The sequence below is a fragment of the Pseudomonas sp. FH1 genome, assembly GCF_000510895.2.
Lineage (GTDB): Bacteria > Pseudomonadota > Gammaproteobacteria > Pseudomonadales > Pseudomonadaceae > Aquipseudomonas > Aquipseudomonas azotoformans_A.
Genome location: NZ_AOHM01000003.1, coordinates 1 through 57,671, shown reverse-complemented (window position 1 = coordinate 57,671; position 57,671 = coordinate 1). Strand labels below are relative to the sequence as shown.

The 57,671-nt window shown below is 61.0% G+C and carries 42 protein-coding genes and 1 pseudogene (1 of these 43 running past the window's edge); 16 read left to right on the top strand and 27 right to left on the bottom strand.

The genetic code is table 11. The features are described from left to right. The 5 genes in view from H096_RS01430 to H096_RS01410 are tightly spaced (at most 17 nt apart) and all read right to left on the bottom strand, a layout consistent with a single transcriptional unit that may run on beyond the window. Positions 1 to 1,270 carry the 5' portion of a HAMP domain-containing sensor histidine kinase gene (locus H096_RS01430; protein WP_033896400.1) on the bottom strand. Its footprint begins 500 nt before the window's first position, so 1,270 of the gene's 1,770 nt are visible here — the first part of the coding sequence; its start codon is at positions 1,268 to 1,270; its stop codon lies beyond the left edge, outside the window. After that, a complete protein-coding gene (locus H096_RS01425) occupies positions 1,270 to 2,394 on the bottom strand; it encodes a GNAT family N-acetyltransferase (RefSeq protein WP_033896399.1) in 1,125 nt (374 codons plus the stop codon). The genes H096_RS01430 and H096_RS01425 overlap by 1 nt, the downstream gene beginning before the upstream one ends. Before the next feature lie 17 nt (positions 2,395 to 2,411). Continuing rightward, on the bottom strand, positions 2,412 to 3,278 hold the full coding sequence (locus H096_RS01420; protein ID WP_033896398.1) for an alpha/beta fold hydrolase: 867 nt from the start codon (positions 3,276 to 3,278) through the stop codon (positions 2,412 to 2,414). After that, complete coding sequence (locus H096_RS01415) at positions 3,275 to 4,669, bottom strand: aminotransferase class III-fold pyridoxal phosphate-dependent enzyme (RefSeq protein WP_016977483.1); 1,395 nt, start codon at positions 4,667 to 4,669, stop codon at positions 3,275 to 3,277. Before H096_RS01415 ends, H096_RS01420 begins: the two co-directional genes overlap by 4 nt. Then, a complete protein-coding gene (locus H096_RS01410) occupies positions 4,662 to 5,363 on the bottom strand; it encodes an MtnX-like HAD-IB family phosphatase (protein ID WP_033896397.1) in 702 nt (233 codons plus the stop codon). The genes H096_RS01415 and H096_RS01410 overlap by 8 nt, the downstream gene beginning before the upstream one ends. A gap of 228 nt (positions 5,364 to 5,591) precedes the next feature. On the opposite strand from H096_RS01410, the gene H096_RS01405 reads away from it, so the two are divergent. Together H096_RS01405 and H096_RS01400 are read left to right on the top strand one after the other, a co-directional pair. Then, positions 5,592 to 6,362: a MipA/OmpV family protein gene (locus H096_RS01405; protein WP_033896396.1), complete on the top strand. Its 771-nt coding sequence runs from the start codon at positions 5,592 to 5,594 to the stop codon at positions 6,360 to 6,362. Positions 6,363 to 6,417: 55 nt separating this feature from the next. After that, positions 6,418 to 7,284, top strand: coding sequence for a fatty acid desaturase (locus tag H096_RS01400; protein ID WP_033896395.1), 867 nt, complete (start codon positions 6,418 to 6,420; stop codon positions 7,282 to 7,284). A 91-nt stretch (positions 7,285 to 7,375) separates the two neighbouring features. Here H096_RS01400 and H096_RS01395 read toward each other — a convergent pair whose 3' ends face one another. The 5 genes from H096_RS01395 to H096_RS01375 form a co-directional block, all read right to left on the bottom strand. Next, positions 7,376 to 7,780: an EamA family transporter gene (locus H096_RS01395; protein ID WP_033896394.1), complete on the bottom strand. Its 405-nt coding sequence runs from the start codon at positions 7,778 to 7,780 to the stop codon at positions 7,376 to 7,378. After that, positions 7,777 to 8,157 (bottom strand): transporter, encoded by a 381-nt coding sequence (locus H096_RS01390; RefSeq protein ID WP_010212789.1) that lies wholly within the window; start codon positions 8,155 to 8,157, stop codon positions 7,777 to 7,779. Before H096_RS01390 ends, H096_RS01395 begins: the two co-directional genes overlap by 4 nt. Then, positions 8,154 to 9,074, bottom strand: a complete 921-nt coding sequence (locus tag H096_RS01385; protein ID WP_033896393.1) for an arginase — start codon at positions 9,072 to 9,074, stop codon at positions 8,154 to 8,156. The genes H096_RS01390 and H096_RS01385 overlap by 4 nt, the downstream gene beginning before the upstream one ends. Positions 9,075 to 9,155: 81 nt before the next feature. Continuing rightward, the gene (locus H096_RS01380; protein ID WP_033896392.1) at positions 9,156 to 9,809 is read right to left on the bottom strand and encodes a DsbA family oxidoreductase; all 654 of its coding nucleotides are present in this window, start codon (positions 9,807 to 9,809) and stop codon (positions 9,156 to 9,158) included. 55 nt (positions 9,810 to 9,864) lie between these two features. After that, positions 9,865 to 10,884, bottom strand: coding sequence for an alpha/beta hydrolase (locus H096_RS01375; RefSeq protein WP_033896391.1), 1,020 nt, complete (start codon positions 10,882 to 10,884; stop codon positions 9,865 to 9,867). A gap of 194 nt (positions 10,885 to 11,078) precedes the next feature. Here H096_RS01375 and metR point away from each other — a divergent pair, with 194 nt between their 5' ends. Further along, on the top strand, positions 11,079 to 11,996 hold the full coding sequence (gene metR / locus H096_RS01370) for a transcriptional regulator MetR (RefSeq protein WP_033896390.1): 918 nt from the start codon (positions 11,079 to 11,081) through the stop codon (positions 11,994 to 11,996). On the opposite strand, the gene H096_RS01365 is transcribed toward metR, so the two are convergent. Both H096_RS01365 and H096_RS01360 read right to left on the bottom strand, forming a co-directional pair. After that, on the bottom strand, positions 11,993 to 12,496 hold the full coding sequence (locus tag H096_RS01365; protein ID WP_033896389.1) for a GNAT family N-acetyltransferase: 504 nt from the start codon (positions 12,494 to 12,496) through the stop codon (positions 11,993 to 11,995). The two genes, metR and H096_RS01365, sit on opposite strands and share 4 nt — an antisense overlap. Further along, positions 12,493 to 12,900, bottom strand: coding sequence for an NUDIX domain-containing protein (locus H096_RS01360; protein WP_033896388.1), 408 nt, complete (start codon positions 12,898 to 12,900; stop codon positions 12,493 to 12,495). The genes H096_RS01365 and H096_RS01360 overlap by 4 nt, the downstream gene beginning before the upstream one ends. Positions 12,901 to 13,111: 211 nt before the next feature. On the opposite strand from H096_RS01360, the gene H096_RS01355 reads away from it, so the two are divergent. Beyond that, a complete protein-coding gene (locus H096_RS01355) occupies positions 13,112 to 17,287 on the top strand; it encodes a hypothetical protein (RefSeq protein WP_033896387.1) in 4,176 nt (1,391 codons plus the stop codon). Here the strand turns inward: H096_RS01355 and H096_RS01350 are convergent. The 6 genes from H096_RS01350 to H096_RS01325 form a co-directional block, all read right to left on the bottom strand. Next, complete coding sequence (locus tag H096_RS01350; protein ID WP_237142551.1) at positions 17,244 to 18,665, bottom strand: HD domain-containing phosphohydrolase; 1,422 nt, start codon at positions 18,663 to 18,665, stop codon at positions 17,244 to 17,246. The genes H096_RS01355 and H096_RS01350 overlap by 44 nt on opposite strands. A 185-nt stretch (positions 18,666 to 18,850) precedes the next feature. Further along, on the bottom strand, positions 18,851 to 19,156 hold the full coding sequence (locus H096_RS01345) for a HigA family addiction module antitoxin (RefSeq protein ID WP_033896386.1): 306 nt from the start codon (positions 19,154 to 19,156) through the stop codon (positions 18,851 to 18,853). Between the two features lie 8 nt (positions 19,157 to 19,164). Beyond that, complete coding sequence (locus tag H096_RS01340; protein WP_033896385.1) at positions 19,165 to 19,443, bottom strand: type II toxin-antitoxin system RelE/ParE family toxin; 279 nt, start codon at positions 19,441 to 19,443, stop codon at positions 19,165 to 19,167. Between the two features lie 165 nt (positions 19,444 to 19,608). Continuing rightward, complete coding sequence (locus H096_RS01335) at positions 19,609 to 19,881, bottom strand: type B 50S ribosomal protein L31 (RefSeq protein WP_033896384.1); 273 nt, start codon at positions 19,879 to 19,881, stop codon at positions 19,609 to 19,611. 100 nt (positions 19,882 to 19,981) lie between these two features. Further along, entirely contained in the window at positions 19,982 to 21,307 is a 1,326-nt protein-coding gene (locus H096_RS01330; RefSeq protein ID WP_033896383.1) for an APC family permease, read from the bottom strand. Between the two features lie 134 nt (positions 21,308 to 21,441). After that, positions 21,442 to 22,263, bottom strand: a complete 822-nt coding sequence (locus H096_RS01325) for a carbon-nitrogen hydrolase family protein (protein ID WP_033896382.1) — start codon at positions 22,261 to 22,263, stop codon at positions 21,442 to 21,444. A 93-nt stretch (positions 22,264 to 22,356) separates the two neighbouring features. Here H096_RS01325 and H096_RS01320 point away from each other — a divergent pair, with 93 nt between their 5' ends. The 5 genes from H096_RS01320 to H096_RS01300 all read left to right on the top strand — a co-directional run bounded on the left by H096_RS01320 (position 22,357) and on the right by H096_RS01300 (position 26,683). After that, the gene (locus H096_RS01320) at positions 22,357 to 23,118 is read left to right on the top strand and encodes a LuxR C-terminal-related transcriptional regulator (RefSeq protein WP_033896381.1); all 762 of its coding nucleotides are present in this window, start codon (positions 22,357 to 22,359) and stop codon (positions 23,116 to 23,118) included. Between the two features lie 28 nt (positions 23,119 to 23,146). Next, positions 23,147 to 24,766: an FMN-binding glutamate synthase family protein gene (locus H096_RS01315; protein WP_033896380.1), complete on the top strand. Its 1,620-nt coding sequence runs from the start codon at positions 23,147 to 23,149 to the stop codon at positions 24,764 to 24,766. A gap of 11 nt (positions 24,767 to 24,777) precedes the next feature. Continuing rightward, on the top strand, positions 24,778 to 25,062 hold the full coding sequence (locus H096_RS01310; RefSeq protein ID WP_033896379.1) for a putative quinol monooxygenase: 285 nt from the start codon (positions 24,778 to 24,780) through the stop codon (positions 25,060 to 25,062). 61 nt (positions 25,063 to 25,123) lie between these two features. After that, a complete protein-coding gene (locus tag H096_RS01305; protein ID WP_033896378.1) occupies positions 25,124 to 25,420 on the top strand; it encodes a cupin domain-containing protein in 297 nt (98 codons plus the stop codon). A gap of 132 nt (positions 25,421 to 25,552) precedes the next feature. Continuing rightward, a complete protein-coding gene (locus tag H096_RS01300) occupies positions 25,553 to 26,683 on the top strand; it encodes an OpgC domain-containing protein (protein WP_033896377.1) in 1,131 nt (376 codons plus the stop codon). A 39-nt stretch (positions 26,684 to 26,722) separates the two neighbouring features. Here H096_RS01300 and H096_RS01295 read toward each other — a convergent pair whose 3' ends face one another. Next, on the bottom strand, positions 26,723 to 28,141 hold the full coding sequence (locus tag H096_RS01295) for an amino acid permease (protein WP_033896376.1): 1,419 nt from the start codon (positions 28,139 to 28,141) through the stop codon (positions 26,723 to 26,725). Between the two features lie 435 nt (positions 28,142 to 28,576). On the opposite strand from H096_RS01295, the gene H096_RS01290 reads away from it, so the two are divergent. Both H096_RS01290 and H096_RS01285 read left to right on the top strand, forming a co-directional pair. Further along, positions 28,577 to 33,439 carry a hypothetical protein gene (locus H096_RS01290; RefSeq protein WP_033896375.1) on the top strand — a complete coding sequence of 1,621 codons (4,863 nt, stop codon included), beginning with the start codon at positions 28,577 to 28,579 and terminating at the stop codon, positions 33,437 to 33,439. A gap of 71 nt (positions 33,440 to 33,510) precedes the next feature. Further along, positions 33,511 to 36,642 (top strand): transglycosylase domain-containing protein, encoded by a 3,132-nt coding sequence (locus H096_RS01285; protein ID WP_033896374.1) that lies wholly within the window; start codon positions 33,511 to 33,513, stop codon positions 36,640 to 36,642. Here the strand turns inward: H096_RS01285 and H096_RS01280 are convergent. Further along, positions 36,592 to 41,058, bottom strand: coding sequence for a hypothetical protein (locus H096_RS01280; protein WP_033896373.1), 4,467 nt, complete (start codon positions 41,056 to 41,058; stop codon positions 36,592 to 36,594). The genes H096_RS01285 and H096_RS01280 overlap by 51 nt on opposite strands. Positions 41,059 to 41,250: 192 nt before the next feature. Here H096_RS01280 and H096_RS01275 point away from each other — a divergent pair, with 192 nt between their 5' ends. Both H096_RS01275 and H096_RS01270 read left to right on the top strand, forming a co-directional pair. Next, entirely contained in the window at positions 41,251 to 42,198 is a 948-nt protein-coding gene (locus H096_RS01275; RefSeq protein ID WP_082461362.1) for a tyrosinase family protein, read from the top strand. A 63-nt stretch (positions 42,199 to 42,261) separates the two neighbouring features. Next, entirely contained in the window at positions 42,262 to 47,091 is a 4,830-nt protein-coding gene (locus H096_RS01270; RefSeq protein WP_033896372.1) for an NEL-type E3 ubiquitin ligase domain-containing protein, read from the top strand. A gap of 16 nt (positions 47,092 to 47,107) precedes the next feature. Here the strand turns inward: H096_RS01270 and H096_RS01265 are convergent, their stop codons facing one another. The 5 genes and pseudogenes from H096_RS01265 to H096_RS01245 form a co-directional block, all read right to left on the bottom strand. Continuing rightward, on the bottom strand, positions 47,108 to 47,590 hold the full coding sequence (locus tag H096_RS01265; RefSeq protein ID WP_033896371.1) for a CS1 type fimbrial major subunit: 483 nt from the start codon (positions 47,588 to 47,590) through the stop codon (positions 47,108 to 47,110). Positions 47,591 to 47,594: 4 nt separating this feature from the next. Beyond that, on the bottom strand, positions 47,595 to 48,335 hold the full coding sequence (locus H096_RS01260; protein ID WP_033896370.1) for a pilus assembly protein: 741 nt from the start codon (positions 48,333 to 48,335) through the stop codon (positions 47,595 to 47,597). 25 nt (positions 48,336 to 48,360) lie between these two features. Next, on the bottom strand, positions 48,361 to 49,596 hold the full coding sequence (locus tag H096_RS01255; protein ID WP_241495473.1) for a hypothetical protein: 1,236 nt from the start codon (positions 49,594 to 49,596) through the stop codon (positions 48,361 to 48,363). Positions 49,597 to 49,601: 5 nt separating this feature from the next. Continuing rightward, positions 49,602 to 52,125, bottom strand: a pseudogene (locus tag H096_RS01250) (CS1-pili formation C-terminal domain-containing protein). A 129-nt stretch (positions 52,126 to 52,254) separates the two neighbouring features. Then, complete coding sequence (locus H096_RS01245; RefSeq protein ID WP_033896369.1) at positions 52,255 to 52,743, bottom strand: CS1 type fimbrial major subunit; 489 nt, start codon at positions 52,741 to 52,743, stop codon at positions 52,255 to 52,257. 475 nt (positions 52,744 to 53,218) lie between these two features. Here H096_RS01245 and H096_RS01240 point away from each other — a divergent pair, with 475 nt between their 5' ends. Further along, the gene (locus H096_RS01240) at positions 53,219 to 53,740 is read left to right on the top strand and encodes a PadR family transcriptional regulator (protein ID WP_033896368.1); all 522 of its coding nucleotides are present in this window, start codon (positions 53,219 to 53,221) and stop codon (positions 53,738 to 53,740) included. Next, positions 53,737 to 54,504 carry a siderophore-interacting protein gene (locus H096_RS01235; RefSeq protein WP_033896367.1) on the top strand — a complete coding sequence of 256 codons (768 nt, stop codon included), beginning with the start codon at positions 53,737 to 53,739 and terminating at the stop codon, positions 54,502 to 54,504. Before H096_RS01240 ends, H096_RS01235 begins: the two co-directional genes overlap by 4 nt. Here the strand turns inward: H096_RS01235 and H096_RS01230 are convergent, their stop codons facing one another. Both H096_RS01230 and H096_RS01225 read right to left on the bottom strand, forming a co-directional pair. Further along, positions 54,505 to 55,128 carry a Pr6Pr family membrane protein gene (locus tag H096_RS01230; protein ID WP_033896366.1) on the bottom strand — a complete coding sequence of 208 codons (624 nt, stop codon included), beginning with the start codon at positions 55,126 to 55,128 and terminating at the stop codon, positions 54,505 to 54,507. A gap of 4 nt (positions 55,129 to 55,132) precedes the next feature. Continuing rightward, positions 55,133 to 55,366: a VF530 family protein gene (locus tag H096_RS01225; protein ID WP_016977534.1), complete on the bottom strand. Its 234-nt coding sequence runs from the start codon at positions 55,364 to 55,366 to the stop codon at positions 55,133 to 55,135. A gap of 142 nt (positions 55,367 to 55,508) precedes the next feature. Between H096_RS01225 and H096_RS01220 the strand changes: the two genes are divergently transcribed. After that, a complete protein-coding gene (locus H096_RS01220) occupies positions 55,509 to 57,527 on the top strand; it encodes a TonB-dependent receptor (protein ID WP_033896365.1) in 2,019 nt (672 codons plus the stop codon). Positions 57,528 to 57,671: the final 144 nt, after the last annotated feature.

Here is a 57,671-nt window from a genome sequence, read left to right as displayed (position 1 = left end):
GGAATTCGGTGATCAGGTCGTTGATACGGCTGACCTCGCTGACCACATATTCCAGATGACGCTTGTCGGTTTCCGCCAGGTCGGCGCGGCGGTGCAGCAGCTGCGTCGCCGTCTTGATGATGCCCAGCGGGTTGCGGATCTCATGGGCCAGGCCCATGGCGACTTCACCCAGGGCATGCAGGCGATCACGTCGACGCAGCTGGGCTTCAAGGTGATGCAACTCGCCAAGCCGCTCGGTCATATGGTTGAAGGTGCTGCTCAACTGCGCCAGTTCGTCGCCGCCGCTGACTACCACGCGGTGCGCGTAGTCGCCGGAAATCACCGCGCTCACGCCTTGGGACAGGTCCCGCAGCGGCTTGGTCAGGCGCCGCGATACCAACACCCCCGCCGCCAGCGACAGCGCCGAACTGAGCAGGAAAATCAGCACGAACAGATTGCTCTGGTTTACCAGCCCCACCAGGCTGGTGTGGCGCAGCAAGCCACTGAAGATCACACCTTGCAGCTCACCGGCATCGTTGAAGATCGGCCAATACAAGCCGCTGTAGTTGTTGGTGAACTGTTCGCTCGGCTGCTTGGTGCTGCGCATGGCGATTTCGACGTTCTTGGGGATGCGCGACGGGTGGTCTTCAAAGCGTTGGGTCGAGAATATCTCTGAGAAGCCATTGGGATTGGCCAGGTACAGGCGCAGGTCGAGGGAATGCACATCGGCCACGCTGGTGAGGAAACTGCTGTCCAGATAAGTGGCGACCAACAGCAGGTAATCGACACCGTCTTGGGTGGTTTCAAAAGTCGACACCACAACCCCCGTGCTCACCCCGGCCACCTGCACGGTCTGCAACACCGCGTTGCTGGTCAGGCTGATCTGCTTGACGATGTCGTCAGAGGCGGTGCTGAACACCAGCTTGTGGTCGCTCATACGGATCAGCGCCACCACGTCGATGTCGGTGGCGTCGGCAATGTCGGCGGTCAGGCGGTCGTGCTTGGCAGCTTGCCGGCTCGACGGCGGGCTGGTGTAGCGCAGGAACAGCTTGGCCATGCGCGCGTTGTCGTGAAGGATGTCGCCGATCTCATCCTTGACGATCTTGGTCGACTCCTGCAGCCAGATGCGCACGTTGCTGTCGAAGATCTGCGACAGCGTGGTGGCCGCCAGTTCGGCGGCGATCATGGTGGGGATCACACTGACCAACCAGAACGCCAGCACCAGCTTGCGCTGGACGCTCCAGCGCGAAATGGCAAAGGGGCGGGCTTTCTGGCGGGTCTTGGTGATCATCAGGTTTCGCTTATCGCAGCAGCCATGGCAGGGTCGGAACGATCCGGTCGAATAAACAGTTTTACAAGCTTGAGCAGGCCGTTGACCAGCCGGTTGCGGTGGCGGAAAAACACGCTGTTGCCCTGGAACTCGCAGCCCAGGCGCAGCTTACTGGCATACCCGGCCTGGCCGCACTCATACACGGCAATATTGTGTTGAATACAGTAGTCGACATTGGTCAGCCAGCTACGGAAGTACAGGTTGTAGTCACGGGTGAATTCCACGTCATGCCCGAAAAACTTGTCCACCAGCCGGTGCTCGTCCACCAGGATCAGGTTGAACGCCACCAGTTGCTCGTCCACCCAGTAAAGAACACAGACCGCCCGCTCATCAAGGCGTTCGAGCACACCGGTGAAGTAACCGGCGGGCAGCCGCTCGAACTGCAACTCGGCACGCGTGAGCGTGGCCTCGTACAGGCGCATGACCTCGGGCAGCACGTCGTCGATATTGCGCCGCCACTCCACTCGCGGCCCCGGCGCGCGCAGTTTGCGGCGCAGGTCCTTGCGTGTGGATTTGCCCAGGGACCCCAGGTAGGCATCCACCGAGCCGTAGGGCAGCGGCAACACGCCCGTGGGCAAGCTCGGCATGCTCTGGAAGCCCGCCGCGCGGCAACTTTCGACCCAGTGCGGGTCTTTGCTCGGTGCGTCCTTGACCGCTACCAGGCCGATACCGAAGTCATCGGCATCCTGGCGCGCGGCTTCCAAAAGGTGCTTGAGCAGCAGCGGACGTCGTGTATCCGCCACACTGCTGGCAAAACCAACGTCGCAGCGCTCCGCCACCGGGGAGCCGAGGGCATACAGGCCCAGTTGCAAAAGCCCCGGCCACAGTCGCTCCACACGCTCGGTCAAGCGTTTGCCGGCGCCCGACACCGTGGTGTCGAGGCGATAATGGGTGATGAACGCGGCCGCCACAGCCACCAGCGTTCCATCTTCGTAAACCGCCAGGTAACGCCACTGAAAATCATCGATAGCGGCGTTTTCCACGGCGACGTAATAGTCCCAGTCCTCCAGGGCACCCGGGAAACAGTCGTTCCAGGCACTGCGCTGGAGGGCCCGGATGGTCGGGAAGGCTTGGGCGGTAATCACAAGGGTTTCCTTAAGGCTCAAGCCCGCTGTCGATAATCTTGTGGGGCCGGAATGGACTCGGCATGCTGCCCGACAAACTCCGCGCTCAACTCGATCACCCGGCGGTATTGCAAGTCGACGGTGATCATGTGGTAGCAGTTGTCCAGCAGGATCTTGGTCACCGGGCCACCGAGGTGGCGTTCCACATAGTCAGCGTTCCAACGGCTGGTGATGTCGTCCTCGATGGAGTGCAACACCAACGCCGGCACCTTGACCTGCGGCATGCGCTTCTTGACCACGGCGTTCATCCGGTGCAGCTCGCGCACGGTGATGCCCTCCATGGTCAGCAAGCCCGCCTCGCTGCTCTCGCCCTCTTTCATCTGCCGCTCGACGATGCCGCGCAGGCGTTCATTCTTGATGCCGTACGGCGGCTTCTCTTCGAAGCGGCAGATGTGCACGCCGAAGGGGATTTTCATCAGCAACGGCGTGAGGAACGCCAGCTTGTTGATACTCCAACCGTCGTACTTCAGAGTGGTGGAATACATCAGCAGCCCAGCGACTTGCCCAGGATGCTCGGCGGCCACGTACATCGACATCACCGCGCCCATGGACAAACCACCGACAAACACCTGCTCATGGCGCTGTTTCACACCGACGAACGTCTTGCGCACGCCTTCGTACCAGTCGCGCCAGCCGGTGGCTTGCAGGTCGCTGTTGTCCCCGCAGTGCCCGGCCAGGGTGGGCACGTACACCGTGCAATTGCCCACCTTGGCCAGGCCCTTGGCGACCTGGCGCAATTCCGTCGGGGTGCCGGTCAGGCCGTGGATCAACAGGATCCCGACCGGACCATCACCGAGAACGAAGCCGGCAGTACCTTCACCGAGGTCGATCTCTGCCGTTTTCACCGGTTGGTCGCCCGCACCAGCAGTTGCTCAAGCAGCTTCAGGCCCAGTTCGATTTCCGGGTAGCTGATTTCCAGGGACGGTGCCAGGGTGATCACGTTTTTGTAGTAACCGCCCACGTCGAGGATCAGGCCGAGTTTCTGACCGTCCACCACCATGTCGCCCTTCATGCCTTCTTCGACCATGTAGTCCAGGGTCGCCTTGTCCGGCGTAAAACCATCCGGGCCGCAGATTTCGCAGCGCAGGGCCAGGCCCAGGCCGTCGACGTCGCCGATGATCGGGAAACGCTTCTGCAGGTCTTGCAGGCCTTCGAGGAAGAACTTGCCCTTGGCCATGACCATCGCGCCGTAGTCGACTTCGTTGGTCATCTTGAACATTTCCAGGCCTACCGCCGTGCCCAATGGGTTGGAGGCGAAGGTGGAGTGGGTCGAACCAGGTGGGAAGATCTTCGGGTTGATCAACTCTTCACGGGCCCAGATGCCGCCCAGTGGGTTGAGGCCGTTGGTCAGCGCCTTGCCGAACACAATCACGTCCGGTTGCACGTCGAAGTGCTCGATCGACCACAGTTTGCCGGTGCGGTAGAAGCCCATCTGGATCTCGTCGGAGACCATCAGGATGCCGTGCTGATCCAGCACATGCTTCAACTCGCGGTAGAAGTTCATCGGCGGGATCACGTAGCCGCCAGTGCCCTGGATCGGCTCGACGTAGAACGCAGCGTATTCGCTGGAACCGACTTTCGGGTCCCACACACCGTTGTATTCGGTCTCGAACAGGCGGGCGAATTGCTGCACGCAGTGGCTGCCGTACTCTTCCTTGGTCATGCCTTTAGGGCCACGGAAGTGATACGGGAACGGGATGAACTGCGCGCGCTCGCCGAAGTGGCCGTAGCGCCGACGGTAGCGGTAACTGGAGGTGATCGACGACGCGCCGAGGGTACGCCCGTGGTAGCCGCCTTCGAAGGCGAACATCAGGCTCTTGCCGTTGGTGGCGTTACGCACCACCTTCAGGGAGTCTTCGATGGACTGCGAACCGCCGACGTTGAAGTGCACGCGACCGTCGAGGCCGAATTTCTTCTTGGCGTCGACCGCGATCATTTCCGACAGCTCGATCTTGCCCTTGTGCAGGTACTGGCTGGCGATCTGCGGCAGGGTGTCGATCTGCTGTTTCAGCGCGTTGTTGAGGCGCGGGTTGGCGTAGCCGAAGTTGACCGCCGAGTACCACATCTGCAGGTCAAGGTAGGCCTGGTCTTCGGTGTCCCACACGTAGGAGCCTTCGCAACGGCTGAAAATGCGCGGCGGCTCGATGTAGTGGACGGTGTCGCCGTAGGAGCAGTATTTGGCTTCTTTATCGAGAAGGATCTGGTCTTCGGCGGTAGCGATACGGATATCAGACATGGTGGAAGAGTTCCTGATTGTCAGCAGCAGTAAAGGAGGTAGCGTTGGCGGCGATGCCTTGTGGCAGTCGGGCCAGCAACGCAGGCAGTTCGGCAAAGGTGTCGAAGCGTGCGTGAGGAATGTTGTTGGCTTCGCAGTACTTGGCGAGGCTGCCCTTGGCGAACACGAAGTCGGCGGTGGACGCCACGCACATGTCGGACTTGCCGTCGCCGATCACCAGCACGCGCTTGTTGCGCGGCGTGGACTTGCACTTGCAGTTGCCGGAGGCGGCGCGGCAGGCGTCGCTGGAATACGGGAAGTCGATGCGCCAGCTGTTCTGGTCGACTTGGCGCAGGCGGTTGGCGAGGATCGGCAGCAAGGTCACGTAGTTGCGCGACAGGATCCGCGCAATGCCCTGCTCGATGCCGTCGCTGACCACTTCGATGGTTGCGCCCAGGCCCATGACGTGGTCGACGAAGTCCGGGAAGTCCGGGTCGATCTCGACGCTGTCGAAATACGCCAGCAGTTCGGAGGGGGTCGCCTTGATCAGCGCCAGTTGGCGGCTCAGGCATTCGCGTGAACCGATATGCCCATCCAGCCATTCCTGTTCGATGGTTTCCCACTCGGGGCCGGCGAAGCGTTGGAGGACGTTGTCGATGACATCGGTGGGGGTAATGGTCCCGTCGAAGTCACACACGATATGCCAGTGGATCATCGTTGTTTACCTTGGAGGAGCGCGCTGTGTGCGCTTGCAACAAGGGGTAGAGCAGGGAGTGTGCCAACTGGCCAACAGCCAGCGGGGCTGGGGCTTTGCCTGGCATGGCGGGCAATTTGTGTCCCAGGAGCTACAATTTTTGTAGCTTGCTACAAACAAGATGAGTGCTTGCGTGGAAAGGATGCTTTGCGCGTTCATGCGCGCATATTCAATCAAGGAACTGTGACCATGTTGAGGATCACATGCGCTGCATTCGCCGGTTTGCTTGGCCTGTGGGGCTTTTCAAACGCTGCTGTGGCCGAGGGCATCACCGGTGAAGTGGGCGCGGGCGTCAGTTATCAGCCCCATGACCCTACCGGCAGCCGCTACGAAACGCGGCCCGTTCCCTATTTCGACCTGGACTGGGGCGATGTCAGCCTGAGCACCGATGACGGCTTGACCTGGAGCGCACTCAGCACCCAAGGCCTGACCGCCGGCCCCTACATCAATTACCTGTCGGGCCGCACGTCCAATGGCGATCTCCAGGGCCTGCGCAATGTGTCGGACATGGCGGAAGTCGGTGGTTTCATCCAATACGCCCCGGCTGATTTCTGGCGGGTCTACGCGCAATTGGGGCAAGCCGTGGGCGGGGGGCATTCGCAGAGCGGTGCCCTGGGCAAAGTCGGCGGCGAACTGGGCTACCCCCTGGGTGGCGGGATTATCGGCAGCAGCGGCCTGGTCGCGCATTTCGCCGATGCGCGCCAGACCAACACGTTTTTCGGCGTGGATGACAACGAGGCCGCCGCCACCGGCTTTCGCCCCTACAACGCCAACGGCGGCTTCCAGAACCTGACGCTGACGCAGAGTTTCGAGTTTCCCCTGGCCGAAAAATGGTCGCTGCTGACCAGCGCCAGTTGGGTTCACCTGGTCGGCTCGGCGGCCGACAGCAGCATCGTGCGGCAGACCGGCGACGTGAACCAGGGCCAGGTGCAGACGGCCATCAGCTACAAGTTCGATTAGGTTGGTCTGGGGTTTGCAATGAGGTCCTGGAATCCATTTTTCCAGGACACTCTTCATGGCTCGCCCCGCTTACCGCCTGTTGCATCATTCGCTGTGGGACCTGATCCCCATTGCCCTGGGCCTGGCGCATTTCGCCTTTGTCATTTGGCTGGTCACCGCCTTCCATAGTCTGAGCTGGTGGGCGCTGGTGCCTCTGGCGCTGGTCTATGCGATCAGCCTGTCGTGGAGCATCAACAGCATCTCCCACAACCAGATCCACAACGCCTACTTCACGCATCGCGCGATGAACCGGGCGTTCGATCTGCTGCTGTCGGTGACCATCGGCTTTTCCCAGACGCTCTACCGCGACATCCATAACCGCCATCACCGTGGCAACGCCGACCTGCCGGGCCCGGACGGTAAAACCATTGACCCGCTGTCGATCTACCAGCGCGGCCACAATGGCCAGCCGGAAAACCCGTGGGCTTATACTTTCCTGAGTTTTTTCCGCGACGATCCCAAGCCGTTCTATGACGAGATGAAGCGCAAGCGCCCTGCGGATGCGCGTTGGGTCAAAGTTGAGATCGGCGTGACGGTGGCGTTCTATATCGCCCTGGCGTTCTACAACTGGCAGGCGGTGTTGTGGCTGTTGCCGTTCTGGTACCTGGGCCAGTGCCTGTCATCGCTCAATGGCTACTACGAACACTTCGGCGGCAACCCGGACCTGCCGATCGCCTGGGGCGTGAGTTCCTACAGCGTGCTATACAACCTGATCTGGATGAACAACGGCTATCACGCCGAGCACCATTACCGGCCGAAGATGCACTGGACCCATGTGAAGGCGTTTCATCGGGAGATTGCCGAGCAGCAGCGTGAGGCGGGGGTCAAGCAGCTCCCGGTGTCACACGGGTTGGGCTTTCTGGTAGCGCACCGCAACAACTAGGGCTGAAACCGGGATTTTGTGGTGAGCGAGCTTGCCTCGCGCGGGGCAAGCCCGCTCACCACAAAAATCAAATCGAACCAGACCAAAGTGATCAGTTTTCTTCGCCTTCTGCCAGGAGGGCGATACCACCGATAATCACCGCCACCCCCACCCAGTGCAGCGGGCTGATATGTTCCCCCAGCCCCAGCCACGACCCCAGCAACACCACCACAAACACCAGTGAACTCAGCGGAAACGCCAGGGACAGGCTGCTGCGCCGCAGGATCAGCATCCACACGAAAAACGCGCCGATGTAGCTGGCGATGGCCGCCAGAATCCCAGGGTTGCGCGCCACGTCCGCCAGCCATTGCCAGCTCAAATCCATCTGCCCCAGTTGATCCCCAGCCACTTTGGTAAACAACTGGCCGGCGCTTTCGGTACAGATCAACAAGGCCCACAGCACCACCGTGCCGAGGCGCCCGTGCAGCCATCCATTATTCATCGTTTGCGTACTCATGCCTGACTCCCTGCAATGGCTACCAACATCACGCCTAAGGTAATCACCAGCGTGCCCAGCCAGCGGCGGCGGCTGACGGTTTCGCCCAGCACCACCTTGCCCGCCAGCACCACGCCGCAATAAGCCAGCGCAGCGGCCGGGAACAACAGGCTCAACGGCGCACGGGACAAGGCTTCGAGCCACACGAAGAACTCAATGGCATAGGCACCGATCCCGGCCCACAACAACGGCGCATTGAACACCTGGCCCCAGAACGCATTCAGGCGAAAACCGCCGTCCAGTTCAGGCAAACGGTCGAGGCCGATCTTGAAACACAACTGGCCGATCACATCGAGCACGATGGAAAACGCCACCAGCAACACCACGGTCAACGTCACGGGAACAGCTCCTCAAACAGGTCGATCAAGGCTTCATTGGTGGCCGCGTTGCGCTGCAGGTCTTCCGCGCTCCAACGCTCAGGCGGTGGCTGGTCGGACTTGGCCTCCCAACGCTTGAACGCGTTGCTGAAGGCGGGCGTGGCGAACTCGCCGCACACGTCGATGCCGATGATGCGTTTGCGCGCTGCCAAGGCCCGCAGGGCTTGCAGCAGATGGGTCAGGCGCATGCCGCCCTGGTCCCAGTTGGTGGCCGCGTCTTCGCTGGCGAGCACGTCTTTGTCGATGGTGATCCAGATCGCTTCGGTGGGCAGGCTGGTGATCATCTGATCGAGGAATTGCGCCCAATCCAGCTCGGCCAGGTTGCGCCAGTACAGGTGGTTTTCCTGCTGCTGGTGACCGGCGCCATCCCCTACCCGGCCCCAGACTTTCGACGGTGGATGCTGCCAGGGAAACAGTTGCAAGTGCCCGCGCTTGAGCGCGCCGAGGTTGCCGCCGCGCAGTTGCGGGTTGTGCAGGTCGTCGCTGCACGGGCCAAGGGTGACGATGCGCTTGATCGCCGGCATCTTCAGCGCGCGGTTGACCCACGAACCACAGTGACGCTTGGGCGCAAAGCGCACCCAGTCGGGGTGATTGTCGAAGTGGATCAGGCTGATGGGTTCTTTCAGGTCGGCGAGAAAGGCTGGCGTGAGGTGGTGATAGTCGCCGGAGCCGACAAACAGGATTTCCGGGCGCGCATCGGTGGGCCGGGGCCGTTGGGCCAGGCGTTCGGCGAAGCGCTTCCAGGTTTTTTCGGTGGACCACAGGCGCAGCTTGGGGCCCAGGTCCAGCAGGTCGATACGCGTGGCACGGCCGCTGGCCAGACGCCGGGCAATCGGTGCCTGGCCGGTGAGGCTGTGGTCGAGGTCAAGAATGTTCAAGGTAATGTTTCACCCCTAATGGCAGCGCCCATCCGGTACCGGATGGGCTTTAGGGGGTCAATGCAAGGGACGGGCCAGCGCTTAGCCTTTGGCCTCTTGGATGATCTGGCGGATCGCCCCCACAAAGGCTTCCGCCGGCTGGCCGCCGCTGACGGCGTACTGGTCGTTGAACACGATGGTCGGCACCGAGGTCACGCCACGGGAGATCCACAGTTGCTCTTGCTCGCGCACTTCAGCGGCGTATTCATCGGAGGCGAGAATCTCGGCCGCACGCTGGATATCCAGGCCGACGCTTTCGGCGATCATCGCCAGGGTGGCGTGATCGGACGGGTCCTGGCCATCAGTGAAATACGCCTTGAACAGCGCTTCCTTGAGGTTGTACTGCAAGCCTTCCAGCCCGGCCCAATGCAGCAGGCGATGCGCGTCGAAGGTGTTGTAGATGCGGCTTTGGCCGTCGGTGCGGAACGAGAAGCCCAACCCGGCGCCCAGGTCGCGGATACGCTCGCGGTTGGCCTGGGATTGCTCGGCGGTGGAACCGTACTTTTCGGTGATGTGCTCGACGATGTTCTGACCGATGGCAGGCATGTTCGGGTTCAACTCGAACGGCTGGAAATGGATCTCGGCCTGCACCTCGGCGCCCAGTTGGTCGAGGGCCTCAGTCAGGCCACGCAGGCCGATGATGCACCAGGGGCAGGACACGTCGCTGACGAAATCGATTTTCAGGGGAGTACTCATGACAGGCAACCTCGCAGGCGCAAATGGGCCACAAAGGTTGCACGATACACCAATGTCACAACACCTTCGAAGGCTCGCCCAGGTCAATCTGCGCCCAATGCGCCGCGTCTTCGCGATGGGCTTGCAGGTACGGCAACACCGCCGTCAGCAGCGGCGCCTTGAACGCTTCCTGGAAACGATGGGCCATGCCGGGAATCAGCTTCAACTGGCTGCCCTGGATATGCGCCGCGAGGTGCACGCCATGCATCACCGGCAACAGCGGGTCGGCGGTGCCGTGCACCACCAGGGTCGGTACGCGCAGTTGGTTGAGCAACGGTACGCGGCTCGGCTCGGCGAGGATCGCCATGATCTGGCGCTTCACGCCGTCCGGGTTGAAGGCGCGGTCGTAGGACAGCGCCGCCTGGTGCAACAGCGCCTGGCGATCATCCGTCACGTTCGGGCTGCCTAGGGCCGCCAGCAGATCGGCCTGCTGTTCCAGGGCCACTTCACGGTTTGGAGCGCTGCGCCGCGACAGCAGTTGCACCAACGCCGCATTCGGCGCCGGCAAGCCTTCGGCGCCGGAGCTGGTCATGATCAGCGTAAGGCTCTCGACCCGCTGCGGCGCCATGGCCGCCAGGTGCTGGGCGATCATGCCGCCCATGCTCGCGCCCAGCACGTGGAACTGCTGGATCTGCAGGGCGTCCATCAAGCCGATGGCGTCGTCAGCCATGTCGGTCAGCGTGTAGGGCGCCGCCACCGGCAGGCCGAGCTTGTAGCGCAGCACTTCAAAGGTCAGGTTGGCATTGGCCGGTGCCTGGCGCCACGTGGACAGGCCGACGTCACGGTTGTCGTAGCGGATCACCCGAAAACCCTGTTGGCACAGGGCGACCACCACTTCATCCGGCCAGTGGATCAACTGCCCGCCCAGCCCCATCACCAGCAGCAACGCCGGATCGGACGCACGGCCGATGCTCTGGTAGGCGATGCTAACCTGATCCAGGTCGACCGTTTGGGTCGGGACATTGACATCACATCGAGAAGCCGCAAAAGACGGCAGGCCGAACAACAGAGCGGCCAGTAAAAGCAACACGCGCATGAAAAACACCGAAACGCAGAACCCCAGTAGAGCGCGAGTCTGATGAAGTTTGTTCAAGCGCGCTGCCACAGTTGCGTGACAGTTTGATGAAGAGTGCCCAGCGGTCATTGTCGACCTGCTTATCGACAGGCATGCCAACATGAGACAAACTCACGCCATTCGAATTCGTCACAAATTGTATTCATGGAGAGCCCGTGCTCGAGATCCGTCACCTCAAGACCCTGCACGCCCTGCGCGAAGCCGACAGCCTGGTGGAAGCCGCCGAGCGCCTGCACCTGACGCAGTCGGCGCTGTCCCACCAGTTCAAAGAGTTGGAAGAGCGCCTGGGCATGCCGCTGTTCGTGCGCAAGACCAAGCCGCTGCGCTTCACCAGCGCCGGCCTGCGCCTGCTGCAACTGGCCGACGCCACCCTGCCGCTGCTACGCGGCGCCGAGCGAGACATCGCAAGGTTGGCCGGTGGCACCGCCGGGCGCCTGCACATGGCCATCGAGTGCCACAGCTGCTTCCAATGGCTGATGCCGACCATCGACCAGTTCCGCGATGCCTGGCCGGAGGTGGAGCTGGACCTGGCCTCCGGCTTCGCCTTCGCCCCGCTGCCGGCCCTGGCCCGTGGCGACCTGGACCTGGTGGTGACCTCCGACCCGCTGGAACTGCCGGGCATCACCTACGTGCCGCTATTCACCTACGAAGCCATGCTCGCCGTCGCCAACCAGCACGCGCTGGCGACCAAGGCTTACATCGTGCCGGAAGACCTGTTGACCGAGACCCTGATCACCTACCCGGTGGAACGCGACCGCCTGGATATTTTCACCCGCTTCCTCGAACCCGCCGATGTGGAACCGGCGCAGGTGCGCACGTCCGAGCTGTCGGTGATGATGATGCAGCTGGTGGCCAGCGGCCGTGGCGTATGCGGTATGCCGCATTGGGCGCTGCATGAGTACAGCTCGCGTGGCTACGTGAAGGCCAAGCGCCTGGGTGAGAAAGGGTTGTTTGCCACGCTGTATGCCGGGATTCGTGCGGACATGCTGGATGCGCCCTACATGCGCGACTTCCTGCTGACGGCCAAGGACACGTCGTTTTCCACCCTGGATGGGGTCAGCGCAGTGCGCTAGCGCGTCAGCTCGCGCCACATGTGGATCTTGTCGAAGTAATCCACACCGACCCGCACCGCCAGCGGCTCCAGGCCGTACTGGATGAAACCGCAGCGCTGGTACAAGGCAAAGGCGGCGTCATTGCCGGCGGTGACCGTCAGTTGGATCACTTTGAGGCGCGGCTGTTTGCGCGCTTCATCCAGTGCCGCTTCCACCAGTTGCCGGCCCAAGCCTTGTTGTTGGTGGCCTGCATTCACGTACATGCCGAACAGGGTCACCTTGTGCCGCGCTTTCTCTCGCGGCTCAAACGCCAGGCCGACAATGCCGGCCAGCTCATCCTCGGCAAACGCACCGAGCAAGCAATCCAACGGACTGCTCAAGCGTTTTTCCCACCAACTCAGCGGCATGGCTGCACGCTCCGCCACGCTGGAGGTGAATGCCTGGGGATAGACGCCATAGGCTTCCAGCATCAACGCCCGATACGCCTCGGCATCGCTGGCCGCCAGCGTGCGAATGATCATGCCGTCAGCGAGGCGCGGTAAAACGGCAGGATCAGGTCCCGCGTCAACGGGGCCAATTGCAGGCCGCCGTCACCGGCCGGGTCGATCCAGCGCACTTCTTCAATCTCGGCCGCTGGCGTGACCGCCACATCGATCTGCACCTGGAACAGCTCGGCTTCCACGGTAAAACCCGGCTCGTTGACCGCAGGTGCGGAAAACTTGCCGAGATAGACGGCGGCGCTGGGCTCGATACGCAGGTTCAGCTCTTCGTGCAGCTCACGGGCCAGGGCTTGCGCAGGCTGCTCGCCAGCGTCGATCTTGCCGCCGGGTTGCATGAAGGCCTGGGTGCCGCGCTTGCGCACCAGCAGGGTCTGGCCGTCGCTGCCGATCAGCAGGGCGGCGGCAATACGAATGGTGGTGGACATAACATTAACCCCTAGCGAAAAGGCGCCAAGGTTCGCATGCACATCAGCTGCAATCAACTTAACGGCCAGCCGCCAGCACACAGTTTGAACGCTTGCAACTAGCACACACATGCACCGCAAGGCGTCTCGCTACCATCCCTAGACTCGGAACTCTCATTCAACTGGGCCTGCCGCGCAGCAGCACACAGCGCCCCTACATGCGAGTATCTGCATGCACATGCCACCTCAAACACCACAGTATGACGATCCCGAGCCGCTCCCAGCCCAACATGTGACACACAGCCCTTTACAGCCTGTGACACTGCCTGTGGAGCCGCCGGCGAACCAGAGCCGAGAGGAACAACAGACACACCTTGTTCGCGAACTGAGCAGCCTCAATGCCCAAACCGACGATCTGTTGCAGCAACAACCGAGCCTGGAGACGGTGTACCAGATGCAACTGGCCGCCATGTTTCCCGAATTGAACCGGCCTATAGATCCGAATCGGATTTTTTATACGCGTTATCGTGAGGCGGAGCAGGGACAAACACGACTGCTAAGCAGCGAATCGCTTGGATCGCTGCTTAACCGCTTACGCATGCTGGATGCCGATGCCTACCTCATCGAAGAGACCGGCAATTTCTATCGGGAAGCCCAGACACTGGAAGCAGACAAACGCCTGACTGTGACCAAGCCTGCAGCGACATTGGCCAGCGTCTTGGAAATTGCCTTTACGGTAAAACTCAACGAGTTCTGGAGGGCTAAAAAAGACGCACAACCCAACATCGAAGAGCGCCTGATTGCGGTGCGACGACAAGTGCTGGCCCATCAATTGGCATTACGCACAGTGGACGGCACGCTGTCGACCGCAGCGCGAACCCTGGCAGACTCTGTGTTGAAATACCCGAGCCAAGAAGCACGGGAAATGGCCTTCGTCCCCCAGCAAAGGCCCGGCGTGTACCGCCTGGCGCTGGCGGACGGCAGTGAGTTCGCCAGCGCGTTCATCTTGAGCACCACCGCAGTCATGCCGCCAACGGGCAGCGTATTGCTTTACACCCCAGGCGAAGGGTTTGAAGAATACGAAAATCTGGGGCGGTTGAACGAATCGGTGGAGGCCCGGCTGCGCGAAAACGAATCGGCAGGCAAGCTACTAGCCGCTTCGATACCGGCAGCAGCGCGCGAGACATTGAACGGCGCCCCTGTGTTGACAGGTAATCCGCCGATGATTAAGGCCGATGTCATTGCCTACAGCATTCGCTCGCTGCGAGTGCGGCAATACTTCAATACCCGAGCACTCCTGCGCAAGTCGACGTTACCGATGACCGGCGAACTTGACTGCGCCGCGTACCTGGCACCGCTGTTGGATGCATCCACAGCCCTTGCTGCCCGAAATCTGAGGCTGGTCAAGCCGCACGAACCCGATTGGTTGAAAGCCGCCAGCCCGCGGGATCAGGTCCAGTACCGTCAATATGAAGCAGCAATGATTGCAAGCCATGACTCGCTCATACCGCTGCTTGAGCAGATTTTGTCATTGGCCGCTTTCTCAGAAGACGAAGTCAGCAGGGTACTGAAACGACAAAAACCGGAATTTGCCCAGATTGACCTATCCCCCTACGAGAGCCTGGTAAGGCTGCGCGTTTCATCCTCTGCGGACGTCGAAGTGAAGGGGTATCGCGATGAACAGGCCAACACGGTTTACATCAGCGAAGACCCGAACATCGATATCCCGCTCTTTTTGAAAGGGCGGGTGCTGACAAAGGGTAAATGGAAAACCAAGGTGGTCGTGGATCTGCGCACACTGGCAAGTTACGCACGGCGTAACGTCGATCCGTGGTCGCCGCATGAAGTACACAGGTCGGTCACCGCCACAGCCGGCCTATTCGACCGCTCAGGGACAAAAGTCGGCAGGCTCGGCGATGCAGATTTACGCGCACTCGCCCACGAGGCCAACATTGGCAAAAAATATGACGATTACCTCAAATCAGCTTTTTCACAAAGTGGCGAGGGGCGGGCCCTATCCACGGCCTGGCAACAGGCGAATACGGCAAGAATGCGCAAGGAGGGCCTTGAGAGCCGCTTGAACCCCGCAGTCTCTGACCTGTTCACATTCAAAACGCCAGGCAGTGGGTTTGACTGGATACATGCAATCACCCACTTTCCGGTTCCGGCAACCCGGCCTAAGGTCGGCACGTTCGATATCGTGACCCACCTATTGGTGATGGGCAGCGAGCTGGAAAGTGGGCGCGGGGGGCAGGTCATCAACGGCGTGCTGATCATCCATCGAAAACACACAAAGCCAGGGGGTGTCAGTGTCCTCTACACCCCAGATGCGCCGGATGACGCACCCTTCCGGGAACTGGTGAATGGGCTTGGGGAACTGGATGCACTCAAAGCAAAACCACAATGGCGCACCTATTTCACCCAGCGAATGGCCACTCAAGATACGCAGGAGCTTGCACGGATCTTCACAGATACGCGCAGTGCAAACCGCTACACCTTGAGCCCTACAACGGGTGACTTGCAGGCCTTTCTGTATTCGGCGCACCTTGGCTTTCGACTGGCGCATGCCGATCACCGTTCACGCAGCAACGCACAAATTGCATGGGAATCGGCGGTGAATGCCTTTGCGTTCGGGGTTGAACTAGCCGACTTCCTGGTGGACCTGTTGATGGTCAAGACGGTGCACACGTTACTGCATCGCGCTGTCGTCGGGGGGGTACGCAGAGCGCAAAAACTGGGGCGTCGTATCCCAGGGCTGCTGGGTAACCGTGCAGGCGCACGCGTCACCGGTATCAAGGCTGCAACGACCTCCATTCGACCATTGGACCCCGCCTGGGTCAACGTCGCGGAGTATCGGTTACCTGATCCCATCGACACGCTTTTTGACGTGGAGGCGTTTGCACAAACGCACCATTACAGGTTGTCGCGCAATCTGAGCGCGCCCAGTTTTATCGACAGCCGCAACAACCAATTCATTGCCATGCGGGCGGATGACGGTCGCTATTACCTGTACCCGTCCTATGTCGAAGATGGCGCGCGCTATGTCAAAGACCCGCTCGGCCTTAAAACGGACTTTATGGTAGTTCCAGGCGACGCCAAAAGCTGGAAGCCCCGCTTTGAACGCACGACAAGGGGAGGAGGACCGGTGATGAGCGCCCTGCGACCGCTCACCGCTGAACAGCAACTGGATGACGATCTGACCAGGGCTCTCGGCGTCTATACGTCCTCTACGGAATACCAACAATACGCAGAAGCCATCAAGACGCTCAGTGGTCCGCAGAAACAAAAGCTACGTGATCAAGCACTCGAACGGCTAAGGGTCGACGAGGTCACTTTTCGCCGTATCGTTTCGGGTGAATACGACGTGCCCCAAACGCCGATATTACGCGACACGCTGTTGGAGCTCAGGTTCGACGCGAACATCTACCTGCACTTGAACAAGACGACCGAAGGCCTCTCCAACTACTTGACACTCTCTCCCATGGAGATGGAAAAACTCTTCATAAAAATAAAGCGCTTGATTGGGAAAAATGACGACTTCTCAAAACACATCCGGGCATCAATCAGCGTTATCGATCACAACACCGGGGCGCAATTTGTAGGCTATGCATTCACACAAAAACAGATGAACAACCTCAAGAAGTTCGACCAAAAATTCCAGCTATCCACTTGGAGCAACGATACGCTCAATGCGTTCCTGGACGAAAAAGGGCGCCGGGCAATTCTCGGAAAAATAGCGTCCGATCACAAACTAACCCCCGAGGACGCATTGAAGCGCCTGCTGTCTGACCCAGAGATACAGAAAACATTGGACCAATTCAGAATCGACAAACGAGTAGAACTTTTCAACAGCCTGGGCGTCGTTTCTTTTTCCGATGAGTTCAAGCAATCCGGTGTTCCTTATATTGCTTTGTCTTACGGTGACGCGCATGGAGCGGATGCGGGCCTGAAAGTCGTAGACAGTATCAGCATCGTGGCGTTTGAAAAAAACATCCCGCAGTTCTCAACGCCTTTGGAGCTTTCACCGTCACGCGTGCCCAAACACAAAATTGAAAAACCACCCCGCAAGCCTGGAACACCGCCCCCTCCAGAAACCTCTGCGTCCAGCGACACCGCGATCAACATCGTGACATTAGATGAACTGGCAGACGCTCAATTGGCGCTGCTGCCCATCAGTGCCAAAACCAAAGTTGAAGAAATCATTCAGGATATTCGAGCAGGCCGCGTCAGCCGAAAAAAAATCGGCAACTACACTTATGTCGACCTACCGCAACTGGATAGCGGAACAGGCCGGGGTCGATGGCGGGTGGCGGTTGAAAAGAAAGGCAAGGAGGACGGGAAGGACATCTACGTCGTCAGGGGAATCATCGACTATCACGGCAGTAAGCCGAAAGTCTGGGGGGTGTAGGAGCCCCGCCACCCAAGGTGTTGGCGCTATACTGTTGGGTTAGCAACACTCCATCACCGACCTTGATAAATACGCTGTACCTGGCTCCTTCCATTGTCTCGAACGCAATCAACTTGTCCACCAACGGCAGGTTCAACACCTTCCCGGCGTTGAGCAGCAGCATGCCGTTGTCGGCATTCAAGCTACGGGCAAGCACCATGCCCTCCTCCAGTTCGCGAGTGCCGAGAACTTTTACGTTCGGGTCGCCCAGCGTCACGTCATTGAGGTAGGTGGCACACACCAGCACGAAATCTTCAACCATCTGTGGGTCATACAGCCGCCCGGCGTATTTGCGGATGTACAACAACGCCTCATCGCTGTTCATCTGCCGCTCCAGGATCAGGCCCTTTTGCAACTCGATAAAATCCACTGCCAGTTTCAACAGACGTGAACCGGCGGGAATCGCCTCGCCCTTGATGTGATCCGGGAAACCGCTGCCGTCCCAGCGCTCCTGGTGATGGCGGATCAGCCGCGCGGCATCTTTCATCGGTTCCAGAGTCATCAGCAACGATTCGCTCTGGGTGGCGTAGGCGCGATAGCGTTCACGGTCGCTGCTGTGCAGCAGGTCCGAGGGCGAGGCCATCATGCTGTCGCTCCAGCTCAGCTTGCCGATGTTGTAGAGCGCGGCGGCCATGGTCAGGTCGCGGTTGCTGGCCTCGTCCAGACCATGAGTGTTGCACCAAGTGCGAACCAATTCGATGATCTGCCGGTTGGTCTGTTTGGCTCGCGGCAGGCGCAGATTGGCCAGTAGCGAGAACACCTCGGTGCCGGTGGCGTAGCTGTGTTTGAGCTCTTCGTAGGCCAAGTCGAGCATGTCAGCGGTCTGCTGCAACTCGCTGGTGCGCGAGGCCACGCGTTTTTCCAGGCTGGCGTTGAGCTGCTTGAGTTCTTCGTTCTGCTGCTGAATCAGCTGTTCAAGGCGCAGGCGTTCGCGTTCGGAATGCTGATGGGCCAAGGATTGGCGCAACGCCAACAGCAATTCGTCATCCTTCCAGGGTTTGCTCAGGTAGCGGTAGATCTCACCTTCGTTGATGGCTTTGACGATCAGGGTCAAGTCAGTTTCGCCGGTCAGCAGAATGCGCACGGTGTGAGGGTAGTGCTGGTGGATATGCGCCAGCAGCGAGGCGCCGTCCATGTCCGGCAGGCGCGCGGCGCTCATCACCAGGTCGACGGTTTGGCTGGCGAGAATGGCCAGGGCATCGACAGCGCAGGTGGCGCTGTGCAGGTCGAAGGGTTCCAGCCGCAACAGTTGGGTGAGGCTATTGAGGACGTCCGGGTGGGCATCGATCAACAGCACCACGGCACGTTCGGCATCGGTAAAAGTGACTGACTCTCCCATGGGACACCTCGGATCGTCGGTGTGCGGTCCTTATGGTCGGGGTCTGCCTCCCTGGCGCTTACTGATTTACCTATTACTGAGTAGCTTAGTCGGTTTTTTGAGAAGTAATGGCTTTTAGGCATCACTCTTTTTCAATCGCCAATAAAACCCGACACTCTCGCCGGGTTTGAAGAAGTAGTGGAACATCAGGCGCAATGCGCGACTTTCTCCACTTCCTTGGATATCTGAGCGCCCTTGGCAATTTCCACCGTACGCAAATCATAAGCGGTCTGCAGGTTAAGCCAAAACTGCGCGGATGTTTCCAACGCAGCGGCCAAGCGAAGCGCCACATCAGCACTGATGCTACGGCGCATCAGCACAATGTCATTCACCGTGGGCGCGGAGACATGCAGCGCCCGCGCGAGGGCTGCAGCCGTAAGGCCCAACGGCTCCAAGTATTCTTCCTTGAGAATCTCTCCAGGGTGTACGGGACGCATGCCGTTTTTAAACATGATTCACCTCAGTGGTAATCCACAATTTCAACGTTTTGCGGACCGTTGGGCCCCCAAATGAAACAGATCCGGAATTGACCATTGATTCGGATGCTGTGCTGCCCCTCTCTGTCACCGTACAGTGCTTCCAGCCTGTTTCCAGGTGGCGAGCGCAAGTCGGCAAGATCAATGGCCGCATCGAGCATGCTGAGCTTTCGTTCAATCACCGACACGATGGCAGACCAGCGCCGGATTCGACCGGTTTCAAAAAGGGTTTTGGTATCCACGCATTTGAAGCTTCTGATCATCGCTTAATGCTTAACGTTATTCGTTAACGCCAAACTCTACACGGGTTCCCAGGATATTCAACGGGTCATTGAGCACGCTCAGGGATGTAGCGACAAACGGTCAGCACCGAAGCAAAAAAGCCGCTCCGGATTCCGGAGCGGCCTTCGAGGTGAAACCTGTAAACCTCACGCGTCAGCTTTTTTCGGGCTTGAACCGAACGAAGCGAAACGCTTGTTGAACCCGGCGATGCGGCCTTCGACCTGAGTCTTGCGCTGTTGGCCGGTGTAGATCGGGTGTGAGGCACTGGAAACGTCCAGTGGGATATACGGGTAAGTGTTGCCGTCGCTGTGTTTATGGGTGCGGTCGCTGTCGGCGGTGGAGCCGATCAGGAAGAACACATCGGCGGCAGTGTCGTGGAACAGCACGGTGCGATAGTCGGGATGGATACCAGCTTTCATAAGGCCTCCGGGGCGTCTAGGTGCATTTGATGTGTTATACAGTAACACAAATCATGCACCCAAACGAGAACCGATTGCAATAAGAATAGGCCCGTCGCTTCTATGCGGCTTCCTGGAAGTCCATCTCCGGTGGCTGCTGTGAGAACCCGCGAGTCAGCACGCCCAGGTAAACCAGGCCGATCGCCAACCACACCAGGCCCAGATAGATCGCCAGATGATCGAGGCTGACCATCAACCACAGGTCCGCCAACAGGCCGATGAACGGGAAGACCAGGAACAGGATCAATTCACGCGCCCCCCGCTGCTTGGCGCCGATCCAGTAGTGGAAAATCACCGACAGGTTGACCAGGCTGAACGCCAGGAATGCACCGAAGTTGATGAACGAGGTGGAGGTGGTCACGTCCAGCTTCAACGCTAACAGGGCGACCACTGCACACAGCAGGATACTGTTGACCGGCGTACCGAAGCGCGCATGCAAAGCGCCGAAGAACGACTTGGGCAACACACCGTCGCGGCCCATGGCGAACAGCAAGCGCGAACCACTGGCCTGGGCCGACAGCCCCGAGGCGAACTGGCCGACAATCAGGCCGATCAGGAAGATCGACACGAACAGGTCGCCACCGATATTGCGCGCAATTTCATATGCCGCCGAATCCACATTGGCGAATTCGAACGACGGATGGGCAATCTGTACAAAGTAGGACACCGCCACGAAGATCAGGCCGCCAATCAAGGTGATCAACATGATCGCCCGTGGGATGGTGCGGCGTGGGTCGCGGGTTTCTTCGGTCAGCGTACTCACCGCGTCAAAGCCCAGGAACGAATAGCAAGCGATGGCTGCACCGCTCATGATCAACGGCATGTGCATCTGGCCGTTGAAGAAGGGGGCGATGGTCCACAGCGGCTTGCTTGCGTCACCACCGATGTAGTGAATGCACAGCACCACAAACGCAATCAGCACCAGGAACTGCACCAGCATCAGCAACGCATTGATGCCGTTGGCCAGCTTCAGACCGACGATATTGATGGCGCTGGTGATGCCGATAAAGGCCAGCACCCAGATCCACTGCGGCACCGCCGGGAACGCTGAATTGAGGTACGCCGCACCGATCAGCCAGATAGCCATGGGCAAGAACAGGTAGTCGAGCAACACCGCCCAACCCGCGATAAAGCCCAGTTTGGGGCTGATGGCCTTGCGCACATAGCTGTAGGCGGAACCGGCCACCGGAAACGCCGAAGCCATGCGCCCGTAACTCATGGCGGTGAAAAACATCGCCACCAGGGCGGCCAGGTAAGCGGCGGGGACCATGCCCGCAGTGGATTGCGCCAGGATGCCGAAGGTGCCGAGCACGATGATCGGCGTCATATAGGCGATGCCAAACAGCACCACCGACCCTAACGACAGGGTGCGTTGCAAACGAGCCATGGGTGATTCTCCGCGCAATTATTAGATTTATGGCAGAACTGAAGTGGGTGAAGCGGAATCTGTTTTTATGGTTGTCACCTGTGGCGAGGGAGCTTGCTCCCTCGCCACAACGGCATCCGTGCCACACGATCGGGTCAGGGTTTTGGGATCAAAAGCTCCCGGGTCCCGTCTGCGCGTTCAATCACCTCACCCGGCAATTTCATGCGCTGGTCATCCAGGTAGCGGTAATCCTTGCGAGCCGCCGCCAGTCGGTCGAGATCCAGCTCAACCGTGTATTGCCCTTCCTCACGCCCGGCTTCAAACAGCAGCGTGCCAAACGGGTCCACCAACGCACTGCCGCCAGCGAACACCAGGTCGCCATCGCCCTCTTGCACCCGGTTGACCATCAGCGCAAATGCCTGGTTTTCCTGGGCACGGGCCATGATCGCGGTGCGGTGGGTTGGACCGTAAGGGTCCATGTTGCCGTTGGTGACAATCAGCAACTCGGCGCCCAATTGCGCCAGGGCGCGGGCAGTTTCGGGGAACTCGATGTCGTAGCAAATCAACAGGCCGACGCGCAGACCGTTCCACATACAGGTGGGGTAACGGTCGCCAGGATTGAACACACCGCGCTCCAACGGCCACAGGTGGGTCTTGCGGTACTTCAGGGCGATGCCTTCGGAGGTGATCAGCAAGGTCGCGTTGTAGAACTGGCCGCCATCATTTTCAGCGATGCCGATGACCACGGCGACGTTGCGCGCACGGGCGGCCTGGATAATCGCCTGCACGGTGGGGCCATCCAGCGGCTCGGCGATGGCCGCAACGGTCTTGGCCGTGGGGAAACCGGTCAGGTGGGTTTCCGGGAATACGATCAGTTGCGTATCGTCGGCGCAGGCAGCAATGGCCGCCAAGGCGCGCTCAAGGTTGTAAGCTGTATCGTTATCACGACCGGCCAACTGGGCAAATTCGACCTTCATGGGTATTCCTTGTTCTTTAGCTGTGCCGCAGTATGCGCAGCCTCAACCCACCAGGGAATCACGCGGCGGGGGTAACCCGATAGGGGTAGATCAATGACCATGTCGCTGCAAGACATCGCCTGGCACCGTGCGGTGGGGCAAATGATAGACGCGCTGGACCAGCCCAACTTCTGGACCCAGCTTGTCCGATTGCTGGACCAATACGTGCCGTCCGACAGCTGGGTAGCCCTGCTGTTCAGCAGCGCGCACCGACCGCTGGTGTTCGCCGAATGCCCAGGCGCCGACGGCACGCCGGACCACCTGTTCCAGGACTACCTCAACGGCCTGTACCTGCTCGACCCCTTCTACATCGCCAGCCGCGAACACGCGCGCACCGGGCTTTTGCGTCTGGCCGAAGTGGCGCCGGAACACTTTGAACTCACCGAGTACTACCAGCGCTACTTCCGCCTGAACGTGGTCGCTGATGAGATCCAATTCAATTGCCACCTGCCGGATGGGCGTACCCTGTGCCTGTCGCTGGGCTCGAAGCAGCGCTTTGACCCGCAGCAGATCGCCCTGCTATCGCTGATTCAACCCTGGGTCGTGAGCCTGCTGCGCCAACGCCTGCCCCATGAACTCAACCAGGTCAGCACCCCGCAGCCGATCCAGAATGATGACTGGGGCGCGCAACTCACTGCCCGCGAGCTGGATGTGGGCCGCTTGATGCTCAGCGGTTGCTCCAGCAAGGAAATCGCTCGTAAGCTGGAAATCTCTGTTGAAACCGTGAAAGTCCATAAGAAACACATCTACAGCAAGCTAGGGATCAAATCCCAGTCAGAGCTGTTCTCGATCTTTCTACAGGCGCAAAACGCCTAGCCGATGAGTCCGAACCAAGGAAAACCGTATGAGCCTGTCGTTATTAAGCCGTTACGCCTTCTTTGCCGTGTGCGTCATTTTCACCCTCGCCAGCCTCCCCTTTATCGAACACGAATGGCTGTGGCCGATCACCCTGGTCACGGGCGTGTTGAGCCTGATCGGTATTTTCGACCTGCTGCAAAGCCCCCACGCCGTGCGCCGCAACTACCCGATCCTGGGCAATATCCGTTACCTGGTGGAGGCCATCCGCCCGGAAATCCGCCAGTACCTGCTGGAGTCTGACAGCGACGCCCTGCCCTTCTCCCGGGCCCAGCGTTCACTGGTGTATTCGCGCGCCAAGAATGAAACCGCCGACAAACCGTTCGGCACCCTGATCGACGTGTACCAGTCGGGCTTCGAATTCATCGGCCACTCCATGCGCCCCGCGCCGTTGAGCGATCCCAGCGCGTTTCGCGTGATGGTCGGCGGCCCGCAATGCACGCAGCCGTACTCGGCATCGGTGTTCAATATCTCGGCGATGAGTTTTGGCTCGTTGAGTGCCAACGCGATTCGCGCGCTCAACCAGGGCGCCAAGCTGGGCAACTTTGCCCACGACACCGGTGAAGGCAGCATCAGCCCCTACCACCGTGAAAACGGCGGCGACCTGACCTGGGAACTGGGCAGCGGCTACTTCGGCTGCCGCACCAGCGACGGCCGTTTCGACCCGGAACGCTTCGCCGTGCAGGCGCAGAACCCGCAAGTGCGCATGATCGAAATCAAGATGAGCCAGGGCGCCAAACCCGGCCATGGCGGGATTTTGCCCAAGCACAAAGTCACCCAGGAAATCGCCGACACCCGCGGCATCCTGATGGGCGAAGACTGCATCTCGCCGTCACGCCACAGTGCGTTCTCCACGCCGATTGAACTGATGCAGTTTATCGCCCAACTGCGCGAACTGTCCGGCGGCAAACCGGTGGGCTTCAAGTTCTGCCTGGGCCACCCGTGGGAATTCATGGGCATCGCCAAGGCCATGCTCGAAACCGGCATCCTCCCGGACTTTATCGTGGTCGACGGCAAGGAAGGCGGCACCGGCGCCGCCCCGGTGGAGTTCACCGACCATATCGGTGTGCCGCTGCGTGAAGGCCTGCTGTTTGTGCACAACACCCTGGTGGGCCTGAACCTGCGCGACAAGATCAAGCTCGGCGCCAGCGGCAAGATCGTCAGCGCGTTCGACATCGCCAGCGTCCTGGCCATCGGCGCCGACTGGGCCAATTCGGCGCGGGGCTTCATGTTTGCCATCGGCTGCATTCAGTCCCAGAGTTGCCACACCAACAAATGCCCGACCGGCGTGGCCACCCAGGATCCACTGCGCCAACGTGCGCTGGTGGTGCCGGACAAAGCCCAGCGCGTGTTCAACTTCCACCGCAACACTCTCAAGGCCCTCGCCGAAATGCTCGCTGCTGCAGGCCTTGATCACCCGTCGCAGTTGTCGGCCAAGCACCTGGTACGGCGCATGTCGGCGACCGAGATCAAGCTGTTCTCGCAGTTGCATGTGTTCCTCAAGCCAGGTGAACTGCTGACCGGCGAGGTGAATGGCGAGTTCTATTCACGCATGTGGCAGATGGCACGGGCGGACAGTTTCGAGCCCCATGAAGTTGCCGCCGCGTAAGGAGCCGCACCGTGTTGAAGGTCATCGCCGAAGATTTCATCAAGCCTGAACATGTAGAAACCGTGCGCGGGTGGTACGCCGAGCTGGTGGAGAAAACCCGTCAGGAACCACTGTGTATCGCCTACGATTTGTTCATTGATCAAAAAGACCCAGGACACTTTATCTTTGTCGAGTTATGGCCCGACCAGGCAGCCCTCGACACCCATTGCCAGGCCGAACACTTCACCCGCCTGGTGCCGCAAATCAATGCCTATCAAGCCAAGCCGTGCAAAGTGCTGTTGATGGATGCGTTTTAAACAAAGACCAAGTCCTGCTGAACCGGACCACCGACGGCATCGTTGAAACAAGGAGATTCACATGCCGTTATTGGACTTCACTGCCATCGCCGAGCAACTGCCCGATACTTGGAAATCAACACGCCTGGGCCAGGTTGGCCCGGCGCGGATCAAGGTGCTGCGCATGGATGAGCAGGCGTATGTGGAGGAAACCCACGATTACAACGAGGGGTTGTTGGTGATCGATGGGTGTCTGCACTTGTCACTGGGCGGCGAACAGATCAAGGTCGGCGCCGGCCAGATGTATCTGGTAGAAGCCGGCACCGCCCATGCCGTGCTTGAAGGCAGCCATGGCACTCTGGTTATCCTGGATGTCTAGAGACATTCAGTAATACCCAACCTTTGCAATTGCTTACAAATACCGCCAACCTGCGCCCGCCCGACGTGCGGCGTACGACAACACGCGCATTCGCCTGTCATTACTAAACCTTTTGTTCAAGAGCCCGCTGCCATGCTGAACGGACGCGACCCGCGCATCGATTTTTTTCGGGGCCTGGCGTTGATCTTCATTTTCTGGGATCACGTCCCCCACAACCCCCTCGGCCAGATCACCCTGCGCAACATCGGTTTCAGCGATGCTGCGGAGGTGTTTGTGTTCCTCGCCGGTTACGCCGCCGTATTGGCCTACGGCAAGATCCTGCAACGTGATGGCTACTGGATTGCCACACTGAAAATCCTGCGTCGTACCTGGGTGTTGTACGTGGTGCATATCTTCTTGCTCGCGATGCTGATGGGCATCGTGTTCTTCGCCAACAGCCACGTGGAAACCCGCGACTTGGTAGAAGAGATGGGCCTGACGCACTTCGTCACCCATCCGCAACAGGCCCTGACCGATGAGTTGCTGCTGCGCTTCAAGCCCAACCTGATGGACCCGTTGCCGCTGTATATCGTGCTGCTGGCCGGCTTGCCGCTGGTGCTGCCACTGATGCTGCGCAAGACCTGGATGGTAGTGCTCGGGTCAGCAACGATTTACCTGCTGGCACCCTGGATGGGCTGGAACCTGAGGGCAATTGCCGATGGCGTGTGGTACTTCAACCCGGTCACCTGGCAATTCTTGTTTGTGCTCGGCGGCGCGGCGGCTATCCAGGCGGGGAAGACACGTCCTGTGGACACGCGCCCGCTCGCGCAGCAACCCTTGTTCGTGGCGGCGGCCCTGTACGCGGTGGCCGCAGGTATCCTGACGCTATCGTGGCGCTGGCCGGAGGTGCATGACGCGTGGATGCCCGCGCAACTCAGCGACCTGCTCTACCCCATCAGCAAAACTGACCTGTCGCCCGTGCGCCTGCTGCATTTTCTCGCGTTGGCCTATGTCACGGCAAAGTTGCTGCCAGGCCGCGCATGGACCGAAAACTGGTTGGCGCAGCACACCTGTCGCATGGGCCGTTACTCGCTGGAGGTGTTTTGCCTTGGCGTGGTACTCGCGCCACTCGCGGACATGATCAATGCCTTGGCAGGCGATGCGTTCGCCATGCAAATACTGACAGCAATGGTCGGCGCGGCCTTGATGGTGATGCTGGCGATGTGGCTGGAATTCAACAAGCGACTGGATCAGTCGCTCAAATTGGCGACACGGACGCAATAGACCCAAGGGCCCGTTGCACGCAACGGGCCCTTCCAGGCATCAGGCCGAACGCGCCGAAGGCGAGGCCAGGTTGGTCGGTTGCAGCTTGAAGGCGTAGAACAACACCGTCAGCAATACCAGGAACGCCGGGCCCACATACAGCGCCACGCGGGTATCCGGGAAGTACGCCATCAGGCCCACCACCAGCACCAGAAATGCCAGGGCCAGGTACGAACTGACCGGGTACAGCCACATGCGGTACTTGAGCCCCGCCTGTTCGGCCGGGCTCAGGCCTTTGCGGAATTTGAGCTGGGCCAGCAGGATCATCAGCCAGGTCCAGATCGCGCCGAAGGTGGCGATGGACGTCACCCAGACAAACACCTGGTCCGGCACCAGGTAATTGAGCAGCACGCCCAGCAGCAAGGCGAAAATCGACAGCAACAGGGCTTTGCGCGGCACGCCATTACTGGAGGTGGTGCCGAAGGTGGCCGGGGCCTGGCCATTCTGCGCCAGGCTGTAGAGCATGCGCCCGGTGCTGAAGATGCCGCCGTTGCAGGAAGACAACGCCGCAGTGATCACCACGAAGTTGATGATGCCGGCGGCGGTCTTGATGCCCAGGCGCTCGAAGGTCATCACGAACGGGCTGCCCTGGGTACCGATTTCATTCCACGGGTAGATCGACAGAATCACGAACAACGCACCGACGTAGAACAACAGGATGCGCCAGAACACCGAGCCGATCGCACTGGGGATGGTCTTCTGCGGGTTGCGTGCTTCACCGGCGGTGAGGCCGATCATCTCCACGCCCAGGTAGGCGAACATCACCATTTGCAGCGACATCAGCACGCCCTGCACGCCGTTGGGCATGAAACCGCCATGGCTCCACAGGTTGGAAATACCCAACGCCACGCCGTCGTTGCCAAAGCCGAAGGCGATGATGCCGACGCCGCCGATGACCATCGCAATAATCGTGACGATCTTGATCAGCGCGAACCAGAATTCGAATTCACCGAAGGCTTTCACCGCAATGAGGTTGATGGTGCCCATGCTGATCAACGCCGCCAGGGCCCAGATCCAGCGCGGTGTGTCGGGGAACCACACGCCCATGTACACCGCCACGGCGGTGATCTCCGCCACGCAGGTCACCAGCCACAGGAACCAATAGTTCCAGCCGGTGAGAAAACCCGCCAACGGGCCCAGATAATCTTGGGCGTAACGGCTGAACGAACCGGCGACGGGGTTGTGTACCGCCATCTCGCCGAGGGCACGCATGATCACCAAAATGGCCAGGCCGCCGATGATGTACGACAGCATGATCGCCGGGCCGGCCATCTCGATGGCCTTGGCCGAGCCGAGGAACAGGCCGACACCGATACAGGCACCGAGGGCCATGAGGCGAATGTGCCGTTCGCCGAGTTCGCGTTTGAGCGGGCCGCCTTGAGCGGTCTCGCCATGGGGCAGTGGGTTGCCGACTGGCATAGGGGTACAACCTCATTTTGTTATTGGATTGTCCGTTGAGTTTCAAGGGAACAAGCCGGTGAGCCTGCGCCCTTGCCGAAACCGGAGCCGCCTCATGGGCGGGCCCTTCTTGCCAGGCAAGATCAGCGGGCATGCAGTATAAAAAGCTCTACATAGGTTCTTTCACCATAAAATCCATTCTATTTAGTGAAAGCAGCTGCTAAAAGCACAAACAACAGGAGCATATACCCTATGTCCCTGGCAATAAACAGCTAGCGAATCGTTGGGAGGTGTTGCAGGACAGCAGCGCTGGCGGCATTCGTTATTGCGCCCTGGGCAGCTCTATCTCAAGCCGTTCAATCAACGTTGAGTTTCCCCATGGATAAATCGGAAAGCTCGCGATGAAGGTCACGCAGCCAACGGGCAGGCTGGTGTTTTTCCAGCAGGACGCAACGAATGGAGCCCCTTCAACGCCAACAGGCTGACCGCGAGCTGATCAACGGCCTGATCGATCATCTTGCCAGCGACGCCCCTGAGGCGACGCTGCACATCCCGGCGCACAGCTCGGTGGACAACTGGTTGCGGTGCTACCGCAAAGCACAGAACGAACCTTGGCGCAAACAACAGTTGGCCTGGATCATCGATCCCGACAGCCAAGGCTTGCCCCTCCTGAGCCCTGGGCAAATCCTGCGTTTCTACGGCTACCCACAACCGCGCACGCCAGCCGAACGGGGCGTACTGTTGGATGCCTTGCGTACACGCCAGGGTTTCGCCGATACGCCCGGGACCCCAAAACTGCACAGCGCTTTCGAGCAGCTTCACCAAGACACGCAAACCCTGGCGCGTGAACTGCGCGCACTGGTCAGCCATCATGATTTGGCCGATGACCCCTTCAACTTACTCGCCTTATACCGAACGCGATGCCGGCTGACGTCGAATTCGTTCTGGGCCCGAGCCATGGGCCAAGCTGCCACCCTGTTGCAAGCCCTGATCGAACATCCACGCTTTATTGCCCTGGCACCCGCGAGTGACGTTTACACCTTTGATCCCACCGCAGGCACCCTCAGCGGCACGTCAGTCGAGATCAGCCATGCACAGCTCTTGGCGCTCCCGCCGCAAGCCCGGTTTGACGAGCTCATGGCCGTCGCCGGGCGCCTGCAAACCTTCATTCATCAGGACGGCCGCTTCAGCCTGGCGCAACTGCTCAACCTGCATCAACTGCCACTGCCCGCGAGCCGCGAGGATGCCTGGGATGTGATCGAGCAACTGCAACAGGCTGAACCGCTGGCGGTGCCGCCCGCCTGCGACTTCGCCAACTCCGACGTAGCATTGTTGCACTACGACCAGCCCCTCGCTGCCCACGCTAAACCGCGCTGGGGCAATTACTGGGAAACCCTGGGGTTGCCCAAGCCGAGCGCGCTGACGCTCTCGGCGCAGCAACGCACCGCAGTCAGGGAGGTGGTCGCGGCTTTTCTGCCCGACTCAATCAATGGGCTGCTGACCATGTTGTTGGGCCCCTTGGAACCCTCTGAACCTGATGAAAGCCTGCATCAATTACTCAACAGCCCACGCGCGCAGGCACTGGCTGACCGCCTGATCAGCGCGGTCGGCTGGTACGGCCAGGGGCCCGATGAACCGACCAACCGCGCCAGCCGTGGCGCGCTGGTACTGGGCGCGCTGATACTCAGCCTGGACCCCCGCGCCGGCGAAGTTCGATATCGCGTGGCCGGGCTCGACCTCAATCACAGCGACTTCTGGGGGCGCGATTACGTCGAGCTGCGTCAAACGGTCGAATTACACCTGATCGACCGAGGTGTCGCCACCGCGCGCACTACGGCCCTTGCCGCCCACCTGCTACTGGCAGGTGTAGCGCCCGAATGCGTGGTGCGCGACATTCCAGCCTCGTTGTACTTCATGAGTTCCTACGCCTGGATGATCTTCAAGCAAGGCGTTCTACAGGCCGAGGTGCTGGCCAGTGGCGCAGCGCAACACATGACATTTATCGAGGTCATGACCCTGGCGACCCAGGAGGCCGCCGCCGATGAACAGCTGTGGTACGAACACTGCGCCACCACCAGCCTGATTGATTGGGGCGTTGCCCGGAATCTGCTGCACCCTGTGCCCGAAGGTCTGGCCTATTCGCTCGCCGCCATCGAGGCGTTGAAACAGCACCTGGCACCGCGCATGCAAGCCCTCAGGTCCGCCAGCCAACAATTGACCACTGCGCTGGTGACGCGTCGCGCCATGGCCCTGGCCGATTTGCAACGCGTCTTTCCCAAGCACCCCTTGCTGAAAAAACAATGCCTGCAATGGGTCAAGGGCGTCGGCAAAGCCCCGCCGTTTCGGCGCGCCCACCCTTCCCCCCAAAGCCTGGTGAACCTGCACATCAGCGGAGACCTGGCGCCGATCCGCCCAGAATGGCACTCGACCGACCGACAACTTGATCTCGCGCGGCTCAAACCCGGTTTCAAATACCTGAACAACATCAGTGCCCAGTTCAACCACGCCGCCGACGCCTACGTGACACGCCTTAAAAGCGCCTATACCCACGCCATACAATACCTGTTGTCGCAACTGCCCCTGGCTGACAGGCAACTGCTGCTGCACGGCGAACTGCAACTGTGGGTGCTTCGCCAGCCCGCCAAGGTGCCTCTGGACCAGGAGTCAGTCGTGGATAAAATGGCGCGCACCGGGCGTTACGGGGTCCTGCTACGTTGCGAGCAGCGCCCGGTGGTGACGTATTACGAGCTGTTCCCGATGCTCAACCACGTGCGCAAGAACCCAGGCCTGCCCATCAGCCTGCAAGCAGGCGGGCAGCCGCTGTCCTTCAACACCGGCAGCCCCACCAGTACTCACCCACGCAGCCAGTTGTATATCGGCAGTCGATTGGCCATTGACTGGTCGGCTTACGCCAAGGGTTCACAGCCCAAGACGGAGCAATGGGCAACCGTGATCACCGACCCGTTGCCCGTTGATATCCCCCAGGCCAGTGACGCAGCTTTTGATTTCGATTCACCGCGATGCCAGGCAATCGCCCAGGCGATCACGCGCCAGCACTTGTTTCTCGATATTGATGCATTGCTTGTGCAGGCACGCGGGTCCAACATCCTAGAGGATCAACAACGCATCAACGATGCCCTGATACGCAACCTGCTCAACCTGGTCCCCTTCTGGTCCTGCGTGCAAGACCTGCGCTCGGGCGATACCCGCCAGGCCATTGAGGGCGCATGGAGCTGTTTCTTCGATGTACTGGGGGTGTTTGCCCCCACTCAAGTGTTTGCCTCGCGCACACTGTCTACCCTGGGCAAAACCTTGCCGGCCAGCCGTAAACTGCTGCAACTGGCATCACTCAGTGCGCGCTATGTGAACGCAACGTTCAACCCACTCGACGGCTTACCGTCGCTGGTGCGCCTCGGCGTCCACGGCTGGGTAAGGCTGAGCAAAGCCGGGCGCCACTTGATGGACACTGCACTGGGGCACGCGCGGCAACGCTTGGCCAAGGGCAGTGGCCGGGACTACAGCCGCCTGCTCGAACGGGCCGATGTGGATAACGCGCGCTTGTTTCATGCCGAGACGGTAACCCACCTGCCGGTCATCCATCGTCCCGCAGCCTGGTATGGCTTCGACCCTTTCAGCAGCCGGCCCTATGGCCCGCCACTGGGTGACCTGCGCCTGGATTCGGCGCTGGTCACCCACCCGATGCGCAGCGTCGACGGCTTTCAGGCCCGTGTGGTGAAGCGCCTGTTTGAAACGCCGCCGTTGATCATCCCCCGTGCCGACGCCACCGACCTTCTTGAGCGTAATCAGCTCTGGCGATTGGCCCCGCACAACCGCGCACAGTTGAACGACATCACCAGCGCCGCCTATATTCGACTCAGCGATGCCCTTGAGAGCACCTGCCCGCTCGGCCGGGCAAAACGCAGCCCGGTGCCCATTGTCTGCTTCAGCAAAAAACTCTATCCCTTCCTGGGCTCCATCCATAAACGCCGGGTCCAGGCCCTGGACCATATCCGACTGATTCCAGGGCCGGTCATCGGGGGCGCCAACCGCCGGCTGGTGTTGCACCGCCGGGTATACGAGGTCGTCGTGACGCTGAACGACTTCGAACTTCGGCCGCTGCGGCCCCGCACGCCATTGACCTACAAACAGCAGGTCAGCGGCCAACGTATCGACAATGAAATGCAGTTCGGCCTGCCCGGCGACGACTTCGATTTCGTCCTGAACCGGCAGACCCAAGTCGTGCGCCTGGAGGGCATTTTCGACGGGATCGAAGACAGCCGCACCCTGCGAGCAGCGGTCATCACCTTGCCAGGCAGCCCGAATGGCACCCAGTGGGTCGTCGAGGCCGACACCGGCGTGTTTTACGCGACCACCGCCACACCGGCGGGGGCGTTGCAGTTCCAGCAACTGGATTACAGCCTGGGCGGTGAAGACACTGCACTAATCGGGGCTTTCTGCGACTGGCGCAACCAGTATTTGAAAGCCGGAGGGCTGATCCCGGACCAGCCGCTGGTCGCCCTGCCCACCCTAGAAACCCTTTATCGCCAACTGACACGGCGTGGTTTTGATGCCGCTCGCATGGCGAGGCTGCGCACCAAGGCCAGCCGACTGAGCGTAATCAAACAACGGGAATTATTACTGAACGCCTCCGACCAGGGCCGGCGCCTGGACATCCAAGTGGTCAACCGACCGATCCAGCTGGACATCTGGCCACCCCGGCCGAACGTGCCCGATGGCGCCAACGCCCAACAGATCAATCAGCATTTGGCGCAGAAGGCTAACGCGAGCACCTTGGCCGTGGTGGAAAAAACCGGCGTTGGCTCAGCCAACACCCTCGGCATGGGCGCCGCCGAAATGCAGCGTTGGCGGGTAGCCGAGCCCGTCGTGATGTGGGAGTACAGCAAAATGGGCCATCCCAATTACACCGAAGTCATCCTCAAGACAGGCGCAGGCAATTGCGACCAAATGGCCCACATCGCCTGCGAGATGATCCGCACAAACGGCGGTACCGCGCGTGTCTGGGGCACACGGCCGGCTGGGCATGCGTTTGTCGTGGTGGGCACACCACCGCCAGGCTTGGTACAAACTATCAACTTCGGTGAAGTCGGGTGGGACGACGTGTGGATCTGCGACCCGTGGTCGACGGTCACCAGCGCCGCGGCTGATTACATCCACGCACTGAATATCAAAATGATCGAATGGGACCTGCTGGATATCTCGGTGTTTTTCAACGATGCCGGGGCTTATCGATGGGCGCGAGCCAATGATCCGGCCTGGCTCGCACGCCTGACCCTCAGCGATAAGCTGCCAATACCTTAAAACGCCAGGATCGCCGCCATCGACTAAGCTTTCAGCAAGTCCGATCAATCTGCGTGCAGGATCAATCGACTATGGGCGCACTGTGGCAAACCGACTCGACCCAGGCTGCGAAAGTACAAGGCAGTTCGGACCCAGCGCCGTCACCCGAAAACAAACCCCGGCCCCGTTACGCCCGCCGCCTGTTCTGGCTCATTGTGCTGATGGGCCTGATTGCCCTGGGGTTTGCCGCCGCCAAGGAAATGCGCACCTCACGCCTGCAGGCCCAGGAACTCAGCCGCCTGGCCCGCGACCTGACCTATCAGGTCAAACCCGGCCCCAGTGACGCCATTGCCTACCCCGGCGCCGGCCCATTCGACCGCCGCCTGGGCTACAGCGACCTCGATACGTTCCTGCCGCGCTTGCTCAAGCGCGGGTATGTGATCGAGGCCCAGGCACGTTTCTCGCCTGAATTGATGGACTACAGCGCCAAGGGACTTTTTGTGCCCTATGCGGAAAAAATCCAGGCGGGATTGTCGATCACCGATTGCCGTGCAGTGCCGTTGTATCAGTACAACTACCCGCAACAGCTGTACGCCAGCTTCGCCGCGATCCCGCCGTTGGTGACCCACAGCCTGTTGTTTATCGAAAACCGCGACCTGCTCGATCCCGCCCAACCCCAGGCCAACCCTGCCGTGGACTGGCCTCGGTTTGCCAAGGCGGCGTGGTCGCAAGTGGCCAAGCTGTTACACCTGCCGGGCCAGAGTGCCGGCGGCAGCACCCTGGCGACCCAGTTGGAAAAATACCGCCATTCGCCGGACGGCTTGACCCTGTCGGGCGGGGAGAAGCTGCGGCAGATGTTTTCCGCCGCCGTTCGCGCCTATCACGATGGGCCGCAAACCTTGCCTGCACGGCAGAATATCTTGCGCGACTACCTCAACAGCGTGCCGCTGTCCGCCGTGCCCGGCCATGGCGAAGTGCATGGCATGGCCGAAGGTTTACGGGTGTGGTACGGCGCCGATTTCAACCAGGTCAACCAGGCGTTGGTAGGACCGGTAAGCGCGGAGCAAGGCTTGGCATTGCGCCAAGTGTTGTCGCTGATCATCGCCCAGCGTCGGCCGTCGTATTATTTGGCCAAGGGCCGCGAGGAACTGGCGCAGCTCACCGACAGCCACCTGCGCCTGCTGGCCCAGAACGACGTGATCGAACCGGCGCTGTTGCAGGCCGCACTGGCGAGCCAGGTCACTTATCGCGACTGGGCGCAACAGCCCACGATTCAACCGATCGAAACCAACAAAGGCATCAGCGTCGCCCGCAGCCGCCTGGCCGCCCTGCTCGACCGGCCGCTGTACGACCTGGACCGCCTGGACCTGTCCGCGACCTCCACCCTGCAAGCAGAGCTGCAAGGCCAGGCCACCGACTACCTGCGGCATCTAGCCGACCCGGAGTACGCCCGTCAGATCGGCCTGCTCGGCGAGCGCCTGCTCACCCCGGCCAGCACCGCGCAAGTGCGCTACAGCTTTACCCTGTTCGAACTGACGCCGGACGGCTCGCGCGTGCGCGTGCAGACCGACAACACCGACCAGCCCTTCGACATCAATGAAGGCAGCAAGCTGGAACTGGGCTCCACGGCTAAGCTGCGCGTGCTCACGACGTACCTGCAAATCATCAGTGAACTGCACGACAAGTACGCGGCGAAGGCGCCGGTCGAGCTGAAGAAAATCCCGGTGGATGACCAGGATCGCCTGAGCCGCTGGGCCCTCGATTACCTGATCCAGGCACCGGACAAATCCCTGGCAAAAATGCTCGACGCCGCCCTCGATCGCACGTATTCCGCCAACCCCGGCGAACGCTTTTTCACCGGCGGCGGCCTGCACACCTTCCACAACTTTCGCAGCCAGGACAACGGCCGCAACCCGACCTTGCGCGACGCCCTGCGCGAGTCGATCAACCTGCCGTTCATTCGCCTGATGCGCGATGTGGTGCGCTATGTCACCTACTCCGGTGAAAACAACAGCGCCGAACTGCTCAAGGACGATAGCGACCCGCGCCGCCAGGAATACCTCGCCGGGTTTGCCGACCGTGAAGGCACCACCTTCCTGCGCAAGTTCTGGAAGAAGTACCAGAAAAAAGACACCCAGGCGCGCCTGGAAACCTTCCTCGACAGCCTGCGCCCCACGCCGATCCGCCTGGCCGCCGTGCACCGCTATTTGCTGCCAAATGCCAGCCAGGCGAGCTTCAACCTGTTCGTGCGCGCCCACATGACCGGCGTAAAAACCACGGTCAAGCTCACCGATGAACGCCTGGAAAAACTCTACAAGGACTACGGCCCCGGCACCTACGACCTGCCCGACCAAGGCTATATCGCCAAGGTGCACCCGCTGGACCTGTGGCTGCTGGGTTACCTGCTCAACCATCCCGAAGCGACCTTTACCGACGCGGTCAAGGCCAGCCAGTTCGAGCGCCAGGAGGTTTACAGCTGGCTGTTCAAGAGCCGCCATCAAAGCGCACGGGACAGCCGCATCCGCACCATGCTGGAGATCGAGGCGTTCCTCGATATTCACCAGCGTTGGCGAGACGTGGGCTACCCCTTCGACCACTTGGTGCCGTCGCTCGCCACCGCCATCGGCAGCTCCGGCGACCGCCCTGCCGCGTTGGCGGAGCTGATGGGGATCATCCTCAATGACGGCGTGCGGCCCCGCGTGTTGCGCATCGACAGCCTGCACTTCGCCGCCGATACTCCCTACGAAACCCGCGTGGTCAACGACCCGGCGCCGGGCAAGCAGGTGATTCCCGTAGACGTGGCCAGGGCCCTGCGCGGCGCACTGTCCCAAGTGGTGGACGCCGGCACCGCCAAACGCGTGGCCGGCAGTTTCAAACTGGCCGACGGCACGCCGCTGGCCATGGGCGGCAAGACCGGCACCGGCGACAACCGCATCGAGGCGATTGGGGCGGGCGGACGAATTCTCAGCTCCAAATCCATCAACCGCACTGCGACCTTTGTGTTCTACCTGGGCGCACACCACTTCGGCACATTGACGGCCTTTGTGCCCGGCCAATCGGCGGAGCATTTCACCTTTACCTCGGCGTTGCCCGTGCAGGTGCTCAAGGGCATGGCGCCGATCCTGATGCCCTACCTGCAACCGGGCGACCTGACGCAGTGTCAGCCCAGTGTTTTAGTCGACACTGAAAAACACCCGCCGCGCCAAGGCCAATTGAATCTCTGAGCGATGGATCTCCAGGGTTTGCTGCGCGCGCCCGGTCTGCCCCATACGCATGCGCGCAAATGCCTGCGCCTCGGCTTGTGCCTGGGCCTGGCGCCCCAGCCGTGCCTGCTCAGGGGTCTTGAGGTGCGCGGCAGTGAAATGATCGTCCGGGCCCTGGCCGCGTGCGTAGTGAAAATGCGCGTAGGCCAGCGTTTTTCCGGTGTGGGCATCGTTGACCGCATACACCTGCAAATAGTCATCGCGACGGCCCTTGAGCGCGACACGTGAACCCTCACGCAAGATGCTCACTTGATGTTGCTGGTGCAAAAACGCAACGTCATCCTGGTTCAAGGGTTTGCCCAGGGTAGCGCGAATGCGTGCCGCCAGACCGGCAGACTCCAGGCGTGTCACCACCTTGCGCAACGCGGCTTCGGCGGTGCGCGCTTTGGTTTGCTGTACAGCAGCCAGGCGGATGTTGCCCTCGTCGTTGAGCTTTTCGCGGATTTTGTTGGCCACCCACAGGCGGCGGCGGGCCTCGGCTTCGAGCAGGTCCTGAAGAGAAGCCGGGGTGTTTGCTCGCGCCGCCAGCGTGTCAACCTTGGTGATGGTGCTGTCAACGTCTTGCAGCAACGCATGGGCGGTTTTCACCAGGCTGCCCAGTTCCGGGTCAGGGCGCGCAGGGGCAGGCACTGGCTCCCAGACACCGTCATCGGCCTCGGTAAAGGTGCCGATCACACTGCCGGTGGCATCGGTCAATTGCGCCGTCGTACGGGCGGCCGGTTCCGTGCGGGCCACAAGTAGGTCGCGGTTACGCGTGCGGATGATCTTCTTGCGCGGGCTGGTGCCAGGCGCGGGTACAGTCGCTTCAACTGATGCAGGCTGCAACAACGCACTCAGGTCACGCTCGACTTGCTGGTGCAAGCCCGTGAGCAATTGCTGGAGTTTCTCCAAATACTCCAGGTCGAATTTCTCTGGCTCCATGGCGCGCCAGAATTCGATCTGGTCATCGGTCTGGGCAAAGATGTGGTTGATGCTGTCGAGCAGTTCAATCTGCTCGGCATCGCTGGCCTGTACCTGTGCGCGTTCCGCCAGCGAGCGGCTGGCCCAACGCGCGCGGACAACGGTCGTCGACAGGCGCTCAAACACATCGTCCTCGAACACCGTGTCGGGCGTATCGATAGCCAGCCCCCACAAAGTGCTCAATTGCAGGGATTGCAGGTCTAGCAGCGAAGGGCGTGCCGGCGTCTGGGCGAGCAACGCCGCACTTTTGTCACGTCCGAACCGGGGCACTTCGCGCAGTTCATTCAGGTAGCGATCTTCCTGGCTGCGCCAGCGGATAGCACTGTCGTAACTGGCCGCCAATGCGCGCATGCCCTGGTTCAGCGCGGCGTGGGCTTGTTCGTCGCCGCTGTCGTTGTCAGAACGGTTGAGCAGTGGCACCACACGGGTATTGGCCAGGCGCACTTCACTGCTCAAGTGGATATCGAGCAGTTGCAGCGTGAGCACAAGCGATTCCAGCAGTTGGCTCAGTTCCTCTTCATGCCTGGGCCGGCGCGCCCGTTGGTGCAAGCGTTGCAGCAGCTGCAACTCCTTGATCGATTGCCGCACCTTGTCCTCCAGCGCCTGACGATAGCGCGCTCTAAAACTGCTGAGTTGTTGCTCATCCAGCCCGCTTTGCTGCGTCAGGTTGCGGGCAATCTCCATCGCCCGCTGCGCGCGGGTACGTTCGGTCATCGCCTGCTGGTACTGGGCTTCCAACTGCTTGAGGTCCGGCACAGCCTCCTCCACAGCGTCAGCGCCACCGCTGAGGCGCAATTGCAAGTCGATGTCCCATTGGCCCGAGTTCACCGCCTTAAGCCACGGGCCAGGGCGACTGCCATCGACGCTGACCACCCGCACCCGCCCTTGCTCCATGCGCACGCGAAATTGCTGGCCGCGCACCAGTGCCTGCCATTGCTGCCCAACCCGCAGCAAGCCTTGCCATTGACCCCGTTGTTCGGCGCCGGGCAGTGCCCTGGGCCAGGGCGCGGGATAGCTTTTCAGGCTCAATGCAGTGAGTCGCGCCTGCATGGCGGGGGTCAGGGCATCACGGGCATTGGCCCAGGCGGCGGGTGCGACGAACTGCGCGGGCGCCTGGATTCGCCGGGGCGGCAAGACGACAGGATCGACCTGCGGCGCAAACACCGGATGCTCCAGCGCCACATGCCGCTGCACATCATGGGGCGCGGCCTGGTGCGCGACGATCACCGTCAGGTTCACCAGCATATCCAGCAGCGCCGCGTTACGCGCTTGCGGATCGGCGCCTTGCAAGGCGACGATGTCCTGATCGGCACTGTCCATCAGTTGCACCAGCCAGCCCGCCAACATCAGCGGCCCAGCCAACAGCGGTTGCAGGGTGCCGAACAGCAGCCAGCCGATGAGCTTGAGGCTGGCCCAGCGTTGTTCGGCATTCGACACCGATTGACGGTCGGCCAGCGCCACCAGCGCCTGCGCCATGCTGGTAAACAATTGCTGCGCCGGGTCTGTGCTGGACAGGGCTTTGCTCAACTGCGCGGGAGCCGGTTTCGCATAACGGGTGAACTCATCGCCCGCCAGGAAATGCCGCACATGGGGCTCACGAAAACCGCCGTGGGCGTACACCGCCTGGCGCCGGGATTCGATCCAGGTCAACACGCTGTCCTGGATCGCCCCCGGTTGCCTGATCGCCTCGCATAAAGCCTCCAGCGAGGGGTATTCCAGCACCGCTGGCTCGAACAAGGGCCGGTACAACACGTGGCAACCGTCGTCGCCGTGGTGCGGGCCGATGATGAACATATTCGCCACCGTATCCGCCGCCGCAGCAGGCGTAGCCTTGAACGCCAACGGCCAGAGCGCCATACCCTGGCGCTCGGCGGCCGTGGCGCGCAACGCCGCTCGCACGCGCCGAAACCCCTCGGCGGTAAGGCCATGCTTACCGGTAATTTGCCATTCCAGCACCTGCATCGGCAGTTGAATGCGCAGTTGCCGGCTGAAACGCTGGCGGCGGCGCGCCACCTCGGCAGCGTCATCCACCAGGTGTTTTTTCAACAGCGCCGGATAGGCCTGGCCGACATCGACCTGCGTCACACAGCCCTTGAGCGTGTCGTAACTCAGCCACGCCGGGTGGACCGCCTTGGCGGCATACGGGAACCCGGCGAGGTTTTCCAGGGCCAGTTCGGTCAGCGTCACCTCGATACGCTCGACCTCGCCGGCGATGAAGCCCCCTTGAGACGGCACCGCGGCGGCGATCACCCGCTCGAAGGTCAGCCTGACATCGCCCGGCACGAGCGTCGCTGCCCTGGGAATCTTGCGCAGGCAGGCCTGCAGTTGCTGCTCGGCATAGTCTTTCAGCGTAGGGATGCCCTCCAGAAAGTTTGCCGTCCCCTGTTGCTGACGATCAAGGACCAAGGCCTGCAACAGTTGCGCGTAGGCAATACAGGCAGCGGTATCCGCATGGGCCAGCCACAGCGGCAGCTTTTCCTGCAAAAACTGTTGGCGCTCTGTCAGCGGCACCACGAACCAGCGCTGGCTGTCGGTGATCAGGCTCAGCAGCGCTGTGTAGTCCTCCAGCGAGCGCGGCACCTTGGGGCTCAGGCTTGCGATTTGCAGCAACTGGCGCTGCAAGTAACTGGCGGCCAAGGCATCGAACGGGTCGCCCTGGACGTCGGCGGTAAACCATTGCCCAACGCTGGGTGTGTAGGCGGGCAATAACCCTTGCAGTGCGTCCAGGCTGTCCAGCCATTGCACGCCGCTGGCGGGGCTGAACAACAAAAAGCCGGGCTGGGAAGGTTGGCTGAACAGCAACACCGGCAGCATCTGCGCCGGTTGCTGCAGGTGCACGGTTTGCACGCGCAACGTCGCGCCGTGGGCGCTCCACAACCGATCAGGGCGCAGCGGATGGATGTGCGCCTTGGGGAATATCGCCTCGAACCGTGCCTGGCTCATGCCGGACGGGCGGGGCGAGTCGTAAAACATTTCCAGCAACTGATCCGACAAGTAGCCCCAGCGCGTCATGTCCACCGGCAGCGCGTCACGCCACCAGGCTTGCAGGCGCAGCGCGTAAAAGTCCAGCAACCCGGCGCCACAGCGGTTGATCAACGCCTCCAACTCGGCATGGCTCGGACCGCCCGGCACGTAGTCTTCGCGCAGACGTTGCAGCACTTGGTGATGGTGCTCGACCAACCACGTCGGGCTGGCCGTAGATAAACGCTCCAGCACCCACTCGAACAGCGGTCGATAGGGTCCGCCGGGGGCAACGATATACAGGTGGCTCGCGTTGTAATGACGCCCGGCAAAATGCAAGTCCAAGTAGGCCTGCGCACTGTCGGCGGCGACGTCATTCAGGGACGGGGGGTCGCTGAACAGGGTCAGCACTTCGCCGATGTGTACTTGGCGCACGGAGGTATCGGAAGCAGTCATCAAAGGGGTCTCGATAAGGTTTAAGCCTGATCCTAACGTCGCCCACCCGCCTCGCCGCGCTACACATCTACTGCGCCCCAAGGCTTACCTGAGCAAAGGGTGCCCTCCGACAATCAGCGGCGCCTTGGATGATGGTGCCGGCCCGGATTCGTTTCTAAATTGGCCGCTCTCAATTCCAATCAGAGACTCACCATGGATATTCGGCTCAACCATCGCCACATGACCCGCGAACAGAAAACCGCCTTTGTCGAAGCCGTCCTGCGCTTGAAAAACGACACCGCCAGCGTGCTGCGCCCCGGCCAGCAAAACCGCTACGACGACTTTGTGCAGGTGCATAAAAATGCCCTCGGCGGCACCGACCAATTCCAACCCATGCCGCACCGCAGTCCCTTGTTTTTCCCTTGGCATCGGGTGTTCCTGCGCCAGTTCGAACGCGCCCTGCAAACGGCCGCCAATGACACCCGCATCACCTTGCCGTTCTGGGACTGGACGTTGAACGGCCCCAACGACCCATTCACCCCGACCTTTCTGGGCGGCAACGGCGACCGCGAACAGAACTTTCGCGTGGTTAGCGGGCCGTTTGCGGCACAGGCAGGGCAGTTTGCGCTAAGAATCTGGGATGAGGAGGCAGGCGATGCAGGCTTGCGCCGTGATTTTGGCAACGAAGCGGGCGCGCACTTGCCCGACAACGAACAGGTCACGGCGGCCCTGTCAAAAACCCCTTACGCCAGCGGCCCCGACACCTGGCTGAATTTCTGCGAAGGCATGCTGCACGACCCGGTGCATCGCTGGGTGGGCGGCAATATGGGGGTCAACACCTCACCGAACGACCCGGTGTTCTTCCTGCATCACTGCTACCTCGACCTGCTGTGGGAACGCTGGAAACGCCAGCACCCGACCCTTTCGCCGTACCTGCCGCAAAGCGGCTGGCCGAACCTCGACATGGACGCAAGATTGGTGTTTCACGCGGCAGACAAAACCGCGCCCTGGACCGACACCTGGAGCGTGCGCGACGTGCTGTCCACCGAAGCGCTGGACTACACCTACGGCCAGCTCAGCGCACTCGCGCCGAACTGCCCGGTCATTCCGCCGCCCGCCGGGCCAACGGTAGAGGTGCTGGCCGATGACCTAACTATCTAACCCCTGGCACTTGCACGCGGGCCCTAGGCTGATGGCCTTGTCCACGACACAAGGTCATCCGCCATGCCTGCTCCCCCGCACAACGGCCCGCACTACTCACTGATCAAACGCAACCTGCCCGACTGGCTCGCATCCACCGCCTGGCCACGTGCGCAGGCGCTGGGCCAGGCCCCGCTGGCGCAGGTGCCGGCGCTGTTGCGTGCCACCGACCACGACCATGCCCCGCTCAAGGCGGCCAATGCCCGGGCCTGGGCCACGCAGAACAGCGTCGACCGGCAGCTCAAAGACCTGCAAGACGTTTACGCCTTTGCCCAACCCTTGCTCAGCCAGGCCTTGCTCAAGCGCCACGGGCTCGAACTCGACGTGCGCGCCACCTATCTGTTTCTGGTAAAAACCCAAGGCGGATCGATCACGGGCACCACCAGCCGCACCCTGTCATTGCTGGACGCCGCCTTGCAGAACTTCGCCCACGGCGAGACCTTCACCGACGACTCGCGCTACATCACCCGCCCCGACGCGCGCGGCCATTTCGAGCCCTTGGCCCATGATGCGCGCATGAGCATTGCGCAGTTCGTCGCCCTGTGCCGCGACGTGGACCTGGGTGCGCAGTACGCACGCCACCTGCAACACCACCTGCTCGACAATACGGCGCTGCAACCCCAAGTGATCGCGAGCCAGCAAGCCGCCCTCGATAGCGCCGCTCACTTGGCGTTACTGCACGGAGATATCACCGCCGATACCTTTCACGTGCTGCAACGCACGGTAAAAGGCGAGCGCGGGCTGATGCAGTTTTATCGGCTGCGCATGCTGGACACACTGCTCACCGGCATCCTGCTGATCGCCGCCGACCTCGACCAGGCCACGACGGTGGTGTCCGTGCTGGCGTACATCCCCCATGACCCCAACGGCGCGATCCGGCAATACCCCAGCACCGCGGCACTTCGTGATGCACTGCTCGACCGGTTGAAAGATTCCACCTACTGCCAGTTCTTCAGCCAGTTCGTCGACCACTCGCAACGCCCGCGCTTTTTCAGTGGCCTGCAACAGCACCCGACCCTTGTCGCGGCCCGCATCGACGGCGACCTGTGGCCGCAGCTGTACCGGGCCGCGCTGAACAAAATCCTCAACGATGGCCGCGACCTCGCCGTCGCCACCGCAGTGGCCGACAGCCGAGCGCGCTGGGCCTGGTGGGACGCCCTCACACAAACCCTCGAAGGCCTGCTCAACGTGGCACTGCTGGTGGCAACTCCGTTCGTGCCGCTGCTCGGCGAAGCGATGCTGGCCTACACCGCCTACCAATTACTGGATGAGCTGGTGGAAGGCGTGGTCGACCTCGCCGAGGGCCAGGCGATGGAAGCCGCCGGGCATTTGGTGGGCGTGGTCAGCGACGTGGTGCAACTGGCAGCGTTTGGCGTCGGCGGCGAGCTGGCGCGCTCGGTGTTCGTCGATGGCCTGCGCCCGGTCGAAGTCAATGGCAAGACACGCCTGTGGAACCCCGACCCGACGCCCTACCGGCAAAACCTCCAACTGCCCGCCGACTCAACGCCCGACGCCCTGGGCCTCCACACCTATGCCGGGCAAAAGATCCTGCCCCTTGAAGGCCAGCACTACGCAGTCAAGTTCGATGCCGCTAGCGGCGACCATCTCATCCAGCACCCGACCCGCTCAGACGCCTATACGCCGTCGATCCGCCACGACGACAGCCCCCGCGCCTGGAACGACGAGCGCCGCTTGCAGGCACTCGGCCCGTTCACCGATGCACAGCATCAACAGATCCTGCGCACCAGTGGCCTCGACCATGGCGCCCTGCGCGCCGTGCAGGCCGATAACCTGGCGGCGCCGCTGCTGGACGACACGCTCAAGCGCGTACGCCTCAGCCAGCAGGCCGCCGAACTGCCCGAGCAACTGCGCGCCGGCGAACCGGTGGACCAAGACACCTACTGGAGCCCGCACATTGCCACCGAACTGCCGGGCTGGCCGTACGATGTGGCGATCCTGGTGTACGAAGACGCCGACCTCAGCGGCGAGCCCCTGCGCTTCGGCGACCCCGAGGCGGTGCACACTCTGCTCATCAGCCGCGCGGATTTGAACCTCGGCAAGCTGCCGGAACGCTTGGTGAATTTTCTCGACCCGCCCAGGCTCACAACGCTGCTCGGCACATTGCCCGAAGGCCGCGCCACGCAAATCGATGCGTTGCGCAATCGCCTCGCCGACCATCTCGCCGCGCGCCGCGGTGCATTGTTCAACTACCTGTACCGTCACAGTGAAGACCTCACCACCGCGCACGGCGTGCGCGTGCGCGAAACCTGCCCCAACCTGCCTAAAAGCCTGGTTCGCCACGTGCTCGCCCAGGCGCATCAGCAAGAGTTGGCGATCATGGCGACTGAAAAACGCCTGCCCCTGCGCCTGAAAAACCTCGCCCGCGCCTTGCAGCTACAGGCCCGTGGCGCCCATGCCTACCAGGGTTTCTACGACCCACAATTACTCGGCCCCGAGACCGAACAAATGGTGCTCAACACCCTGCGCCTCTACAGCGACAGCCTGGAAGATTGCCGAATCGAAATCCGCCAGCACACGCCCATCGCCAACGTCCGCGCGAGCGCCGGGCCAGAGCCGGCGCGCCACCGTCGCCTGCTGCGCAAAACCAATGGGTTCTATGAGGTCTACGATGAGCGCCAGCAACTGCTGCAACCCGCCACGGAGTTCTTCGACGCCGTGCTGCACGCACTACCCGCTGCCAAACGGGGTGCAATAGGCGCCGACGGCGCGGCCCTCAAAGATTGGGTGATGGATACATTGCTGGCGCCCGAACCACGTCGCACAACCATGGCCGATCCGAAAACCAAAGCCTTGTCGCCCCAGGATCAGCGCCAACTGGTGCAAGCGCCCATGCACCCCGTGGCCGCCTGGCGCAGCGACCTGTTCCCCGGCACTCTGGAACAACGGGTCAAGGCACTCTACCCCTACGCCAAACAAAGCCTTATCGACGCCTACGTGCGCAGCCTCGACGACCCGCTCCAACGCCAGCGCTTCGAGGCGCGCGAGATCGAGAAAGCCGAGCTGCAACATGACCTCGGCAATTGGATCACCGATGCGCCCATCAACGAACCGCCAGACGTGGCGCATCAGCGCGCCTACCTGGTCAAGGCGCTGCTCAGGACCTGGGAGGAGCACCTTGCCAGCGACGAGATCGGGGTGCGCCTGAGCATACAAAGCGTGCGCCTGACGGGCCTGCTCGGCAATCTACGCCTGCGCGCCAACTTTGATCATGTGCTGCATCTGGAACTGAGCGACACCCAATTGCTGGACAACGACACGCCGTTGCTCGACAGCTTCCCCAACCTGATAAGCCTGCACCTGCGCGACAATCAACTGACGCGGATGCCGCAAGCCATCCAAAACATGCCCGCGTTGACGCACCTGAACCTGGAAAGCAATCCCATCGCCTGGGATGCCGGGAGCCTGCGACAACTCGCCAACCGATCCCATTTACGCCAGCTGTTCCTGGGTGATAACCGCCAGCTTGTCCGCGCACCGGACCTGAGCCGCTTGCCGCACCTGGAAGCCTTGTCGTTGAACAACACGGCGATCAGCGAATGGCCCGCGGGGTTGTTCGACCAACCACGGTCCGCCAACTTTTTCCTGGATGTGCGCAACACCCCGATCAACACCCTTCCGCAATTTTTGCCCTGGCAGGCCCAGGCCCGGGTGCTGGCGCGCGCCCGTCTGGATCGCAACCACCTGAGCCCGGCCAATGAGCAGTTGCTGGTCAGTTACCGCCTGGAGGCTGGCCTCGATCCAAACCGCAGCTACCCACCGCGCGGCGATGCGAGCTTCTGGCTGCAGAACGAAGGTGAGGAGCATGTGCCCTGGATGTTGCAGCTGTGGCAAGACATCGAGGAAGAGCACGGCTCCCAGGGTTTTTTCGAAGTGTTCAAAAGCCTGGAGCCTTCGGCGTTGGTTGAAGAGGACTATGACGCCGAGCTCTATGAACACGGCCGTGCCAACTTGACTGACAGGGTCTGGCGCATGCTGCTGGCGATGGATGGCGACCCGGAGCTGCGTGCACGGTTGTTTCAGATGGCCAGTAACCCGGTGACCTGCGCCGATGCCGGCGCACACATCTTCAACGCGATGGGCTTTGAGGTGCAGCTGGTGGAGATCAATCGCGACCTGCGCGGTGAGCTGAAGTCCTTGAAGCTGGCCCAGCTGGCCAGGGGGAAGTCACGCCTGGATCGCCTCAACCAGGTGGCCAAGGACGATATCCGGCAGCGGATCAAACCGCGGGACGAAGGTGGCCAAGGGTTGCGTTTCAGCACCGACGTGATCGACGGCGAACCGGGTACAGTGGATGAAGTAGAGGTGTATCTGGCCTATCACAGCGGCTTGAAGGCACGCCTGAAACTGCCCTGGGTGTCGCCGCACATGAGTTACCGCGCGACCGCCGATGTCAGCCTCACCCGGCTCAATCATGCGTTCGACGAAGTGATGCGCCTGGAAACAGGAGATGGGCTGGTGGACGGCATGCTTGAGCAACCATTGTGGGACCGCCATCTGCGCGACACCCATGCCGCCGAATTCCAGGCCAGCCTTGAACGTGCGAACGCACTGATCGACCCGCTGGACGACCTGCTATTCGCCCAGAACCAATGGGCCAGCGCGGGGACCGAAGAACGCAGCGTCCTGCAACCTCGCCTGCTGATTCTGGCCGACGCGCTCAACGTGCCCCACGCCGATGTGCTCAGCGGCCAGCCGATGAGCGCCGAAAGCTACGAATGCATCCTGGCTGCCGGCTTCACCGAGGACGTGCCGAGCGAGCAGGCCCTCGCCCGGCGCATGACACGCCAGGTGTTGCAACGGTTGGAGGTCTACGAGACCGGGCCCGCCTCATGAAACATCGCAGACAGCATCAAGGCGCAAGCGCATCAAACACCATATGCACCGTGCCGAAGTAATGCCCCGGCCGGTAATCGCCATCGGGCTTGATCGCAGCGATCTCCAGGCCCACGCGTTTGCCGGGCCGGGCATCGGCGGTGGACACCACTTCGCTTTGGGTCAGGCCCAGCTCCACATCATTGAACTTCACACGCAGGTCGACGCGATCCGTACCATTGAACAGGTACGCCGCCTGCTCCAGCCGTGCACCAATCGCCCCGCCGACATTCTTTACATCAAACGGCGCGCGCAAGGTTGCCAGTTGCGAGCTCACCGGGTTGTACGCCAGCACTTGCTCGCGCTGCACCAGTTGCGGGTCAACCGGCAGCACGTAGAAATCCGCGGTGGGGATGGTGACCGAGACCTCGAATGTCTCGCGCTCGACCGCGGCCTCCAACTGGGACATCGACAACACCAGCACAATCACCAACACCACCAGCGCAATTATTCTGTACATGGCTTCACCCCTTGACCTCGATTTTGCGGGTTGCGTCGCCTTCGATCAGGCTGAAGCGGTATTCACGGCCAGGTTGTTTGTCAAAACCGTAGGAGCGCTCGGCGCGGATGTGATGGCGAATAGTCGGCCGGCAGTCTTGCGGCGACGCGGCGGCGCAGTCCTTGAATTCATCGACCACCACCACGCTGTTGCCGTCGTTGCGCAGGGTGTAGCGCTTGCCGTCGTCCTGCAGTTGGGTGTTGAACTGCGTGTGCTTCGGTCGCACGAAAAATACCGTGCCGTAGCCCGCCAGCACGCGAACGCCGGCCGCGAGGCTTTCCTTATATTCAGCACGTTCGTCTGCGGTGACGGCAAAGTCATCCTCAGCCTGGGGCACCACCGGCACAAAACGTACGCGGAAATAACGCTCTTTATCGCGGTTGCCCATGAACAGCAGCCGTGTGCCCTGAGTGCCGTTGGCCGGCACGATCAGCCGGGCCGGGCTGGCCATCAAGCCATCGCGGGCGGTGGCGCCGGCCTGGTTTTGCAGGGGCACTTCGCGGTAAGTGCCATCGTCGTCGTAGATCATCTCGAGGATATTGACCTTGACGAACGCGGTGGACGTGCCGCCGTTGAACACCCGCTTCATGTAGGTACTTTTATCGCCAGCGAGGTAGTCGTACACCACCCCCACATTGATCTGCGGGCCGGCCAGGGCGCCGAGGGAACACAGCGACAAGGCGCACAGCATCAACAAACGTTTCATTCACTCAACCTCATGTAAAAGCGCTTCAAACTTGTGAATCCCAGACCACGGTGACGGTGCCGGAGAAGGTGCTGCCGGGGTGGTCGAGCATCTGCTCGACAGCGTCGGCCTTGATTTCGAAATGCAGGGTGCTGGGTTTGCGGTCAATGTAGTGCGTGGGCTGGAACAGCTCCGTGCCGCTGCCATCGAGCCGCAACGGCAGGCGGTTGACCGGGCGCCCTGCGGCGTCGCTCATGCCATTGGGCAGCGTCACCGAAATGTCCAACGGCACCTGCACGCCTGCCGCATTGCGCACGCTGCAGGTGTTGCCCAGGGGCTCGGGGCATTCGAGGGTCATCTTGAAGGCCGAACTGGTCCACAGGTTGATGGCTTGGTCGCGGAACAAGCGGCTGGGTTTTCGCCCGTTTTGCAGCCAGGCCTGCCAGCCGCCTTGGGGCTCCAGCAGGATGCGGTTGCCGCCGGGGGGGACTTCGACCTTGAGATGGTGGTCCACATCCAGGGTGAAGTTGAAGGTCAGGGTGTCGTCGGTCGGGATCATGATGTCGCCGAAATCAAAATCCGCGCCCGGCCCGATGGTGTAGGTGGTGGTGCCAACGTATTGGCCAGCGTCCATTTTCAACGGGTTGGGGGTCTTCAGCTCATACGAATACTCGAACGTTTCGTAAAACAGAGTTGAAATGTCTTTGGCCGCAGGTACTGCGCAGGCACCGATGCCGACCGGCGTAATCCACGACCACAACAAATATCGATCGTTGCCCATCGCGTAGCCTGTGGGCAAGCAAGGGCTAATAGCGTATTGCCACCCACCAGTGCCGTAGAGCCAAAGCCACCGGTCTGAGACTGGCAACACGTACTTACCCCCAATGCCCGCAATTCTGACTTGCAGCGTTTCAGTTTTCGCCGTCACCGTATTGGTCACCGCCAAGTCCCGCCATTCAGTAGGCACCTTGAACATCGCGCCTTTACGCGGGTCTGTGTGATTGCCCAGAATTGGGCCGTTGGAGTTGAACTGAATAGCCGTGGTCCGAATACTGAAAATCCCCAACTGCTTGCACCTCTCAGGAATATGCCAAGGGCAGATGCCGCTTTCCGGGGTGGTGTTCTTGAACCGGTTGACCATCGGGTTGGACGGGTCTGGGCGAAATTGCGCAGTGATCTCTTGAACAAGCGCCTGGGCGGCTCCTGCCGTCAGGCACGCCCACAAGCCCATGACATACAGTGCGGTTTTTCCCGCGCCCCGCGATACCTTGACTACAGTCATCCGGCTCACCCTGCTGTTGCCAGGTTGGAAATGTTTTCCGCCAAGGTGTCCGGCGTACAACGTAAATCCCCAATCATCAACACATCACTCTCCTGTCGCGTATTACTCGGGGCGAGCCGGAATTGGCACAACAGCTGGTTGGCATAGCGCACTTCCAGGGTCGGCGCGCCGGCCGTCATTTCCATCGAGAAGAAACCGTCCACTTCGCTCACCGCACGGCTGGCGTGGTTGATCACCTGGTGGCCCCGCAGCGGCTGGCCGGTTTCATCCACCAGCCGCCCGAGCACGGTCACGGTCTTCATGACGCTGACCTTGCGGTACTCCACGCCGCCCTTGTTCAGGTGGTAGTTGCTGCGTGGCGGCTGAATGTTGGCGGCCGGCGGGTGGTTGCCGTCGAAGTCGAACGCGAGGGTGCTGTTCTTGTAAGCGGTGATCGGCACAAAGTTGCGCCCCGGTCGCAGGCGTGTGCTGCCGCCGGTCAAGTCATCGGCGCGCAGAGTGATGTCGTCGACGTCGGTTTCGACGTCCACGATCATCCCTGCCCCGCCGCCTTGGGGCTGGCTGCTCAGCAGCACCGCGCCGCCGCCCACCGCCACGGTGCTGCTGAGGTTCAGGCCACCGGACAGGCGACCGTTGAAGGACGACCGCTGTGCGTAGGTGTCACCGTAGAGCGCATCATTCTGAAAGCTGGCGCGACCGGACAAACCTACGCCATAGGTATCGGCCAGTACCGTGCCGGAGACGCTTTGCAGCAGGTGGTCTTCAAGGGTCTTGGTATAGGTGAGCGAGCCGTTATGGTCGCGGGTACCATCGCGTGCGGTGCGGGTGCCGATGCTGGCCGACCACTGCTCGCCCGGTGAACCGAGGGCCACGCTGACACTGAGGTCGACGCCACGGTTGCGGTTGTCACCGGTGCTGGCAGTAGCGGGCCGGTCGAACAGCGACAGGCGCCAGTTGGCATCGCTGCCAAAGAGCAAGCCGCGCTCGGTCCAACCGAGGTCGAGACCGATCCCCTCGATGTTGCCTTGGCTGTAGGACAACCGCGAGTTGATCGAACTCGTGTTGCTCAAGCGATGGTTAAGGGACAACGACGTATTACTGGTCTGGCCGATAAACACGTTGCGCTGACGCACGCGCGTACCGTCCGGCAGCACGTCATAGGTGTTGGTGGTGTCGAGCCAGCTGCGGTTGTGGCTGAACACCACGCTGCCGGCGCCATAGCTATACAGGGTTTGCAGGTCCAGGCCGGTGCCGTGGTCCTGGGTCTGGTAGACGTTGGCATACAGGCTGAGGCTGTTGCCCAGGGTCCAGTCGATGGAGGTGCCGTATTGCATGGCTTCGCGCACTTTGCGCGTGGACAGGCCGAGGATCACCCGTGGGTGCGCCAAGTAATTGAGGCCGGCGCCGTAGGTCAGGAAACCGCTGGACTGCTCGTCCCAGTTGCTCAGCAGTTTGCTTTCGCGCCCGACAAAAGTGTTATAGCGCCAGCGCTCGTCGAGGTTGCGCCAGTTGTTGGGCTTGTAGATCAGCTCCTGGGTGGTGGATGTGGTGAGGCCATCTTCGATCAGGCGCACTTCCACTTCGTAGATACCGCCGGGCAAGGGCCGCGTATCCAGGGTTTGCAGGCCCGCGGCGACCGGCTGCGTATTGATCAGCAGGCCGGCACGGTAGATTTCCACCGAGGCCTGGCGGCTGGCGGTGACATACACCGGGTACACGCTGGGCTTGGGGTTGTTGATCACCAGGCTGTCGGAACTGCCGTACATCAGCCCCATGGCGGTGTCGGGGTTGGCGCCGAACGAGCGGATCTGCCGGGTGAGGCCGTTGGAGCCGGGAGTGAAATAGCCCAGGCGCACGAAGTTGCCTTCCAGTTCGCGCTGGGTATAAAGCTCGTGTATCGCATGGTACAGAGTGGTGGCGGTGCCACCGATACGGGACAACTGCAGGTTCATCGCCTGGCTCCAGTTACCGAGACTGGAACTGGCGACGACGCCGTAACGTCCGCCGACCGCTTCGTTCTCGCCACCGGTAACGTTCAATTGGTTATTGACGATCAGGCCAAGACTGCTGGTGTCCGGTTGATCATAAAACTGTTTGATCTGGGCGTTGCGCTCAACGTTCTCGGTGAGAATCGACACCAGTGAGTTTTTCCAGGCTGTAGTGCACGGCCAACAGTTGCGACGGGCAACTTTGTTGGCAACTTCCCAGCAGCAGGCCTTGTTGCAGAAGTTGCTCCAAAGTTGCACGGGTGGTGGCAGAGACGGGGCTATCGCCGATATCATTGAATTGCAACAGGGTAATACGATCATCGCGTCCTAATACAATCATGGCTTCGCCCAGGAACTGTTGATCCAGTTCCACGCGCACTGGCAATGGCACATCGAAAAAGTGTTGTTCAAAATCTTCTGGCAGTCCCTTGGACTGAGATAACAGACTGCCGGGCGTGGTGCCGGGGGTCGCTGGCGCGGCCAGCGCAGTGGCGCACAGCAAGAGCGCAAGCGCGCCCGCAATTGGCGTCATCGAAAACATGGACGGAATACTCGTCGGTACGGACAGTCGGGACGGTTGAACCAGGCCGGCGTTCGAGGAGGAAGGCGCCGGCCGGTCTTTTCATACCCCCATGGCCAGGGTGGCCTGGGGGTTACACACCCGCTGGAATCAACGTGGTACTGCGTCGAAGATCACGGTGTAGCTGGCGGTGTACAGGCCGTTCTGGGTGTCTGCCGGGCGAGCCGGTGCGATCACCAGGTCAGCCTGGGTGCCGGGCGTGGACTGCGGATCATCGACCATTTCCTGCGAAGTGCCGGTCAGGACCACACCGTTGAAGGTGTTGGTCAGGGCAATGCTGTCCGAACCGTTGTACAGCGCAGCGGCGGTTGGGCCGCCTTCGATGTAGGCATTGACCGAACCGTCGGTGTTTTTCACATCGAAGGTTGCCCGCAGGGAACTGAGTTCACCGCTGACAGGGTTGTAGTTCATGGTCTCGTCTTTACCGAAGTTCGGGTCACGAGGCTGGGCGTGGAACTGCTTGGTTGGAATGTCGGCCGTGATGCTGATGGGCGAACGTGCGTCATCGGCAGCGATGGTGATGGAGGAACTCAGGGCGGCCGCAACGAAGGGGACAGCTACGGCGAGTGTCTTGAACATGGTGATTACCTGTCATCTAAAGAGGGGTTCTTAGAAGCAGTTGAAAAACGACATATTTTCCAACTATTTGCATTGCAAGTCGGCGACTTGTTCAACGCCAGGCAAGTATCCAGCTCACGTTATTTAAAGTAAGCAGGCGAATTCACTTAGTTTCGCAGCCTTGTAACACTACAACTGACAGGAAAGCTATGGCATTTTTCCAAAACTTAAAACATAGCCGTAAGACATCGACTACGCGAGACTAAATGAGAATGTCTTAGTTGCATTCTTATTCGTAAGAATATGATTACACCCAATAAAAAACAACTGCATTTATTAGACTTAACCCACTTAATGCTTAACTTGAGTAGTTGCTCTAGTTTATCTCGCCGTCATGCGCGAACACCTGCGAGACGACGTGCCGTCCGTCGGGCGCTCTTGCCAGCCCTATAAGATATATCTTACGTTATATCTAGACACACAGAGGCGCCTACCCATGCGAGACCATCCTCATCCGCGCGACGGTTTTGACCCGCGCTCCGGCCGCGGTCGCGGCCCCCGGGTATTTGCACCCGGCGATTTGAAACTGCTGCTGCCGGCGCTGATCGCCGAACAGCCTTGCCACGGCTACGACTTGATCCGCCAGATCGAAAGCCTGTTCGATGGCGCGTACACCCCCAGCCCCGGCGTGATCTACCCGACCCTGACCTTCCTGGAAGAAAGCGATTTGATCCAGGGCGACGCCGATGGCGGAAAAAAACGCTACACAATCACCGACGCCGGTCGTCTCTTCTTAAGCGAGCAAGCGGTCGCCCTGGACGGCGTACGCATGCGCATCGACGTGAGCAAGCGTTCACTGCGCGGTCATGACCGCCCACCGGAGATCCACGAGGCGGTGCACAACCTGCGTCATGCCCTGCACTCGCACCACGGGCGCTGGAGCCCGGAAGAAATCGTTCGTGTCGCGGCGCTGCTCAATCGCACCGCTCAAGCCATTGCCGACGGGAAAGACCAATGAATACTCAAGCCATCCATCGCGTTACCCACGAAATCAAACGCCGCCGCCTGCAAGTGCTGCGGGTGGTCGACATCACACCTCGCATGCGCCGCATCACCCTGGGCGGGCCTGAGCTGGCGGGGTTTGTCAGCCTGGGGGCCGACGATCACATCAAGCTGCTGTTCCCACAGAACGCCGCCGAGCAGGCTGCACTGGAAAGTCCGACATTCACCATCAAGGGCGACGGCCCGCAACCGGCCATGCGCGACTACACGCCGCGTCGCTTTGACCTCAGCATCGGCGAACTGGATATCGACTTCGTGCTGCACGGCGATGGCCCTGCATCCACTTGGGCCGAACAAGTGCAGGTCGGCCAGCACCTGTACATCGGCGGGCCAAGGGGCTCGTTGATCGTGCCGGATATCTTCGACAGCTACTTGCTGATCGGCGATGAAACCGCCCTGCCGGCCATTGCTCGACGCCTGGAAGAGTTGTCGGCGGGGCGTAAGGTGCTGGCGGTAATTGAGATCGCCAATGCGCAAGAAAAGCAGCCGCTGCAAAGCGCTGCCGATGTTGAAGTGACCTGGGTGATCCGTGGCCAGGACGACCTGCTCGACACCGTGCAGAAACTGACGCTGCCGAGTGGTTCGCTGTACAGCTTCGTCGCCACTGAAACCAAGTTGTCGCGCCGTGTTCGCCGTGTGCTGCTGGACACGCACCAGGTCAATGAGGACTACCTCAAGGCCGTGGGTTACTGGCGTGCCGAAGGCGGCGAAGAGGAATGATCAGCGCCGGGGCTTGATCAGCGTATCCAGCCCCACCACCGCCAACGCGATCAGCACAAACCCCATCAGAATCCCCCCGGCATTCACAAACACCTGTGGATAGCCGAGGGTGCTCACGTCAATGAAAGGGTACTGATACTGCCCGAGCAGATCCCCCCGCAGCAGTGCGTAAGCGAAGTACACCAGCGGGTAAATCACCCAACCGCCGATGTGCTTCAAGCGTAAATCGCCCTTGGGCACACACCGCCACCAGTAGATGAAAAACAGCACCGGCATCACGTCGTGCAGCAACTCATCGGCGATGAACTGGAAGCCTTCGGGCTGCCACAAATGGCGCAGCAGCAGGTTGTACGCCAGGCCTACCACCAGGATGCTCACGGCGATGCCACTGCAGATTACCGGCGCAAGGAAAAACCGCTTCGCAGGGGAATCACGTTTCACCAGCGCATAGCTCAACACCACCACCGTCAGGGTGTTGGTGAGCACGGTGAAGAAGCTGAAAAAGTTGATCAACCCGCCCAACAGGCTGGCACCTGATTCCCAGCGCGAATAGAAAATCAGGTATTGCTGGATCGCCAACCCCGCCCAACCGGCCAGCGCCGCTGCTGCCACGAACCGCTTCATCGAATCAATCCAGCGGGCGTTTGGTGCGCATCAGTTTTACGTACAGACCTTCGACTTTCTCCCGCGCCCACGGAGTTTTGCGCAGGAACGTGAGGCTCGACTTGATGCTGGGGTCGCTCTTGAAACAGCGGACATCAATGCGCTCGGCCAGGCCTTCCCATTCGTAGTGTTCCACCAGAGTGGTGAGGACGTGTTGCAGGGTCACGCCGTGAAGTGGGTCGTTGCTTGTCGCGGTCATGCCAGGCCTTTTGCAAAAAAGTAGAAATACAGCCGCTCACTTTAGCACGAAGAAAAAAGTTCCCGTTCTCAACGAAAAAGAGATGTTATATTGTAACTATAACTTTCAAATCTTTTAGTCGTTTTGCCAAGGAATGTGTCCGATGTCCCTCTCTTCTCTCTGGCGCTTGTCCCCGCTTGCCGCGGCCCTGTTGATTGGCTCCGAAGCCCACGCGCTTGAGCTGCAACCCCAAGTCATCACCGGCAACCCGTTGGGCAGCGAACAGCTCGCCTCGCCCACCACCGTGCTGGAAGGCGATGACCTGACCCTGCAACAAAAAGGCAGCCTCGGCGAGACCCTCAACAAGCAGCCGGGTGTGTCCTCTTCGTACTTTGGCCCAGGCGCCAGCCGGCCGATCATCCGGGGCCAGGACGGCGACCGCATTCGTATTCTGCGCAATGGTGTGGGCGCGCTGGATGCGTCGTCGCTGTCCTACGACCACGCAGTGCCGCTGGACCCGGTCAACGTCGACCGCATTGAAATCGTGCGCGGCCCAGCCGCGTTGTTGTACGGCGGCAGCGCCATCGGCGGTGTGGTCAACACCTTCGACAACCGCATCCCGACCGAAGCCATCGAAGGCATCCACGGTGCCGGTGAACTGCGCTACGGCGGCGCCGACACCGCCCGCAGCAGCGCGGGCAGGCTGGAAGCCGGCAACGGCACCTTTGCCTTGCACCTGGATGCGAATGCGCGGGAATTCAACGACCTGAAAATCCCCGGCCAGGCCCGCAGCCGTCACGCACCAGAAAGCGACGACGCACCGGGTAAAAACGGCCGTCTGGGTAACAGCGATGGGCGCCAGGACGGCGGTGCCGTGGGCGGTTCCTACACCTGGGACGACGGTTATGCTGGTTTGTCCTACAGCAATTACGACGCGAACTACGGCTCCCCGGCCGAGCAGGACGTGCGCATCCGCATGAAGCAGGATCACTACGCCTTCGCCTCGGAGATTCGCAACCTGCAAGGCCCGTTTACCTCGGTGAAACTCGACGCGGGTTACACCGACTACGAACACCGCGAAATCGAAGGCGGCGAAACCGGCACGATCTTCAAGAACAAGGGTTATGAAGCCCGCGTTGAAGCCCGTCATCAGCCGATTGGCCCGCTCGATGGCGTGGTCGGTGCCCAAGTCACCCGCAATGAATTCTCGGCCCTCGGTGAAGAAGCCTTTGTACCGCAGACCGACACCACGGCTGGCGCGCTGTTCATCCTCGAAGAAATGCAGGCCACCGAACGCCTGAAACTCAGCCTCGGCGGACGCCTGGAACACACCAGCGTCGACCCGGATGCCAAGGGCAACGCACGTTTTGCAGGGGCCGAAAAATCCAACGACTTCACCGCCGGCAGCCTGTCTTCCGGCGCGGTCTACACCCTCACGCCGGTCTGGTCCCTGGCCGCGACCCTGGGCTACACCGAACGCGCGCCGACCTTCTACGAGCTGTATGCCAACGGCGCCCACGTTGCCACCGGCACCTACGAGCTGGGCGATGCCAACCTGAAGAAAGAAAAAGCCGTGTCCAGCGACCTGGCGCTGCGCTTTGACAACGGCACTCACAAGGGCAGCTTCGGCGTGTTCTACAGCCGCTTCTCCAATTACATCGGCCTGTTGGGCAGCGGTCGCACGCTGAACGATGAAGGTGAAGAAGACGCCGGCGGCATCCCCGAGTACAAATACTCCGGCGTGCGCGCCCGTTTCGCCGGTTTTGAAGCCCAGGATCACTGGAAGCTTGGCGAAAGCGCCTACGGCAAGTTTGCCTTGGAACTGTCGGGCGACTACACCCGTGCCACCAACCTGGACACCGGCGAAGCCTTGCCGCGTATTGCGCCGCTGCGCTTGAACAGCGGCTTGCTGTGGGAACTGGACCGCTGGCAGGCACGCATCGACGTGGAACATGCGGCAGGCCAAGGCCGTGTGCCGGATAACGAGAGCGGCACCGATGGCTACACCACCTTGGGGGCGAGCGCGGGTTATCGCTTCAACATGGGTGGCAGCCAGTGGTTGGCGTTTGTGAACGGTGAAAACCTGACCAACCAGACCGTACGGTATGCCAGCTCGATCCTGCGGGATATTGCGCCGGCGCCGGGGCGGAGTGTGCAGTTCGGCATTCGTACTACCTTCTAACCCACACCATCACTCCCTCTGCGGGAACCGGATTTATGTGGGAGCTGGCTTGCCTGCGATGCGGCCACCTCGGTGTTTCAGTAATACCGAGGTGATGCTATCGCAGGCAAGCCAGCTTGTGTCTTCAAGATCTCTTAAACTCAG

Coding starts and splice junctions, on each gene's coding strand:
- H096_RS01265 (WP_033896371.1), bottom strand. CDS start 47,590: ATGTACAGAATAATTGCGCTGGTGGTGTTGGTGATTGTGCTGGTGTTG.
- H096_RS01270 (WP_033896372.1), top strand. CDS start 42,262: ATGCCTGCTCCCCCGCACAACGGCCCGCACTACTCACTGATCAAACGC.
- H096_RS01260 (WP_033896370.1), bottom strand. CDS start 48,335: ATGAAACGTTTGTTGATGCTGTGCGCCTTGTCGCTGTGTTCCCTCGGC.
- H096_RS01300 (WP_033896377.1), top strand. CDS start 25,553: ATGCTGAACGGACGCGACCCGCGCATCGATTTTTTTCGGGGCCTGGCG.
- H096_RS01330 (WP_033896383.1), bottom strand. CDS start 21,307: ATGGCTCGTTTGCAACGCACCCTGTCGTTAGGGTCGGTGGTGCTGTTT.
- H096_RS01315 (WP_033896380.1), top strand. CDS start 23,147: ATGAGCCTGTCGTTATTAAGCCGTTACGCCTTCTTTGCCGTGTGCGTC.
- H096_RS01305 (WP_033896378.1), top strand. CDS start 25,124: ATGCCGTTATTGGACTTCACTGCCATCGCCGAGCAACTGCCCGATACT.
- H096_RS01245 (WP_033896369.1), bottom strand. CDS start 52,743: ATGTTCAAGACACTCGCCGTAGCTGTCCCCTTCGTTGCGGCCGCCCTG.
- H096_RS01240 (WP_033896368.1), top strand. CDS start 53,219: ATGCGAGACCATCCTCATCCGCGCGACGGTTTTGACCCGCGCTCCGGC.
- H096_RS01345 (WP_033896386.1), bottom strand. CDS start 19,156: ATGTTTAAAAACGGCATGCGTCCCGTACACCCTGGAGAGATTCTCAAG.
- H096_RS01225 (WP_016977534.1), bottom strand. CDS start 55,366: ATGACCGCGACAAGCAACGACCCACTTCACGGCGTGACCCTGCAACAC.
- H096_RS01340 (WP_033896385.1), bottom strand. CDS start 19,443: ATGATCAGAAGCTTCAAATGCGTGGATACCAAAACCCTTTTTGAAACC.
- H096_RS01290 (WP_033896375.1), top strand. CDS start 28,577: ATGGAGCCCCTTCAACGCCAACAGGCTGACCGCGAGCTGATCAACGGC.
- H096_RS01365 (WP_033896389.1), bottom strand. CDS start 12,496: ATGATCATTCGCACGCTGGCGGCCAGCGATGCCGAGGCGTATCGGGCG.
- H096_RS01275 (WP_082461362.1), top strand. CDS start 41,251: ATGGATATTCGGCTCAACCATCGCCACATGACCCGCGAACAGAAAACC.
- H096_RS01295 (WP_033896376.1), bottom strand. CDS start 28,141: ATGCCAGTCGGCAACCCACTGCCCCATGGCGAGACCGCTCAAGGCGGC.
- H096_RS01410 (WP_033896397.1), bottom strand. CDS start 5,363: ATGATCCACTGGCATATCGTGTGTGACTTCGACGGGACCATTACCCCC.
- H096_RS01375 (WP_033896391.1), bottom strand. CDS start 10,884: ATGCGCGTGTTGCTTTTACTGGCCGCTCTGTTGTTCGGCCTGCCGTCT.
- H096_RS01280 (WP_033896373.1), bottom strand. CDS start 41,058: ATGACTGCTTCCGATACCTCCGTGCGCCAAGTACACATCGGCGAAGTG.
- H096_RS01325 (WP_033896382.1), bottom strand. CDS start 22,263: ATGAAGGTCGAATTTGCCCAGTTGGCCGGTCGTGATAACGATACAGCT.
- H096_RS01360 (WP_033896388.1), bottom strand. CDS start 12,900: ATGTCCACCACCATTCGTATTGCCGCCGCCCTGCTGATCGGCAGCGAC.
- H096_RS01395 (WP_033896394.1), bottom strand. CDS start 7,780: ATGAGTACGCAAACGATGAATAATGGATGGCTGCACGGGCGCCTCGGC.
- H096_RS01380 (WP_033896392.1), bottom strand. CDS start 9,809: ATGAGTACTCCCCTGAAAATCGATTTCGTCAGCGACGTGTCCTGCCCC.
- H096_RS01285 (WP_033896374.1), top strand. CDS start 33,511: ATGGGCGCACTGTGGCAAACCGACTCGACCCAGGCTGCGAAAGTACAA.
- H096_RS01255 (WP_241495473.1), bottom strand. CDS start 49,596: ATGACTGTAGTCAAGGTATCGCGGGGCGCGGGAAAAACCGCACTGTAT.
- H096_RS01235 (WP_033896367.1), top strand. CDS start 53,737: ATGAATACTCAAGCCATCCATCGCGTTACCCACGAAATCAAACGCCGC.
- H096_RS01400 (WP_033896395.1), top strand. CDS start 6,418: ATGGCTCGCCCCGCTTACCGCCTGTTGCATCATTCGCTGTGGGACCTG.
- H096_RS01335 (WP_033896384.1), bottom strand. CDS start 19,881: ATGAAAGCTGGTATCCATCCCGACTATCGCACCGTGCTGTTCCACGAC.
- H096_RS01415 (WP_016977483.1), bottom strand. CDS start 4,669: ATGTCTGATATCCGTATCGCTACCGCCGAAGACCAGATCCTTCTCGAT.
- H096_RS01405 (WP_033896396.1), top strand. CDS start 5,592: ATGTTGAGGATCACATGCGCTGCATTCGCCGGTTTGCTTGGCCTGTGG.
- H096_RS01320 (WP_033896381.1), top strand. CDS start 22,357: ATGACCATGTCGCTGCAAGACATCGCCTGGCACCGTGCGGTGGGGCAA.
- H096_RS01230 (WP_033896366.1), bottom strand. CDS start 55,128: ATGAAGCGGTTCGTGGCAGCAGCGGCGCTGGCCGGTTGGGCGGGGTTG.
- H096_RS01350 (WP_237142551.1), bottom strand. CDS start 18,665: ATGGGAGAGTCAGTCACTTTTACCGATGCCGAACGTGCCGTGGTGCTG.
- H096_RS01220 (WP_033896365.1), top strand. CDS start 55,509: ATGTCCCTCTCTTCTCTCTGGCGCTTGTCCCCGCTTGCCGCGGCCCTG.
- H096_RS01355 (WP_033896387.1), top strand. CDS start 13,112: ATGCACATGCCACCTCAAACACCACAGTATGACGATCCCGAGCCGCTC.